Genomic DNA, 56,222 nt, shown 5'->3' with positions numbered 1-56,222 from the left:
CAGCGGTCGGCGCGGCGGTCGGCTCAGCGGTCGGCACGGCGGTGGGCGCCGCGGTCGGCTCCACCGGAGGCGCCGTCGGCGAGGCGGTCGGCTCCGGAGTCGACTCCGCAACGAGCTCCGGCGTCGAGGCGGGCGCGACGCGGTGCATCGTGGCCTGCTCGTAGTCGTAGGACATCGCGAGCAGCTCGGCGTCCTGGCTGCGCGGGGCGGCCAGCTCGAGGCCGGCGGCGGTCCCGGTCGAGGTGAAGCCCGCGGGCAGCGAGACCGTCGGGACGCCGGTGTTCGCGCCGACGTCGCAGAACGTCGTGCCCGCCCAGTCGGGAGTCGCCGCCGTCGCGCTGGTCGGCATCGCCAGGGCGTCGAGGTCGTTGTCGAGGAAGAACTGGTCCATCGCCAGCTTGCCCGCGTCCTGGGCCGCGATCGCCGCCTCGTAGGCGGGGTTCGGGATGTCCGCGTTGCTCTCGAAGAACGCGACGTCGTCCGGCAGCAGCGAGGTCTTCCCGTCCGCCATGACGTCCGAGAAGGTCAGCGCGTCGGCCGGCTCGGTGAGGGCGGCGAGGCCCTCGGGCCAGGTCGCCTCGGTGTCGGCGAAGAAGGCGTCGATGCCCGGGCGCAGGTCGAGGTAGCCGCCGCTCACGAGCGTGTTCGAGACGAACTCGCGGGTGAAGGTCGGCACCGGCACGATCTCGGCGCCCTGCGCGGCCAGGTCGAGGACGGCCTGGTCGACGAGCCCGGTGGTCTCGGCGAGGCCCGGGCGGGCCGGGTCCTCCTCGTAGTCCCAGCGCACGTAGCCGATGCGCTTGCCCTCGAGCGCGGTGTCGCTGAGTCCCTCGACGTAGGTCGAGCTGTCCTGGTCGTCCGCGATGACGGTCAGCGGGTCGGTCGGGTCGTAGCCGGCCAGCACCTCCATCAGCAGGGCCGCGTCGGTCACGGTCGTCGTCATCGGACCCGACACGTCCTGCCGCGGCGACAGCGGCACGATGCCGGTGACGCTGGTCAGGCCCATGGTCGGCCGGAAGCCGACGAGGCTCTGGTGCGCGCTCGGTCCGACGATGGAGCCGCAGGTGTCGGTGCCGAGGCCCGCGGGGGCGTAGCCGGCGGCGACGGCCGCGCCGGTGCCTCCGCTCGAGCCGCTGGCGCTGTTCGCCTGGTTGTAGGGGTTGTTCGTCCGGCCGCGCTCGGAGCTGAGCGTGTAGGTGCCGTGCCAGGCGAACTCCGCCATGTTGGTCTTCGCGAGGATGATCGCGCCCGCGTCGCGCAGGCGCTGCACGGCCGTCGAGTCGAGCTTCGTCTGGTACGTGTGCAGGGAGGCGCTGCCCGCGGTGGTGGGCATGTCGAACGTGGCGTAGTTGTCCTTGACCAGGATCGGGATGCCGTGCAGCGGTCCGCGGACGGTCCCGGCCGCGCGCTCGGCGTCGAGCTCGGCCGCGGTGGCGAGCGCGTCCGGGTTGGCGAGGATGACCGCGGCGAGACCGGGCTGGTCGCCGTAGGGGTCGTCGTAGGCGGCGATGCGGTCGAGGTACTGCTGGGTCAGGGCGACGGACGTCGTCGCACCGGACTGCAGGAGCGCGAGCGCGTCGGTGATGCTGAGGTCGACGACGGCGGGGGCGGCCTGGTCGGCGGTGGGGGTGGTGGCGCCGAGCGCCGCGGGGGCGGCGAGGGCGGTGCCGAGTGCGAGTCCGGTGCACAGGGCGGTGGCGGCGGAGAGTCGGACGACCCTCCGGAACGAGGGGGAGGGGGACAAGCGACAACCTTCGGATCGAGTGGGAGGGGGCTTGGAACCTCCCCAGTCTCGGAGCCGCATGTTGCACGGCTGTTTCGGCGCGGAGACGATCGAGCGCGCGGGACGTCCCCCTTCGCGGGGGTGCGAGGGAGCGCTCTCAGCGGGAGCAGTCGAGCAGGCCGTCGCTCTGCAGCGAGACGGGGTCGACGGGGGTCAGTCCGACGCGCAGCCGCGCGGTCTCCCCGCTCCACCGCAGCTCGTAGCTGCCCGCGCGGAAGGGCTGGTAGCCGTCGGTCGCCGAGTAGTCCTCGAGCCACTCCGCGACGACCGATCCCGGCCGCACCAGGCCGAGGGAGCCGCCCGCCGCGCGGAGGAACCCGAACTCGCGCACCACGACGCGGCAGCCCTTCTCGCTCGCGGACGGGAGGACGGAGTAGGTGCTGGTGCTGAACAGGAGCGAGAAGAAGACCGCGCAGGGCACGCAGACGACCAGAAGGAGCGCGCTGAGGACGCCGAGTGCGGTCCTGGCGCGCGACGGCTCCCGCGGGATGCCGGGGAGGATGCAGCCGGCGATCAGGCAGATCGGACCGCCGGCGAGGAGCACCAGCTCGATGCCGAGCAGCGTCGGCACCACGTCGCCGACCACGATCGTCCCCCAGCCCAGCGCCTCCTGCGAGCTCGTCCCTGCGACCCGGTAGAGGGGAGCGATCGGCCCGAGCACCCCGAGGAGGACGACGGCCACGAGCTGCCAGGCGCCCGCCGCGAATACCCTCCGGTCGAGGTGCGCGGGGGCGTCAGCGGGGGACGCCGCCGATGAGCTCGGCACCGGTCTCCTCCCCGTCGGGGCCGTCCTCAGCGCCGGGGCGGGCCTCGCCGTCCGGCACGTGGCTGAGGATGTCGCCGGGCTGGCAGCGCAGGACGGTGCAGATCGCGTCGAGGGTGGAGAAGCGCACGGCCTTGGCGCGCCCGTTCTTGAGGATCGAGATGTTCGCGGTGGTGATGCCGACCGCCGCGGCCAGGTCGGTCACCGACATCTTGCGCTTGGCGAGCTCGACGTCGAGGTGCAGAACGATCGCCATCAGACGACCTCGGCGAGCTCGCTGCGCTGCTCCACCGCGAGGTGCAGGAGGCGCCGCATCACGACGACGATCAGCGCCGTCGTCGCGCTGGCGACGGCGACGAGCGCGAAGGCGAGGGCGGGCAGGGGCGCCGGCACCGCGGCGAACGACGCGACGGCGCCGACCACGGCCAGGACCGCTCCGAAGACGAAGGCGCCGATCGCGAGGTCGACCCAGAGGTCGGAGCGGTGGTCGCCCGCGAACAGCGTGTCGTCGCGGACCAGGCTGAGCAGCCGCCACACCGCGATCAGCACGGCCTCGACGCAGAGCAGCCCGACGACCACCACCGCGACGAGCACCGCGTCGACCGGGCCGCCGTCGAGCGCCTCGCGGGCGACCGGGCCGACGGCGAGCTGCACGAGCACGCAGCCGAGCAGCAGCACCAGCAGCAGGGTGCGGAGCGCGAGGAGGACGGGTCGGGGCATGCGGGGCTCCTGGGTCGCGGGGTCCGGCCGGAGTGCGGGCGGACGTATCGAAAGTCGTGCGGTTCGTATCGAATGTCGATACTGTCACCTCGGATGAACAGCGGCAAGAGCGCGAGGGGGGAACGGCATGGGACGACGGGGACGGGTGCTCGCGGCGGCGGCGGCGCTGATCGCGATCGCGGTCGTCGCGACCGGGACCGGGCCGGCGGAGGGGCTCGAGTCGGCTCTCGCCGCGGACGACTGCGTCGAGACCGCGACCGCCGAGTGGCGCCCGGCACGGCTCCTCGTCCGCGACCAGCCGGCGGCCTTCGACGTCGACGTCACGGCCCGCGAGGACTGCCCGGCGGAGCGCCTCGTCGCGCTCGCGGCGTCGGCGTCCGAGGCGATCGATGCGGCGCTCGGCGTCGCGCCCGCCCGCCGCGGCCCGAGCGAGCTGGTGCTGCGGGTCGGCGACGACGTGCTCGCGATCGCGGATCCGCGGGATCGCCGCGTCCCGGTCGAGGCTTGGGACGGCCTGCGCCGCGGTATCGACGGAAGCGTGTCGGCACGGACCGTCGAGGGGTTCCCCGTCCTCGAGGTGGTCCTCGCCCCGGCGGGTGCCGCGACCGCGCTCGACGTGCTCGACGTGCTCCTCGCGCAGCGCTCCGCCCTCACGGAGGGCGACCTCGACTGGACGATCGAGCAGCGCGCGTCCGGCACGCGCGGCGCCGCCTCGATCCGGGTGCAGGAGCAGCCCCCGGCGGAGGAGATCGTCCGGCTCGCCCGCGAGATCGACGGCGCCTTCGCGGGGGTGCAGGACGAGACGATCCACCTCAACGGCCCCGTGCTGAACGTCGCGCTGACGGGGTCGCCGGGGGAGTCCGCCCCGCGCTCGCTCCGGGACTCCGTCGTCTGGCCACGCGTGCTCGGCATGATGACGGCGCTGGCCGACCGGGGGAGCGGCTACGCGATCGGCGCGGAGATCGCGGCGGAGGCGACCGACGGCTCCGGCCCCGTCGTCGACTCCTTCGTCTCGTCGTCGCTGGACTGCGCGGCCCCGCCTGCCGCGGGCGGGACGACGCTGGCCGCCTTCGAGCACCTGCGCACGTCGATCCGCCCCGCGCACCCCGGCCAGAGCCTCTCCTTCGGCGGCCTGACGGCGCCGGCCTGCGAGTGATCGCCGCACAACATCAGCTGAGAAGGGGGTCCGTCCCCCCACAGAGGAGGCCCACCCTTCTCAGCTGATGTTGTGCGGCGCGATCCTCAGTCCAGGTGCCGCAGGTACCGCTGCGGGTCGCCGAGGAATCCGCGCCAGGTCCGCACGAGGTCCAGATCGTCGTACTCCGCTCGCCGCAGGCCCCACTCGCCGAGCTCGTAGAGGTCAGCGCCCGGCAGCGCCGCGAGCACCGGCGAGTGCGTCGAGAGGATCACCTGCGAGCCGCCCGCGACGAGCGAGCGCAGCTGGCCGATCAGGGCGAGGCAGCCCGAGACCGACAGCGCCGACTCCGGCTCGTCGAGCAGCCACAGCCCGCGGATCCGGGAGCGGTTCACGACGATGTCGAGGAACGACTCGCCGTGGGAGCGCTCGTGGTAGCCACCGTCGATCCGCACGTCCTCGAGGTAGGTGAAGAAGCCGTGCATCGTCTCGGCGCGGAGGAAGAAGCCGCGCTTGGAGGCGCCCGCCCCGCGGACGAGCTGCAGCTGCTGGGAGAGGTCCGACTCGGAGACGCGGGTCGAGTGCATCGCCCCGGTCGAGCCGCCCTCGGCGTTCAGCCCGTAGGCCAGGGCGATCGCCTCGAGCAGGGTGGACTTGCCGGAGCCGTTCTCGCCGGTGATCACCGAGACGGCGCCGAGGTCCCAGCCCTCGTCGAGCACCTGGCGCACCGGCGGCAGGGTCGCCGGCCAGACGACGGATCGGGCGGCGGAGGGGTGCTTCTGCACCCGGCGCACGGGGAGGGAGGAGAACACGCCCGCCTCCTCCGCTGGTCGGCGCCCAGTCAAGCACGGCCCCGCGCGGGCCGGCGGCTCAGACGCCCCAGCCCGCCTCCGCGAGGGCGAGCGCCGCGTCGGCCCGCGGCGAGTACGGCAGGTCCTGATCGAGAACCACGCGGTAGTCGGTGTCGCCCGGGCCGACCCAGAGGATCGAGTCGTCCGCACCGGCGCGGCCGACGGCGGCGCGCACGGCCAGCGCGGGCTCGGCGATCTCCTGCACCTCGCAGCGGCCGTCGCGGGCCCCGTCGAGGAGCGCGCGGCGGATCCGCGCCGGGTCCTCGAAGCGCGGGTGGTGGTCGGTGACGATCAGCAGGTCGGCGCGCTCGGCGGCGGCGCGGCCCATCAGCCCGCGCTTGCTGGGGTCGCGGTCGCCGTCCGCGCCGAGGATCACCAGCACGCGGCCCGGGGTGACCTCGCGGAGGGCGTCGACGGTGCGGGCGACGGAGTCGGGGGTGTGCGAGAAGTCGACGTAGAGGCGCGGCCCGGCGTCGCCCGAGACGAGCAGCGTGCGGCCCGGGACGGCGACGTCGATCCCGTCGGCCACCGCGCGGCCGATCGCGTCGCGGTCGTGGCCCGCCTCGATCAGCATCACGAGAGCCAGGGCCGCGTTCGAGGCCATGTGCCGCCCGATCAGCGGGACGGAGGTGGTCGTCGCCCAGCCGTCGGGGGCGTGCAGGCGGAAGCGGGTCGCGTCGGCGCTGAGCGAGAGGACGTCGACCCGCCAGTCGGCCTCGGCGGTGGCGCCGACCGTGACGACCGGCACCTCCGCCTCCGCGGCGACCGTCCGGCCCTCCGGAGTGTCGACCACGACGACGCCGCGGCGGCTCCGGTCGGGGCGGAAGAGCCGCTGCTTCGCCCGCAGGTAGGAGCCGAGGTCGCCGAAGTCGTCGAGGTGGTCGTGGCTGAGGTTGGTGAAGCCGGCGACGTCGAAGACGAGTCCGTCGACGCGCGCGCGGACGAGGGCCTGCGCGCTGACCTCGATGGCGGCGGAGCGGACGCCGTCCTCGCGCATGCGGGCGAGGAGCGCGTGCAGCTCGGGCGCCTCGGGCGAGGTCAGCCGGCTGGCGACGACGTCCTCGCGGCTGCGGCGGTCCGCGGTCGAGCTGAGGCCGGCCGGGACGTCGAGGGCGCGCAGCACCGCATCGAGGAGGTGGACGGTGCTGGTCTTGCCGTTGGTGCCGGTCACGCCGAGGAGCTGGGGGCGGTCGCGGTCGGTCCCGTAGACGCGGGCGGCGATCCGGCCGAGGGCGGCTCGCGGATCGGGTGACAGCAGCACCGGGAGGCCGCTGGCCCGGGCGCTCGCGAGTCCGGCCTCGTCGGTGAGGACGGCGACCGCTCCGGCCGCGGCGGCGTCGTCGGCGAAGTCGGCTCCGTGGCGGCGTCGGCCGGGCAGGGCGGCGAAGAGCGCGCCGGGGGAGATCTCGCGGTGGGCGAGGGTCACGCTGCGGATCAGGTCGTCGGCGTCTCCGCTCAGCGCACCGTCGCCCGGCGCGAGGACATCCGCCAGCTCGCGGAGCGGGACGCCCGTGCTGCGGCGCGGTTCGAGGAGCCGGAACGTCGGCATGGTCGTGTCTCCTGGTGACGGACCCGTCCCGCGCGGCGAGGACCGCGCGGGACAGGAGGGGTCGTGCTACTTCGCGGTGGGGCCGTAGAACGAGGTGATCTCGTCCAGCTCCATCTCGGCGGTGGTCTGGATGAGCTTCAGCAGCTCCGGGTCCAGCCCCGGCGAGAACTCCTCGAAGCGCTCCGGCGCGATCGTCGACGGCACGCCCTCGGGGGCCTGCTCGTTCGCCGAGAGGTCGGTGCCGTCGTTCGAGGGGGAGGCGCCGCGGAAGATCTTGCCTGCTTCGGACGCGCCCTCGAGATCGAAGGTGAACTGCTTGCTCTGCAGACCGAGGTCGACCAGCTTCTTCACCTCGGGGAACTTCTCGGCGTTCGTCTTCGGGATCGGCAGGGTCTTCCTCCAGTCGATGCCGAGGGTCTCCAGCGCCTTCGCGTAGCCGTTCTCGTGCGCCTGGTCGCGGACGATCAGGTAGGCGATCGTCGAGCGCGCGGTCTTGTTCTGCGTCATCTCGTAGATGCGGCACTTCTGCAGGCGCCCGGTGGACTCGAGCATGAGGTTGTAGAGCAGGTCGAGCACGAGGTTGCCCGAGTTGTAGACGTAGCTGCCGCTCCACGGGTTGCCGACCGAGTCGACGGGCAGGGCGCCCTGCGCTCCGACGAGGTAGTGGTGGATGTTGCCCGTGTCGAGGGCGATGTTGAGCGGAGTCGCGCCGCCGGCACCCGGGGTGTCCAGCGGGTCGGTCGGCTTGCCCTGGTAGCGCGGCGAGCCGTCGAGAAGTCGCGAGATGGTCGTGCCGATGAGCTCGACGTGGCCGATCTCCTCGGTGCCGATGCCCTGGATCAGGTCGCGGTAGGGCTTCGCGTCGGCGCCGCGGAAGTTCATCGCCTGGAAGAGGTACTGCATCATCGTGCGCATCTCGCCGAACTGCCCGCCCAGGCCCTCCTGCAGCGCGTTCGCGGCGGCCGGATCCGGCTCGTCCTGCTCGATGTCGTTGATGAGTCGTTGAACGTGGAAGTACACCATTGCCTCCGGAAGGATCGTGGGTCCTCCTTACTGTCCGTCGTGCTCCTGCTCCTTGCCGAGCCCCTTGCCACGGGGGGTCGGCGCGTGCCATCGGGTGCGCGAGGAGGGGGAGTGGCGTGGTGGGGCGGGGCGCGGTGGTGCGGGTGCGAAACGGCGAGGAGCGGGCCGGCGGCGGGGCGCGGATACGGAACGGTCCGGTGCGGGCCGGCGGCGGCCGGGGTGCGGGCTCGCTCGTTCGGCCTTCCTCGGCAGGGCCCGGGGCTGTGTGCGAGGCTCGGAGGATGAGCGAGCAGGCGCGCACGACTCCCCGCACCGTCGACGGGCGGGCGCTCGCGAGCCTGGGCGTCGCGGTGCTCGGCGCACTGATGGTGGGGGTGCCGCTCCTCGCCACGGCGCTCGCGGTCGCGGCGATCGTGCTCGCACTCGGAGCCCGCGGCCGGCTGCGCGCCGACGACGGGCTCCGCGGCTCCCGCGCGAGTCTCGCCGGGTTCGTGCTCGGGCTCGGAGTGCTCGCCGTCGCGCTCGGACCGCTGCTGCTCGGGTGGGTGCTCGGGCTGCTCCTGTGAGCGCGGGGGCCCTGGGGAGCCGGGTGCCCGGTGAGCACCGTGCCCGGTGAGCACCGTGCCCGGTGAGCACCGTGCCCGGTGAGCACCGCGCCCGCTGAGCGCTGCGCTTACCGGCTGGCGAACGCCTCCCGGTAGAGGCTCGTCAGCTCGGGGGAGTCGGTCGCGCTCAGCCCGCAGGTGAGGATCGTGTCGCCGTCGGCCGCGATGAGGTAGTCGACGCCGCGCTCGAAGACGATCGGGGCGCCGTCGACGACGGACTCCTCCGCCTGGGTCACCGCGACGGTGTCGCCGACGTCGCCGGCGAAGCGGTCGAGGACGCGCAGGGTGACGGTGCCGTCGTCGATCGAGGCGACCTCGGCGCGGAAGGCGAGCTGGGCCGGAGCGAGCGCCTCGGCGGTGACCTGCGCGCACATGTCCATCGGTCCGCCGGTCGCGGGCAGTCGCAGCGCGGAGGCGGAGCCGCCCGTGGTGACCCCCAGCGCGAACGGCAGCAGGAGCGACGCGGCCGCGCCGACCGCGAGCGCGCCGACCCCGACGATCAGCCAGGGCGAGCGGCGGCGGCGCGGGGCGCTCGGTTCGGGCTCACCGGTGCCGGGCTCGCCCGTGCCTCGCTCGCCGATCGCGCCGCGCTCGCCGATCGCGCGCTCCCGGTGGGCGGCGAGCTCCTCGCGGGTGAGCGGGGCCAGCCCCTCCGCCGGGTCGGTCGAGCGCACCAGGCGGCGCAGCTCCGAGTCCTCGATCGCGGTCATCGTGCTCCTCCTTCTGCTGTCGTCGGGTCCTCTGATGTCGTCGGGTCCTGGGTGCGGCTCTCGTACAGCTCCGCGAAGCGCAGGCGCGCGCGGTGCAGCCGGATCGACGCCGCGTTCGGCGTGATCCCGAGGACCTCGCCGATCTGCCGCGCGTCGAGCTCCTCCCACGACCACAGCCGCAGCAGCTCGGCGTCGGACTCGCGCAGCCGCGAGAGCACGAAGCGCACGGCATCGTCGGTGGCCGAGGGCCCGTCCGCGCCGTGCACCTCCTGCGGCGGATCGACGACGGCGATCCGCTGGGTGAGCAGAACCTGGCGCCGCTGCATCCGCCGCGCGTTCTGCAGCTGCAGCCTGGCGACGCCGATCGACCACGCGATCGGGTCGTCCTCCGGCACGTCGTCGACGCGGCGCCAGAGCACGGCGAGGGTGGCGGCGAGCACGTCGTCGGCGGTGGCCTGGTCGGTGCGGCGCCACAGATAGCGGCGGACCGGGTCGGCGACCGCGCCGGCGAGCGCGGCGAAGCGGTCGGGACCCGCGAGGGGAGCTGGCATGTGCCTCATGCTCCCTCCTGTCCGGCACCCCCGCCGTTCTTTCACCGGCGCGCCGACGCGCTCCCTGCTGCGTCCCTGCTTCGCCCCTGCTCCGCCCGCGTCGGCCCGGCCCACCTCCGGCTCGTGATTCCGCCTCCGGCTCGTGGTTCTGCCCGTTTCCCGCGTGCCGAAGTCGTTCTCACGTGCCGGAGGTCCGTCCTGCCGTGCGCCGCGCATCCCCGGCTCGTGATTCCGCCTCCGGCTCGTGGTTCTGCCCGCTTTCCGCGTGCCGGAGTCGTTCTCGCGTGCCGGAGGTCCGTCCTGCCGTGCGCCGCGCATCTCCGGCTCGTGATTCCGCCTCCGGCTCGTGGTTCTGCCCGTTTTCCGCGTGCCGGAGTCGTTCTCGCGTGCCGGAGGTCCGTCCTGCCGTCCGCCGCGCATCTCCGGCTCGTGATTCCGCCTCCGGCTCGCGGTTCTGCCCGTTCTCCGCGTGCCGGAGCCGTTTCCGCCTGCCGGAGATCCGCCCCGCACTGCCCCTCCGCCGCGACCCCGCCGCCTCGCTACTCTGGAGCGCCCCCATCCCCTTCCGCCCGAGGAGCCCCATGCCCATCTGGTCCCTGCACGGCGACGGCCGCACCGTCGCGCCCGGAGCCGTCGTCGGCCCCGCCGAGCGGCTCAACTGGCCCGCGACCGTCGCGATCGGCATCCAGCACGTCGTCGCGATGTTCGGCGCGACCTTCCTCGTCCCCGTCCTCACCGGCTTCCCCGTCGCGACGACCCTGCTCTTCTCGGGTGTCGGCACGCTGCTGTTCCTCCTGATCACCCGCAACAAGCTGCCCAGCTACCTCGGCTCGAGCTTCGCCTTCATCGCCCCGGTCACCGCGGCGACGGCGGTCGGCGGCACGGGATCGGCGCTCGCCGGAGTCGTGGCCGTCGGCGTCCTCCTCGCGCTCGTCGGGTTCGTGGTGCAGTTCGCCGGCCTCGGCTGGATCGACCGCCTGATGCCCCCGGTCGTCTCCGGCGCGATCGTGGCGCTGATCGGCTTCAACCTCGCCCCGACCGCCTGGTCGAGCTTCCAGCAGGCGCCGGTCACCGCGACCGTCACGCTCGCCGCGATCATCCTGGGCAGCGTCTTCTTCCGCGGCTTCCTCGGCCGCGTCTCGATCTTCGTCGGCGTCGTGATCGGCTACGTCGTCGCCCTGATCCGCCAGGAGATCGACTACTCCGCCGTCGCCGACGCCGCCTGGGTCGGCCTGCCGCCGTTCACCTTCCCCGACTTCGCCTCCGGATCCACCTGGTCCGGCATCGCGATGTTCCTCCCCGTCGTGCTCGTGCTCATCGCCGAGAACGTCGGCCACGTGCGCGGCGTCGCGACGATGACCGACTCCTCGGTCAACCAGCACACCGGCCGCGCGCTCATCGCCGACGGCATCGCGACCACCGTCTCCGGCGCGTTCGGCGGCTCCGGCACCACCACCTACGGCGAGAACATCGGCGTGATGGCCGCGACCCGCGTCTACTCCACCGCCGCCTACTGGGTCGCCGGAGTCACGGCCGTGCTGCTCAGCCTCTCGCCCAAGGTCGGCGCGGTCTTCAACTCGATCCCCGCGGGCGTCCTCGGCGGCGCGACCACCGCGCTCTACGGCCTCATCGGCGTGATCGGCATCAAGATCTGGATCGACAACCGCGTCGACTTCTCCCGCCCGGTCAACCAGTACACGGCCGCCGTCTCCCTCGTCATCGCGATCGCCGGCTTCTCCTTCAGCTCCGGCGGCTTCGAGCTCGGCGGCATCGTCCTCGGCGCGGCCGCGGCCCTCGTGATCTACCACCTCGGCAACGCCGTCGCCCGCTGGCGCCGCACCGGCGCCGACGACGGCGGCCCGCTGCCCCCCATCGGCCAGCTCGGCGGCGACCCCCAGCACTGACCCGCGCGCGATCCGTCACCAGCGGTCGCCCTCCCCACCCGAGGACGACCCTCCGCGCCGGATCGCGCGGGCCGGCCGCCGCCGTTCGCCACTTTCCGCTGCTTCGGCGGGCTCAGACCCGCAGAAAGTGCCGAACCACGCGACGGATGCAGGGCGAGAGGTGCGGGTGGAGATCGGACACGTGGGTCTCGATACGCCCTGCGGGCTACTCGACCAGCATGGGCGCTGCCGCGCGACCAGCATGGGCGCGGCCGTGCGGTCGGCGTGGGGGTGCTGCCGTGCGGGCGGCGTGGGGGTGCTGCCGCGCGGCCGGCGTGGGGGCGCTGCCGCGAGTCCGGCGTGCGCGCGCTCGCTGCGAGGTCGGCGGGGCTCGTGTTCCTCTAGCCGGGGCGTCAGCAATCCATGCTGATCGAGTAGCCCTCGGAGAGGGCGTATCGAGATCCACCATCGCAGGGACGTGGGGTGCAGGGCTGCGGCCCTGGCGACGGTGGGTCTCGATACGCCGCTGCGCGGCTACTCGACCAGCATGGGGGCGCGGCTGCTCGACCAGCACGAGGTCGCGCGATTTCTGCTCACCCGCGCGGAGCGCGCCGTCGCCCCGCGGCGTCCTCTTGCCCCCCCCCCGAGCCGCAGGGGATTCGCGAGTGGACGCGAAGCGGGGCCTGCCTGCGGCGCAGGCCCCGGGATGCGTCCAGTGGAGGACGGCGGCCCTTCCCGAGTGGACGCGAAGCGGGCTCTGGAGCGGGTGCAGGCCCCGGGACGCGTCTACTCGGTCAGCGGAGCCCCGTGCGCGTCCACTCGGGGAGTGGAGCCCGGAATGCGTCCACTCGGGGAGTAGAGCCCCGAACGCGTCCACTCGGGCATGGAGGTTCGTGCGCGTCCGTTTGCGCGCGGGCGGGCGCCGTCAGGCGTCGAGGGCGCGCAGCGCCAGCTTCGCGTAGAGGTCCTCGAGGAGGAGGCGCGTGTCGACGTGCGTGAAGACCCGCAGGTCCGGGCCGTCGCCGGTGCGCGGGCCGTACTGGCCGTCGGCGGTGATCGACGGGCGGGGGACGCGCGCGGTACGGCTCGAGGAGGCGTCGGGCTCGAAGGCGGAGAGCAGCGCGGTCGCGAGGACGAGCGGGCTGTCGCCGAGGGCGTAGGTCTCGCCGAGGCTCAGGCCGTGCGCGGCGCCCATCCGGAAGACGCCGTCGAGGGCGTCGAAAAGGTGCCGGCCGAGAGGGCCGGCGGTGCGCATCCGCACGCGCAGTTCGGCGACGGAGGCGAGCGGCTGCCGGTACGCGTCGCGCGGGAACTGCTCGATCGGCAGCGCCGAGGCGAACACCTCCGCGGCGGCGGGCACGTCGATCAGCAGGTTGTACTCGATCGGCATCGCGCCGGGCGGAGGGACGGCAAGGCCCGGGTGCTCGGGTCCGCCGATCCAGACCAGCGTCATCCGCGACGCGATCGACGGCTCCAGGCGGAGCGCCGCCGCCACCTCGGAGAGCCCCGCGCCGGCGCAGAGGTACAGCGGACGCGGGTCGTCCCGCAGCGCCTCCGCCACGATCGCGCGCGCCGCCGCGGAAGCCCCGGAAGCGCCGGAACCGTCCGCCGCGTTCGCCCCAGCGACCACCGGCACGTCCGGCCGCCCGCACAGCGCGAGCACCTCCCGCGCCGCCGCGGCCGCGTTGTCCGCCGTGCGGTCCGAGGCGTCGAACGGGTCGCCCGGCCGCAGCCGCGAGCCGACGACGAGCGCGAGCTCGACCGACGGCGACAGCGCGTGCTGCGCCAGCTGCACGAGTCCGTCCGGGTCGCCGGAGTAGTCGTTGTCCGAGATCACCCGCACCCGCGGCGGCACGGCGCTCGCGCCGCCGACCCCGCTCGCGCCGCCGACCCCGCTCGCGCCGCCGACCCCGCTCGCGCCGCCGACCCCGCTCACGCCGCCGACCCCGCTCACGCCGCCGACCCCGCTCACGCCGCCGACCCCGCTCCCGCTCACGCCCCCGCTCGCGCCCTCGCCCGAGCTCACGACGCCACCCGCGTCAGCCGCACCGCCATGAACTGCCGCGCCGGCAGCTCCACCCGGAACGACCCCGAGAACACCCCCGGCACCCGCGAGACGGTCATCCCCCAGGTGTCGATCACATCGACGATCCACGACACCGACGGGTCGCGCACGATCTGCCGGAAGCTCGGCCGGTTGAAGCCGAAGTAGACGAGCTGCACCCCGCCGCCGCCGCCCCAGGGCGCGTCCCAGTCCGAGGGCAGCGGGTCGATCCGCCCGTCCGGCATCTCGGCGGTGATCCGGCGGAGGAAGGCGATGCGCGCCGGGCTCTCGCCGACGAGCTCGCCGCCCTTGGACCACCAGAGCTCCTCGCGGTCGTTGAGGTGCGTCTCGCCGTGGCCGACGTAGCCGCCGCGGACCGCCCCCTCCCAGAAGCGCCGCACCATCTCCTCGCCGGTGATGTTCCCCCAGCCCTGGTCGATGTCGCCCTCGTAGGCGCACTCGTCGATCACGACCGGCTTGCCCCACTGCTCGCGCCAGGCGTCGGTGTTCTCGGCGGTCCGGTACACGTCGATCCGCTGCACGCTCGCGTGGGTGATCCACGGGCGGGAGTAGTCGTAGAAGCCGAAGCAGTTGTGGATCGAGAGCAGGTGCCCGACCGGATCCTCGGCGACGACGAGCGCGGCGAGACGCTCCCAGTCGTCCACCGTCTTCGACCAGAGCAGGTCGTACTCGTTGGCGAGCGACCACCAGACGTTCGGCGAGGCGGCCAGGCGCCGGACGACGTAGCGCGTCACGAGGTCGTCCGCCGCGCGCCCCATGTCGGAGAAGCCCCAGCGGTCGTACGCGTGGAAGAGGATCACGTCGGCCTGGATCCCGAGCGCGTCGAGATCCGCGACCCGCTCCTCCAGCCGGCGGAAGAACGCGGGCACCGGTCGGTCGAAGTCCCAGCCGTCGCCGTCGCGCTCGAACGGGTAGAGCTCCGGCTCGTTCGTGTTGTACAGGTACGCCTTCGGGAAGACGCAGTGCCGCACCTTGGTGAACGGCGCGTCCGCGAGCGTCGCGAGGGTCGCCTCCTGCAGCGCCTCGGTCTGGTGCGTCCAGGCGTAGGCGGTGGTGCCGAGCGGGAGGTGGCGGGTGCCGTCCTCGTGCGCGAAGTGGAAGGTGTCGGCGACCCGCACCGGCCCGTGCGCGCCGGGCAGGGCCGCCTCGACGGTGACGGAGGCGCTGAGCCCGTCGAGCGAGCGCGCGGTGGAGGCGGTCGTCACGGTCCAGACCCCGGCCGCAGGAGGCAGGAAGCGCACCCGGTACACGCCGTCCCCGTCGTAGAAGCCGCCGGCCCGCACCGTCTCGTCGCCCAGCCGGAACTCCGCCGAGAACTCGACGTCGACGAACGGGTTCCCGTGCGACGGCCCGTCCACGACGACCTCGGCCGGCGACCACACGGTGCCCGCGGCGACCGGTCGCACCACGGCGGACGCGGCAGGAACGTCCTCGCCCTCGTAGTCCGTCCGCGGCACCACGGCGGCCCGCTCGGCCCGCGGGGCCGCCGCTCCGGAGTCGTCGACCGCGTCGAGCGCCGCCCAGAACGAGGCCTCGCGCTCCGGATCCGCCTTCAGCAGCGGATCCATCCCGACGACGAGGCCGAGCGGAGCGGAGCGCAGCTGCACGAGCAGCGGCGAGTTGACGACGCCCGGGACGAAGCGGCGGACGACGTCGCCCGCCTCCGCGTGGTCGAGGACGGCGGCCAGGGTCGAATCGCGGGTGAAGCCCACGGTCACACCTCCACGGTGGTCAGGGTCTGCACGGTGCGCCGGAACTCGGTCTGCATGTCGAGGGCGTCGCGCTGCAGGAGCCACTGCACCTGCAGTCCGTCCATGGTGGCGACGGTGCGGATCGCGGCGCTGCGCGGATCCACTCCCGGCACGAGCTGCCCGCGGGTCAGCATGTCGCCGAACGCGCCGGTGAACAGGTCGATGACGAAGCGGTAGCGCTTCGCGAAGTACTCGTGCGCGGGGTGGTCGGCGTGGGTCGCCTCCGCTGAGAGCACGCACTGCAGCTCGACGAGTCCGGGGATCTCGGTGTTGTAGGCGACCAGGTCGATCAGCGCCCGGATCGTGTCGATCCCGGGGATCTCGTCGCCGCTGGGCACGCGGATGATCGAGTGGTCGTCGCGGAGGGTCAGCACCGCGGAGAGCAGCTCCCACTTGTTGGCGAAGTGGTGCAGCACGCCGGCCTGGCTGAGGCCGACCTTCTCGGCGATCTCGCGGAGCGACGCGGCGTGGTAGCCGCTCGCGGAGAAGACCTCCAGGCCCGCGGCCACGATCTCGGCGCGCCGGGCGGCCGTCTTGGCGTACTGCCCGCGCGGTCGCCGCGGGGGAGAGGTGGGGAGTGCCATGAAGTGCCTCCTGGCGCATCGTTGCGAGGGGGCTCGGAGCCTCCAGTGCGAGAAACCTAACCCTTCGAGGTTTCTTAGTCAAAAACCTGGCGCGGTATCGGCTTTCGAAGAGATCCCCGTCAGAGGGCAGATCGGAGACACGGCAGGGATGTGAACGGTCACGAGAATCACGAAAACCTAACGGGCCGAAGTTTTTCTGATGAAAACCTAGGGGCCGTCTGTTTTTCGTGTTAGCTTCCTCGGCACCGGTTCATGGGAGAACCGGGAGAACCTGGAGACCGAAGATGTTCCGATGGAAGAGGCTGGCGGCCGCTGCGATCGCCGTCACCACGATGGTCGGCCTGACCAGCTGCGCGGCCGACTCCGGCGGTGGCGCCTCCGGCGGCTCGAGCGACACGCTCACGCTGGGCGCGATCCAGACCCTGTCGACGTTCGCCGCGGCGGACTCGTACTGGGCCAACGAGTCGCCCTACATGCAGGCCGTCTACGACACGGTGCTGCGCGCCGAGCCGGACGGCACGATCGCCGAGGGCCTCGCCTCCGAGTGGAGCTACAACGAGGACAGCACGGTCCTCACCCTGACGATCCGCGACGGCGTCACCTTCTCCGACGGCTCGCCGCTGGACGCCGCGGCGGTCGCGCAGAACCTGATCCGCTTCCGCGACGGCAACTCGCCCGACACCAACAAGATGGCCGACCTCGCCGACGCGGTCGCCACCGACGCTCAGACCGTCACGGTGACCCTCACGCAGGCCAACCCGACGTTCCTCTTCTACCTGACCCAGAACGCCGGTCTCGTCGAGGCGCCCTCCGCCTTCGAGTCCGCCGACATCCAGACCGTGCCCGTCGGCTCCGGCCCCTACGAGCTCGACGCGGCCAAGACCGTCATCGGCACCTCCTACGCCTTCACCAAGCGCGACGGCTACTGGGACGAGGACTCGGTCCACTACGACAACCTGACCATCAACGTCTACAGCGACTCCACCGCCCTGGTGAACGCGATCAAGGGCGGCCAGGTCAACGCGGCCAACACGGTCGACAACAACGACCTCAAGGAGATCGAGGCGTCGGGCTTCACCGTCAACGCCTTCGAGCTCAACTGGACCGGCCTGCTCCTGCTCGACCGTGACGGCACCATCGCGCCGGCCCTGAAGGACGTCCGCGTCCGCCAGGCCATCAACTACGCGTTCGACAAGGAGTCGCTGCTGACGGCCATCGGCCAGGGCTACGGCACCCCGACCACGCAGATCTTCCCGACCTCCTCCGAGGGCTACGACGAGTCGCTCGACGACGACTACCCCTACGACCCCGAGAAGGCCAAGGAGCTCCTCGCCGAGGCCGGCTACCCGGACGGCTTCGAGCTGAACATGCCCTCGAGCTCGCTCGTCGGCTCCTCGACCTTCACGCTGATCCAGCAGCAGCTCTCCGAGGTCGGCATCACCGTCAGCTACACCGACGCCGGCAACAACTTCATCGCCGACGTGCTCGCGCCGAAGTACGCCGCGACCTGGCTCACGCTGCAGCAGGACCCCGACTGGGCGCTGATCAACTTCGAGCTCAGCCCCAACGCGATCTTCAACCCGTTCAAGAACGCCGACCCCGAGCTCGAGACGCTGATCGAGGCCGTCCGCACCGCGGACGAGTCCGGCTACGCCGCCGCCGTCCAGGCCGTCAACGCCTACACGGTGGAGAACGCCTGGTTCGCCCCCTGGTACCGCCAGCAGTCGAGCTTCGTCACCGACGCGAACACCAAGGTCGAGACCCAGACGGGCAACGCCTACCCGTACCTCTGGAACATCACCCCCGCGTGATCGGCACCCCGGCCTGAGCCGGTTCGGCGGGGTCGGCTTCGACGCCGGCCCCGCCCCCTCTCCTCGCGCGTCACCGATCCGCTGATCCAGCCCGCGCCCTCCTCCGTTCGAAGGACCACTGATGACCAGGTTCATCCTGCGACGCGTCGTCTCGGGGATCATCCTCGTGGTGCTGATCTCCGTCGTCGCGTACGCACTCCTCTATCTCGGCGGCGGCGACATCGCCCGCCGCATCCTCGGGCAGAACGCGACCCCGGAGGCGGTGGCCCAGCGCGCCTCGCAGCTCGGCCTCGACCAGCCGATCTGGACGCAGTACCTCGGCTGGCTCGGCCACGCCGTGACCGGCGACCTCGGCAGCTCCTGGTTCACCGGGCAGGCGGTCACCACCGCCATCTCCACCCGCGTCACCGTCACGCTCTCCCTGGTCATCGGCGCCACGATCATCTCCGCGATCGTCGCGGTCGTGCTCGGCGTCTGGGCCGCGGTCCGCCGCGGCTGGGCCGACAAGCTGGTGCAGCTGGTCTCGATCCTCGGCTTCGCGATCCCCGGCTTCCTGATCGCCCTGGGCCTCGTCACCGTCTTCGCGATCAACCTCCGCTGGTTCAAGCCGACCGGCTACGTGAACCTCACCGACTCGTTCTCCGGCTGGATCGCCACGGTCACCCTGCCGATCATCGCCCTCGCCATCGGCGGCATCGCCGGTGTCGCCCAGCAGGTCCGCGGCTCCGTGATCGACGCGCTCCGCCAGGACTACGTGCGGACCCTGCGCTCGCGCGGCCTCCCCGCCTCCCGCGTGATCTTCCAGCACGTGCTGCGCAACGCCGGCGGGCCGGCCCTCGCCGTCCTCGCCGTGCAGTTCATCGGCCTGCTCGGCGGCGCCGTCATCGTCGAGCAGATCTTCGCGATCCCCGGTCTCGGCCAGGTCGCGGTCACCGCGACCACCCAGGGCGACATCCCGCTGGTGATGGGCCTCGTGCTCGTCACCGCGATCATCGTCGTCATCGTCAACCTGCTCATCGACCTGCTCCAGGGCTGGCTCAACCCGAAGGTGCGACTCTCATGACCGCCACGACTCCGCTGCCCGCCAGCACCCCGTCGGTCGGAGTGGAGGAGCGCGCCGCCCGCACGCACCTCTTCCGCCGCCTGCTGCACAACCCGGTCGGGCTCGTCTCGCTCGTCTTCCTCGCGATCGTCGTCCTCGCCGGGATCTTCGCGCCGCTGCTCGCCCCGGCCGACCCCAACCGCGCCTCGCTGCAGGACGTGCTCGCCGAGCCCGGCGCCGCGCACCTGCTCGGCGCCGACAGTGCCGGCCGCGACGTCCTCTCGCGCCTGCTCTTCGGCACGCAGTTCAGCCTCGCCGGCGCCCTGGTCGCGCTGGCCGTCGCCGTCGTCATCGGCGTCACGAGCGGACTGCTGGCCGGCTACTTCGGCGGCTGGTTCGACTCGGTCTCGGCCTGGACCTCGGGCCTCGTGATGGCGCTGCCCGGCTTCGTCGTCCTGCTGGCGGCCCGCGCCGTCATCGGCCCGTCGATGTGGCTCTCAATGGCCATCTTCGGCGTGCTGCTCTCGCCCGCCTTCCACCGGCTGGTCTACGCCTCCGTCACCGCGGTGCGCGGCGAGCTCTTCGTCGACGCGGCGCGGGTCTCGGGCCTCGGCAACGGCCGGATCATCGCGCGGCACATCCTCACCGTCGTCCGCGCCCCCGTCATCATCCAGGCCTCGCTCGTCGCCGGCATCGCGATCGCGATCCAGGCGGGACTGGAGTTCCTCGGCCTCGGCGACCTGTCGATCCCCACCTGGGGCTCGATGCTCAACGACGGCTTCTCGAACGTGTTCAACGCGCCGATCCTGATGCTCTGGCCGAGCCTCGCGATCGCCCTCACCTCCATCGCGCTGACCCTGCTGGGCAATGCGATGCGCGACGAGCTCGAGCGCAGCGCCTCCGGGGCCAAGCGCTCGAAGAAGCGCAAGGCCGCCTCGGCGCCCGCGACGGTGCCGACCAGCCTCTCCACGATCGGCATCCGGACGATGCTCGACGAGGACGCCGCGGCGCCGAAGACCGTGGTGCACGAGGAGGAGGCAGGGGCGAAGGCTGCGGAGGAGATCCTCCGCGTCACGAACCTGTCGGTCGGCTACGGCCAGGGCGACGGCTCGGTCAAGACCGTGGTGCACGACGTGTCGCTCGCGGTCCGCCGCGGCGAGATCCACGGCCTGATCGGCGAGTCCGGCTCCGGCAAGACGCAGACCGCCTGGTCGGTGCTGCGCCTGCTGCCCGAGGGCGGCCGGATCACCGGCGGCTCGATCGTCTTCGACGGCCAGGATCTCGCGCACCTCTCCGAGAAGGAGATGACGAAGCTCCGCGGCAAGCGCATCGCGTACATCCCGCAGGAGCCGATGTCGAACCTCGACCCCTCCTTCACCATCGGCACCCAGCTGGTGCAGCCGATCCGCCTCTGCCTCGGCCTCTCCAAGGCCGCGGCGACGGAGCGGGCGCTCGGCCTGCTCGCCCGGGTCGGCATCCCGAACCCGCAGCGCACCTTCGACGCCTACCCGCACGAGGTCTCCGGCGGCATGGCGCAGCGCGTGCTGATCGCCGGCGCCGTCTCCTGCGACCCCGACCTGCTGATCGCCGACGAGCCGACCACCGCGCTCGACGTCACGGTGCAGGCCGAGGTGCTCGACCTGCTGCGCGAGCTGCAGTCGGAGCTGAACATGGGCATGATCCTCGTCACGCACAACTTCGGCGTCGTCGCCGACCTGTGCGACCGCGTCTCGGTCATGCGCGACGGCCGGATCGTCGAGACCGGGCCCGTGCGCTCGATCTTCGCCGACCCCCGTCACCCGTACACCCGCGCCCTGTTCGACGCGATCCTCGAGGAGGGGCCCGCCCGCGGACCGCTCGTCGCCACCACCGCCGTGAAGGAGTCGAGCCGATGAGCGCCGCACCCGCCGCACCGTCCGAGCTGCTGCTGGACGTCAAGAACGTCGTCGTCGAGTACCCGGGCAAGGGCTTCCGCGCGAAGCCGTTCCAGGCGCTGAAGGGCGTCTCGCTCGACATCCGCCCCGGCGAGACGGTCGGCCTGGTCGGCGAGTCCGGCTCGGGCAAGACCACCCTCGGCCGCGCGGTGCTGGGGCTCGCCCCGGTCACCGGCGGCGAGATCCTCTACAACGGGCGCGACATCGCGCACCTCGACCGCCGGCAGCGCCGCGGGCTCTCCTCCGAGATCCAGGTCGTCTTCCAGGACCCGTACACCTCGCTCAACCCGTCGCTGACGATCGAGCAGATCCTGGTCGAGCCGCTCACCGTGCGGAAGGTCGACGCGAAGGTCGCCTCGGCGCGGGTGCGCGAGCTGCTCGACCAGGTGGGGCTGCCGCAGTCCGCGGCCGACCGCCTGCCGCGCGAGTTCTCGGGCGGCCAGCGCCAGCGGATCGCGATCGCCCGGGCGCTCGCCCTCGAGCCGCGGCTGATCGTCTGCGACGAGCCCGTCTCGGCGCTGGACCTCTCCACCCAGGCGCGCGTCCTCGACCTCTTCACCGAGATCCAGGAGCGCACCGGAGTCGCGTACCTCTTCGTCTCGCACGACCTCGCCGTCGTGCGGCACCTCTCGCACCGCGTCGCCGTGATGTACCACGGCGAGATCGTCGAGTGGGGCGACGGCGACCAGGTCACCTCCCGCCCCGAGCACGCCTACACCCAGCGCCTCTTCCTGGCCGCCCCCGTCGCCGACCCGGTCCGCCAGGCCACCCGCCGAGCCGAGCGCCGCGCCTTCGTCGCCGCCCACCCCTGACCCGCTGCCCGCCCGCCCCGCCCCCCGACCTCCCGACCCCCTCCGCCACCCGAGTCCCTCCTCCCCCCGCGAGATGCCACTTATGAGCGCGACACGCCGCGCGATCGCGTCATAAGTGGCATCTCGCGGCGGGGGGATCTGGGGGTGGGGGCGGGCATATCGGCAGAAAACTACTAGTGCTAGGTTTTTAGGGACGACGACGTCGCCTTCCGAGAGAAAGAGTCACTGTGACCGACACCTCCACTGCTTTCCGCATCCCGGCCGATGGGGCCGACGCGGACGCCCGCCTCACCGAGCTGGTCGGCCGCCTCGACCTCGAGGAGAAGGTGCAGCTGCTCACCGGCCGCGACTTCTGGACCACCTGGCCGATCGAGAAGATCGGCCTGCGCCGCATGCTCGTCTCCGACGGCCCCTCGGGCGTCCGCGGCGAGGTCTGGGACGAGCGCTCGCCCTCGCTCAACCTGCCCTCCGCCACTGCGCTCTCCTCCTCCTGGGACCGCTCGATCGCCCGCCGCTACGGCGCCGCCGCCGCGGTCGAGGCGCGCCGGAAGGACGTCGACGTCGTCCTCGGCCCGACCATCAACCTGCACCGCTCCCCGCTCGGCGGCCGCCACTTCGAGGGCTTCAGCGAGGACCCGGTGCTCACCGCCGACCTCGCCGCCGCCTACGTGGCCGGCGTGCAGGAGAACGGCGTCGGCGCGACTCCCAAGCACTACATCGCCAACGACTCCGAGACCGACCGCTTCACCGTCGACGTCCGGGTCGGCGACCGCGCCCTCCGCGAGCTCTACCTGCTCGCCTTCGAGCGCGCGATCGTCGAGACCCGCGCCTGGCTGGTGATGAGCTCGTACAACTCGATCAACGGCACGACCGCCACCGAGAGCGACCTGCTGGAGACCCCGCTGAACAGCGAGTGGGGCTTCGACGGCGTCGTCATCAGCGACTGGACCGCGGTCCGCACCGTCGACAGCGCCCGCGCCGCGCAGGACCTCGTCATGCCCGGCCCCGACGGCCCGTGGGGCGCCGCGCTCGTCGCCGCCGTCCGCGACGGCTCGATCGAGGAGTCCGTGGTCGACCGCAAGGTCCGCCGCATCCTCCGCCTCGCCGCCCGCGTCGGCGCGCTCGAGGGCTTCGCGCCCGCCGTCGCCGAGCCGGTCCTCGTCGAGGACGGCGTCGCCTTCGCCCGCGAGGCCGCCGCCGCCGGCAGCGTGCTGCTGCGCAACGAGGGCGAGCTGCCCTGGGACGCGTCGGCGCTGGCCTCCGTCGCGGTCATCGGGCACAACGCCCGCGAGGCGCGCACCCAGGGCGGCGGATCCGCGACGGTCCTGCCCGCGAAGGTCGTCACTCCGCTCGACGGGATCCGCGCCGCCCTCCCGCACGCCCGCGTCGACTACGCGCTCGGCGCGGTCGTCCAGGACGGGGTCGCCCCGCTCGTCCTCGACACGATCACCAACCCCGTCACCGGCGAGCCCGGCCAGCGCGTCCGCTTCCTCGCCGAGGACGGCGCCGAGCTGTTCGTCGAGGACCGCCGCGCCACCTCGCTGGTCTGGTTCGGCGGCACCGCGCCGATCGCCGCCTCCGCGCGCGTCGAGTTCTCGACCGTGCTCACCCCCGCCGCCGACGCGACCGTCCGCCTGGGCTTCGCCGTCGCCGGCACCGCCCGCGTCTTCGTCGACGGCGACCTCTTCCTCGAGGAGACCCTCGCCGCCGTCGGCTCCGACCTCGGCGCCGCGCTGCTCGCGCCGCCGTCGGTGTCCGCGCCGCTGACCGTCACCGCGGGCACCCCCGTCGACATCCGGATCGAGTACGACATCGTGCACGCGGAGGGCGACCTCGAGGGCGCGCTCGGCTTCACCTACGGCCTCGAGCCCGACGACACCCCCGCTGACGAGCTGATCGCGGAGGCGGTGGCGCTCGCCCGCGACGCCGACGTCGCCCTCGTGGTGGTCGGCACCAACTCCGCCGTGGAGTCCGAGGGCTACGACCGCAGCTCGCTCGACCTGCCCGGGCAGCAGGACGCGCTCGTGCGCGCCGTCGCCGCCGTGAACCCGCGCACCGTCGTGGTCGTCAACGCCGGCGCCCCCGTGCTGCTGCCGTGGCGCGACGAGGTCGCCGCCGTGCTGGTCGGCTACTTCGGCGGGCAGGAGATGGGCGATGCGGTCGCCGACGTCCTGCTCGGCCGCGTCGAGCCCGGCGGACGCCTGCCCACCACCTGGCCGGTCGCGATCGAGGACGTCCCCGTCCTCTCCACGCTGCCCACCGACGGCGAGCTGCACTACGACGAGGGCATCCACATCGGCTACCGCGCCTGGCTGCGGAGCGAGGTCGAGCCGGCCTACGTCTTCGGCCACGGCCTCGGCTACACGTCGTTCGAGCTCGTGTCGGTCTCCGCGCCGGAGCCCGTGCGCGGCGGGGAGGACGTGCCGCTCCTCGTCGACGTCGTGAACACCGGCGAGCGCGCCGGCAAGGTCGTGCTGCAGGCCTACGCCGAGCGCCGCGACTCCGCCGTCGAGCGCCCGGTGCGCTGGCTGGTCGGCTTCGAGAGCGCCACGCTCGAGGCGGGTGCGAGCGCGCAGATCGCCGTGACCGTGCCCACCCGCCTCCTCGCCACCTGGAACGACGGCTGGGAGTACGAGCCCGGCGCGTTCACGATCCGCCTCGGCACCTCGCTCGAGGACGTCCCGCTCGTGACCGAGCTCGAGCTGCTCGCATGAGCGCGGCGACCGTGCCGGGCGGGGTCGCGGTCGGCGACGTCGGCGCACCCTTCCCCAACCCGCTGATCCCCGGCTTCAACCCCGACCCGAGCATCGTCCTGGTCGACGGCGTCTACCACCTCGTCACCTCGACGTTCGAGTACCTGCCCGGCATCCCCGTCTACCGCAGCACCGACTTCGTGACCTGGGAGCGCGTCGGCAACGTCGCGACCCGTGCCGAGCAGATCGGTGTGGAGGAGGTGCCGACCGGCCTCGGCGTCTGGGCGCCGACCATCCGGTACCGCGACGGCCTCTTCCACGTGATCGTCTCGGTCCCCGCGGGAGTCGGCACCGTCGTCTTCACCGCGGCCGACCCGGCCGGGGAGTGGAGCGACGGCACCGTCCTCCGCGACGCGGACGGCGGCCCCCTCCAGGGCATCGACCCGGACCTCGCCTGGGACGAGGACGGCACCGCGCTCGTCACCTACTCCGGCCTGATCCTGAGCGGCGAGGAGGCGGGCGCGCACCTCGGCATCCAGCAGGTGCGGGTGGATCTCGCGAGCGGCCGCATCCTCGAGGAGCCGCGCTCGCTCTGGTCGGGCACCGGTGGCGGCTTCCCCGAGGCGCCGCACCTGTACCGGCGCTCGGTCGACGGCCGGGACGTCTGGTACCTCCTCATCGCCGAGGGCGGCACGGAGCGCGGCCACGGCGTCTCGATCGCCCGCAGCGACTCGCCGACGGGCCCGTTCGAGACCGAGCCCGGCAACCCCTTCCTCACCGCCCGCGGCACCACCCGACCGGTGCAGAACACCGGCCACGGCGACCTCGTGGAGGGGCCAGACGGCTCGACCCTGATCGTCCTGCTCGGCGTCCGTCCGCGCGGCGCGACCCGCGCGTTCTCGGCGCTCGGCCGCGAGACCTTCGTCACCCGGGTCTCCTGGGTCGACGGCTGGCCGGTCGCCGAGCCGGTCGCGCTCGCCCCGCGCGGGCCGCTGCGCGACGACGTCGACTTCTCCGGTCCGCTCGACGCGGGGTGGATCGGCGTGCGCCGCCTGCCGAGCGCGCTCGCGAGCATCGAGGGCGGCCGACTGTCGCTGCCGGGGGAGGGGCGCACCCTGCGCCATTCGCAGCCCACCTTCGTCGGCCGCCGCCAGCTCACCCAGACGATGCAGGCGTCCGTGGTCGTGGACGTCTCGGCCGGAGTCGGCGGCCTCGCCGTGCGCTACGACGAGACGACGTTCGCCGCGGTCGAGGCGGAGTCGACCGGCTCGGGGACGCGGATCACCGCCCGCGCCGTCATCCCCTCCTTCGAGCAGGAGTGGACCGCGGAGCTACCCGAGGGGCCGGTGACGCTGATGCTCGAGTCCGAGCGCGACGCCGGCATCGGCTTCGGCCCCGGCCAGATGACCAGCGACTTCCTCGTCCTCCGCGCCGAGGCCGGCGGCGTCTCCCGCACCCTCGCCCGCATCGACGGCCGCTCCTTCACCGCCGAGACCGCGACCTCCTTCACCGGCCGCGTCCTCGGCCTCTACGCCACCACCGGCACCCCGGCCTTCACGGCCTACCGCTACGCAGGCACGGACGCCTGACCCGGGATCGAGCGGCCCGCGCAGCGGGCCACCTCTGTTGATCGAGTAGCCCGCATCGCGGGCGTATCGAGATCCACCGTTCTGCACACGTCGGTCTCGACACGCCGCTGCGCGGCTACTCGACCAGCATGGAGTGGCGGCCGCCCCGCTCCACGCTGATGGAGTAGCCCGCGAAGCGGGCCACCTCTGTTGATCGAGCAGCCCGCGGAGCGGGCCCTTCATGCTGATCGAGTAGCCCGCATCGCGGGCGTATCGAGATCCACCGTCGTGCAGACGTGGGTCTCGATACGCCGCTCCGCGGCTACTCGACCAGCATGAGCAGGAGCAGCCGCCATCCGCTCGCCGGCCCCCGCCGCTCCCGGGTTGTACCACGAATGCGTCCAGCCGCAACCACGTGAACTCCCAGGCGCCTCGCCAATAACGTCGAGTCAGGCGACCGCAGCAGCGGCCTGCCGCACACCGAGTGAGACATCAAGGAGCACTACCGTGTCGCAGATCATCGAGACCGTCGACGTCAACGTCCCCGTGTCCGTCGCGTACAACCAGTGGACCCAGTTCGAGGAGTTCCCCAAGTTCCTCGACGAGGTCGAGTCCATCCAGCAGGTCACCGACGTCCTCACCGTCTGGAAGGTGAAGGTCGGCCCCGTCGAGCGCGAGTTCGAGGCCAACATCACCGAGCAGCACCCCGACGAGCGCGTCGCCTGGAACAGCACCGGAGGCGAGACCGACCACGCCGGGGTCGTCACCTTCCACAAGCTCTCGGACACCGAGACCCGCGTCACCGTGCAGCTCGACTGGGAGCCCGAGGGCTTCCTCGAGACCGTCGGCTCGCTCGTCGGCGCCGGCAGCCACGCGGTCAAGAAGGACCTGAAGAACTTCAAGGAGTACATCGAGTCCAAGGGCTCGCCGGACGGCGCCTGGCGCGGCGACGTCGAGGCCTGAGCCACGATGTCCGACTCCAGCACGCCTGAGGACCGCACTCCCGACGAGAAGGGCGACGGCCTCGGCACCGAGGGCACCATCCCCGACTCCGAGGACGGCATCGCCGTGGGCGTCTCGGGCGACTCGCACTTCAACCCCGAGGAGGACGCCCCCAGCGACTCCGAGGGCGAGGGCGACGAGAAGTAGCACGACCACGAAGGGCCGGGCGGCGGAGACGCCCCCGGCCCTTCGTCGTGCCCGGGCTCAGCCGGACGGGCGTCAGCGCCAGGCGCGCGTGTACTGCGGCGGCAGCAGATCCATCGGGGCGCCGAGCTCGTGCGCCATCCGCGACGGCGCGTGCGGGTCGCGCAGCAGCTCGCGCGCCAGCAGCACCACGTCCGCGTCGCCGCCGGCCACCACTCCCTCGGCCTGCTCGGCCGTGGTGATCAGACCCACCGCACCCACGGGCGCACCGGTCGCCCGGCCCACCTCGCGCGCGAACGGCACCTGGTAGAGCGGCGCCACCGGGATGTCCGTGCCGCCGACGAGGCCGCCGGTCGACACGTCGAAGAGGTCGACGCCCTCCTCGCGCGCCCAGCCCGCGACCGTGCTCGTCTCCTCGAGCGTCCAGCCGCCCTCGGCCCAGTCGGTGGCCGAGAAGCGCACCAGCAGGGGCAGCTCGCCGATCTCGGCGCGCACCGCGCGGACGACCTCGAGCAGGAGCCGCGCGCGGTTCTCGAGCGATCCGCCGTAGGCGTCCTCGCGCCGGTTCGAGAGCGGCGAGAGGAACTGGTGCAGCAGGTAGCCGTGCGCCGCGTGCAGCTCGACGACGTCGAAGCCGGCGTCCACGGCGCGGCGGGCGGAGGCGCGGAACGCCTCGACGAGCTCCGGCAGCTCCTCCGCCTCGAGCGCGCGCGGCGTCGCGTAGCCCTCGAAGGCGACGGCCGAGGGGCCGACCGTCTCCCAGCCGCCCTCGTCGACGGGGACGGATCCGCGTCCGCTCCACTCGCGGTACGTCGACGCCTTGCGCCCCGCGTGCGCGAGCTGGATGCCGGCGAGCGCGCCCTGGCCGTGCATGAAGTCCACGATCGGCCCCCACGCCGCCTGCTGCTCGTCGTTCCAGAGGCCCGTGTCCCAGGGGCTGATCCGTCCCTCGGGCACGACCCCGGTCGCCTCGACGATGACGACGCCCGCACCGCCGCGTGCGAGCGAGCCGAGGTGCACGAGGTGCCACGGCGTGGGCACGCCGTCCTGCGCCTCGACCGAGTACTGGCACATCGGCGCGGCCCAGACGCGGTTGCGGGCGGTGCGGGAGCGGAGGGTCAGCGGCCGGAAGAGCGCGGGGGAGTCGGGGGTGGTGTCTGTCGTGTCGGTCATCTCAGGCCCAACCGACGAGACCGCCCCCCTATGCCCGACGGCGCCCGATGCGGCCCCGGCGGCGCTCAGCGCGGCCAGACCGAGCCCGGCGCGTCCTGCCAGACCGAGCTCGGCGGCGCGAGCGACTCCAGCTCCTCGAACAGCGCGTCGGGGATGTCCAGCGCGTCGTCCGCGACGAAGGCGTCGACGTGCTCGGCGCTCGTCGCGCCCACCACCGTCGTGGTCACGCGCGGGTCGCGGGTCGAGAACTGCAGCGCGGCGGCGGCCAGCGGCACCCCGGCCCGCTCGCAGGCCTCGCCCATCGCGGCGACCGCGTCGACGATCTCCTGCGGTGCGGGTGCGTAGGCGTACGAGCGCACGGGCTCGGGCCAGCGCGCGAGCGCCCCTCCGCCGTAGACGGCCGCGTTCACCACGACGACGCCGCGGGCGACGGAGGCGTCGATCAGCTCCTCGGCGGAGCGGTCGACCAGCGTGAACCGGTTGTGCGTGATCACGGCGTCGAAGAGCCCCGTGTCGACGTAGTGGCGCAGCATCGGCGCCGGGCCGCCCGAGATGCCGATGGAGAGCGCGACGCCCGCCTCCTTCATCGCGACGAGCGCCCGCACCGGGCCGTCCTCGGCGAAGGCCTCGTCGTAGGAGATCCGCTCGGGGTCGTGCAGGTAGAGCAGCGGCAGCACGTCCATGCCCAGGCGCTCGCGGCTCTCGTCGAGGCTGCGGCGCATCCGCTCGCCCGAGTAGCTGCCCGTCTCCGGGTCGCGGTCGAGCTTCGTGACGACGGTGATCCCCTCCGGGATCCCGCCGCGCGCCTGCAGCGCCTCGCCGATCAGGCGCTCGCTGTGCCCCTGCGCGTACTCGTTCGAGGTGTCGATCACCGAGACGGCGCGATCGGGGCCCGAGTCGAGCACGCGCTCGAGGGCGGGCACCCGGTCGAGCGACCCGACCCGATCGGGGTTCCAGGAGGTGCCGAGGGTGAGCCGGGTCACGGAGGCGCCCGAGGGGCCGAAGGGCCGGAGCGCGGAGGGCTGAGAGGTCATCCCGTCAGCCTGACAGGTCGGTCCTACATCCCGCGAGGACGCGTCTTCAGCGGCACCGGCGGCAGGGCGGCGAGCGAGGGCGCGACGAAGCCCCGGACGTCGGAGTAGTGCTCGACGTCGCCCGCGCGCACGAACGACCAGCACTTCAGCGACGCGGGACGGTCGCGCAGCGGCAGCGGACTCGCCTCGACGGCGATCGCCCCGTCGCTCCGGTACACGACCCGGGCCGGGACGCCCCGGCGCCGGCCGTCGATGGTGTGGCTCGCGGTGGGCCGGAGCACGCCGTCGCGGCAGTCGACGCCGATCGAGAGGACCGAGCGGAAGTCGTCCGAGGCGGCGCCCATCCCGATCAGGAAGTCCGAGCCGGTCCCGCGGAGCAGGAACGCGATGTCGAGTCCGCGCTCGTGGCGGAGGGCGTACGTCGCGGTGAGCATCCCCGTCCCGAACGAGGCCGCGCGGGCCGCGGAGTCGTCGAGGTGGGATCGGGCTTCCTGCTCGCGCATGCGGCGCTCCTTCGCGTCTCCGGCTCGGTCGAGACGCCGCCTGCGTCGTTCGTCGTCCCCTTCACCGTAGGGGAGAGCCGCCCTAGGATCGCCCCGTGCCACGCATTCCGGACAGCGTCCCCACTCCCTCGCTCGTCCTCGACGAGGCGGTCCTCGATCGCAACATCGAGGCCACCGCGCGGACGGCGCGCGAGCGCGGTGTCGCGCTCCGCCCGCACGCGAAGACGCACAAGTCGCTCGAGATCGCCCGCCGGCAGCTCGCGGCCGGCGCCGTCGGCCTCACCGTGGCGACGGTGTCCGAGGCGGAGGTGTTCGCGGCGGGCGGCGTCGAGGACCTCTTCATCGCCTACCCGCTCTGGCTCGACGACGAGCGCGCCGCTCGCCTGCGCGGGGTGCTCGAGCGGGCGAGGGTCCGGGTCGGCGTCGACTCCGCGGAGTCCGCGCGCCGCCTCGCCGCCGCGATCCCGGCCGGCCTCGAGGTCGTCGTCGAGGTCGACTCCGGCCACCACCGCAGCGGAGTGCCGCCGCAGGAGGCCGGCGCGGTCGCGGCCGCCGCGGTCGCCGCGGGTCTCGACGTCGTCGGCGTCTTCACCTTCCCCGGCCACAGCTACGCCCTCGACGGCCGCCGTGCCGCCGCCCGCGACGAGGCCGACGCGCTCGCCGCCGCCGCGGCCTCGCTCGCCGGCTCCGGAGTGAGCGCCCGCGTGATCAGCGGCGGATCGACCCCGTCGCTCGAGTTCGCCGACACCGGCGTCCTGACGGAGCTGCGCCCCGGCGTCTCGGCGCTCGGCGACGCGCAGCAGTGGGAGATCGGCACGATCGGACCGGAGTCGATCGCCGTCACCGTGCTCGCGACGATCGTCGCCCGCCGCGACGACCACCTCATCGCCGACGCCGGCAGCAAGGTGCTCTCCTCCGACCGCGGCGCAGCTTCCACCGGCTTCGGCCGCCTGCTCGACCACCCGGAGGCGCGCGTCACGGTCCTCTCGGAGCACCACGCCACGATCACCGGCGTCGACCTCCCGCTCGGCACCCGGATCCGCCTCGCCCCCAACCACGTCTGCGTCGCGGTCAACCTCGCCGACGACTACCGCGTCCTCCTCGCCGACGGCGGCACCGCCACCTGGCCCGTCGACGCCCGCGGCCGCAACACCTGACCGCTCCCCGCCGTCCGAGCGGCCCGCGCCCGGCCGATCAAAGGAGCCCGCTCCCCATGCTGATCGAGTAGCCCGCGCAGCGGGCGTATCGAGATCCACCGGCATCGTGCGGCGGCCGTGCAGACCCGCCCTCCGTCAGCGGCAGGTCTCGATACGCCGCTCCGCGTCTACTCGACCAGCATGTTCCGTCCTGCTGAGCAAGGAGCCCGCTCCCCATGCTGATCGAGTAGCCCGCGCAGCGGGCGTATCGAGATCCACCGGCATCGTGCGGCGGCTGTGCAGACCCGCCCTCCGTCAGCGTCAGGTCTCGATACGCCGCTGCGCGGCTACTCGACCAGCATGTTCCGCTCCCTGCCGATCAAGGAGCCCGCTCCGCTCCCTGCCGATCGGATCGAGATCCGCTCGCACGCACCCTCAGCGCCGCGGCACCCGCAGCCCGACCAGAGCCGTCAGCCCGAGCAGCACGAAGGCCGAGCCGAACGCCGCCGTCGGCGAGGCCTGGTCGGCGAGCGCACCGGCCAGCAGCGGCCCGACCACGCCGCCGAGGTCCGACGCCGCCTGGAACAGCGCGACCGGCTTCCCGCCGCGCTCGCCCGCCGCGTCGCCCACCATCGCGCCCGGTGCCGTGCCCATGAAGGCCGCCGCCGCCCCGTACACGCAGAGCAGCGCGACGAGCAGCCACAGCTCGCTCACCAGCGGCATCGCCAGCATCGCGACCGCCGCGACGGCGAACCCGCCGATCAGCGCCGGGCGCCGCCCGACCGTGTCGACGAAGCGCCCGGCCGGAGCCAGCGCGATGGTCTGCACCACCGCCGCGATGGCGAAGGCGATGCCCGTCCAGGCCGGCTCGTCGCCCAGCCCCTCGACGACGAGGACCGGCACGAGCGTCGCGCGGACGCCCATCGCCGACCAGCCCAGCGCGAAGTTCGCGAGCACGGCGCTCTGGTAGCGCGGGTCTCGGGCGACCTCCCGCAGCGGCTTCGGCTCCGCGACAGCCGCCTTCGCCTCCGCATCGCGGTCCGGCCGCTGCAGCAGCACCAGCCCGACCAGCCCGGCGACGGCGAGCGTCCCCGCATAGAAGAAGAAGGGAGCGGTCAGCGAGATCGCCGTCAGCACGCCGCCCACGGCCGGCCCCGCCATGCCGCCGAGCAGGAACCCGCCCTGGTAGAAGCCGATCGACCGCCCCCGCCGCTCCGGATCCGCCGTCCGCAGCAGCAGCGTCATCGCGGCGACCGAGAACATCGCGGAGCCGATGCCGCCCGCCCCGCGCAGCAGCAGCAGGTGCACGTAGTCGCCCGCCAGCCCGACCAGCGCGCTCGACAGCGCGACGATCCCGATGCCGGTGGCCAGCACCACGCGCTCGCCGATGCGGTCGACCAGCGGCCCGACGAACGGATTCGCGACCAGCCGCATCAGCGCGAACGCCGACACCACCGCGCCGACCTCGACGTAGCCGACCCCGAAGCTCCGCACGTACACCGGCAGCACCGGCACGACGACGCCGAACCCCAGCATCACGAAGAACGCGACGATCCCGAGGACCTTCACGTCGCGCGGCAGACCGGCCGCGGCATCACGGTTCTTCCACGGAGCACGCACCCACCGACGCTACCCCGTGCATCCGACGCCAGGACGCGCGGGGCCCCACTCCTCCGGCAGGCTGTTCCGGATGAGGCGGACGCGACGGACCCGGATGGTGCCCCTCGCCGCGCCCGCCCTGCTCCTCACCGCCTGATCGCGCGCGAGTGCGCCGAGGCCGGCGTCGAGCTCTCCTTCGACGGTCACGGCGAGCCGCTGCCCGCCGTCGGCTGAGCATCGTCGGCTGAGCGCCCCGGAATGCCTCGCACCGTCGCGCGTTGTCCTCAGGGATGACTTCCGCAGCAGCTCCGTCCACCCTCCCCGCCTCCGAGCAGCGCGCCCTCGTGGTCGGCGCCACCGGCATCGGCGGCTCCGCCCTCGTCGACCTGCTCACCGAGCGCGGCTGGCCCGTCACAGCCCTCTCGCGCCGCCCGATCGCCGAGCGCCCCGGCGTCACCCCGCTCTCCGCCGACCTCCGCTCGGCCGAGGACCTCGCCCGCGTGCTCGCCGACGAGAAGCCCACCCACGTCTTCTTCACCGCCTGGTCGCGCCAGTCGACGGAGGAGGAGAACATCGCCGTCAACGGCGGCATGGTCCGCGACCTCCTCGCCGCGCTCTCGCACGCGCCGCTCCAGCACGTCGCGCTCGTCACCGGCCTCAAGCACTACCTCGGCCCGTTCGAGGCGTACGGCCAGGGCGCGATGCCCGACACCCCGTTCCACGAGGAGGAGGAGCGCCTCGACGCGCCCAACTTCTACTACGCGCAGGAGGACGAGCTCTTCGCCGCCGCCGCGCGCGACGGCTTCACCTGGTCGGTGCACCGCTCGCACACCGTGATCGGCCACGCGGTCGGCAACGCGATGAACATGGGCCTCACCCTCGCGGTCGCCGCGTCGATCCACCGCGCGCAGGGCACGCCCTTCGTCTTCCCCGGCTCGCTGACCCAGTGGAACGGCCTCACCGACATGACCGACTCCACGGTCCTCGCCGAGCAGATGCTCTGGGCGGCGACCTCGGAGGCCGGCCGCGACGAGGCGTTCAACGTCGTCAACGGCGACGTCTTCCGCTGGCGCTGGATGTGGTCGCGGATCGCCGAGCACTTCGGCGTCGAGCCGGTCGGCCCGTCCGAGGAGCCGCAGCCGCTCGAGCAGCAGATGGCCGGAGCCGGCGAGGTCTGGCAGCGCCTCGTGCGCGAGCACGACCTGATCGAGCCCGACCTCGAGCGCGTCGCCTCCTGGTGGCACACCGACGCCGACCTCGGCCGGCGGATCGAGGTCGTCACCGACATCAGCAAGTCGCGCCTGGCCGGCTTCGGCGTGCACCACCGCACCGTCGACTCCTTCACGGCCCTGTTCGACCGCTACCGCGCGGAGCGCCTCATCCCGTAGCCCCGCGGCCGGGTCGGCGGCCCCGTTCCGTCGTCGACCCGTCGCCCGCGCGACACCCCGCCGCCACCGCACGTCTCCCCGCGGTCCCTAGCGTCACGGCATGGCGGCGGCGGCGGAGACCGGACGGGTGGACACCCGGTGATCGAGCGGGTGGACCCGTTCCTCGGCACCGAGGCGACCCTGCTCCCGGACCCGACGGGCCTCGCGGCGACCTGGTGGTCGCCGAAGCCGCAGATCGGCAACACGCATCCCGGCGCGACCTTCCCGCTCGGGATGGTGTCGGCCTGCTCCTACTCCGGCGCTTACCCCACCGGCTACGGCCGCTACGACCTCGCGCTCGAGGGCGTCCCGCCGACCCTCCGCGACGAGCTGGTCGCCTCCGGCTTCACCCACTTCCAGCAGTCCGGCACCGGCGCGATCCGCAAGTACTACAACTACCTCCGCGTCACGCCGATGCTCGAGCCGCTCGACGAGCTCGGCCGAAGCTGGTCGATCGAGGACGAGATCGCCGAGCCCGGCTACTACGCCGCGACCCTCTCCTCCGGGATCCGCGCCGAGCTCACCGTCGGTCCCGCGTCCGTCGTGCACCGCTACACCTTCCCCGAGCACCGCAGCGCCCGCGTCGTCGTCGACCTCTCGCTCGGCGGCCTCGCGATCCCGTCCGGAGCGACGATCCCGCTCCGCGCGCAGCTGCACTCGATCTCGCCCGGAGTCGCCGCCGGCGAGGTGGTGATGGAGGGAGCGCCGCTCGCGGTGCACCTCGAGTGCGACGCGCTGCAGTGGCGGCAGATGCTCTGGTACGACCGCCGGCTGATGCCCGGCGGAACCCGCCTCGACTTCGACCACATCCGCCCGACGACGCTGCGCCCCTTCGGCCTGATGTGGGCCGGCCCGAGCACCGCCGGGCAGACCGTCGAGCTGCGGATGGGCTTCTCCCTCCGCGGCACCGACCGCGCCCGCGAGAACCTGCACCGCGACGTGCCGGCGACGATCGGCGGCTTCGACCAGCGCCGCGACCGCACCCGCAAGACCTGGCGGAAGCGTCTGCGCACCGTCGCCGTGGACACGCCCTCGGCCGAGCGCGAGACCGTGTTCGCCACCGCGCTCTACCACTCGCTGATCAAGCCCTGCCTCGCGCCGGACGAGAGCCCGTTCTGGCCGACCGGCGGTCCGTTCGTCTTCGACCTCAGCACGATGTGGGACATCTACCGCACCCAGCTGCCGCTGCTCACCGCGCTCGTCCCCGACCGCGCGGTCGAGATCGGCGCGGCCCTGCTGACCATCTGCGAGGAGGAGGGCAACTTCCCGATCGGCTACCGGATGGCGAAGGGCAGCGACCGCTTCTCCCGCCAGGGCAGCGCCCTCGCGCACACCTTCCTCGCCGATCTCTGCCGGCTGGGCCTGCCCGGCATCGACTGGGAGGCGGCCCTCGTGCACATGATCGAGGACCTCAAGCGCACCTACGGCGAGGAGTTCCTGGCGGTGGGGGAGGCGCACCCGATCAGCCACACCCTCGACCTCGCGCACGGCTACTGGTGCACCGCGGTCGTGGCGCGGCACGTCGGCGACCACCTGCTCGCCCGGCAGCTCGAGGAGCGGGCCGCGCAGTGGGTCAACGCGTACGACCTGCGCTCCGGGCTGCTCAAGGACTCGACCTACTACGAGGGCACGCGGCACAACTACTCCTTCCGGCTGCTGCACGACATGGCCGGCCGCATCGCGATCAGCGGAGGCGACGACGCGTTCGTCGCGCAGCTGGACGAGTTCTTCGGCTACGGCGCCGAGCCCGTGGTGCAGCCGGGGCTCCGCCCGGACCGCGCCGAGATGCTCGCCGGGTCGGCGCTCGGCCGCTTCGAGGGGCTGAACAACGAGCCCGACATGGACGCGCCGTGGGCGTACCACTACGCCGGCCGCCCGGACCGCACGGCCGAGATCGTGCACGGCGTGCTGCACCAGCGCTTCGGCGCCGGGCGAGGCGGCCTGCCCGGCAACGACGACTCCGGGGGCCTCAGCTCGTGGTACGTCTGGGCGAGCCTCGGCCTCTTCCCCGTCGCCGGCCAGGGCCTCCTGCTCGTCAATGCGCCCGCCTTCGCGCGCGCCTCGCTCGCGGTGGGCGGAGCGGACGTCGAGATCCGCACCACCGGATTCGTCGAGCCCGTGCCCGGCGGCCCCGTCCAGTACGTCCGGTCGGCCGAGCTGAACGGAGCGCCGCTGGAGTCGAGCTGGATCACCGTCGCCGATCTGCACCGCGGCGGCGAGCTCACCCTCCACCTGGGCGCCGAGCCCGCCGGCTGGGGGAGCGCCCCCGAGCACCGGCCGCCGTCGTTCCCGCACCGCTGACCCGATCCGCACCGCTGACCCACCCTGCACCGCCGCATCCCGCACCGATCACCCCGAAGGAGCCCCATGGACCAGAGCACGCACGCCCACACCGTGCAGAACCGACTCGTCATCGTGGTCCGCGCGGATCCGGTGATCTGCGGCCACTCCGTCGAGGCGCGGAACCTCGCCGAGACCGCCCTCGAGCGCGGCTTCGACGAGGTGCGCATCGTCACCTGGCCGATCGAGCGGCTCCAGGCCGCCGGCCTCCCGCTCAAGCCGCTCGACGCCGTCCTCCCCTACAGCGACGGCATCGTCGTGGAGCGCCCGGAGCCCGTCGGCGACTACAAGGTCCCGGACGGCCGCTTCCTCGCCGGCATGGTCGGCCGCCTGGTCGAGCTCTTCACCGACGGCGTCCCCACCGTCTGCCTCTCGCTCTACCTCAGCCCGCACACGCTCGCGGTGTCGGACGCGCTGCGCGCCGCCTGGAGCACGGGGCTCCCCGTCGACGTCACCACGGTCGCCGAGGCCGTCGGCTCCGACGTCACCAACGTCGTCCGCCGGGCTGTGGAGGAGGGCCGCCTCGGCGCCGCCGCGCACATCTTCGCCTCATACCTGTCGCAGGACCACTGCGTCGCCGTCTCGGAGTACACCCGCGACCTGATCGTGGAGGAGGCGGAGCGGATCGACGCGGTCCACGGCACCCGCTTCGCCGAGCAGTGCCGCGCCCGGATCGAGATCTCCTACCCGGCGATCGACTCCGACGCCTACACCGGTCTCGATCCCGCCGTCGTCGACGAGGTGGTGCGGGCGCGCGGGCTGCGCACCGACGGCTACGTCCTCTTCCTCTCGCGCCTGACCGAGGCGAAGGGGATCGAGGACCTCATCGCCGGCTACGAGCGCAGCGCCGTGCACGCCGATCGGGAGCTCGTCATCGCCGGCCGCGGACCGCAGGAGGCGGAGCTGCGCCGGCTGGCGGCCGCGTCGCCGCTGGCGCACCGGATCCGCTTCCTCGACGACGTCGGGGACGCCGAGAAGCCGTATCTGATGGCCGGCTGCTCCGCGTTCGTGCTGCCGAGCAAGCCGCGCCCCGAGTTCGTCGAGACCTTCGGCATCGCCCTCGCCGAGAAGATGCTCGCGGGCGGCGGCCCTGTGATCACGACCCTGACCGGCGGCATCGGCGAAGCGGTCGGCGAGCACGCCTTCATCACGCCCGTGGACGCTCCGGACACGATCGCCGCCCTGCTCGACCACGTGGTGCTCGAGCTGACCCCGGAGGACCGGGCGCAGCGCGCGGTCGCCGCTCGGGAGTACGCCCTGCAGTTCGACCGGCGGCGGGTCTTCGACCGGCTCTTCGCGCGGATCCCGCGGCCGGCGCGGGTGGACAGCGCGGCCTAGCGGGCGGGGGAGGACTCGGCGGCGGGAGCGAGCCGGTAGCGCACGAAGCGGAGGGTGAAGCTGTGCCGGTCGCCGCTGTCGATGCGCTCGGCGAGCACACGGATTCCGAGGACGGCGACGACGCGCCACCACTCGAGCCGGTCGGAGACCACGGCGGTGAACTCGTCACCGGGCTGCACGTCGTCGGGCCCGGGGCCACGGGCGCCGTCGTCGGAGAGTCGGTCTTCGGGGGCCCCGGCCGCGGTGCGCGGGGCGGTGGTCGTGTCGATCGTCATGCGCCGACTCCTGCCGGCGAGCCTCACGGGAGCGCTTCGGGTGCGCGCGCACCCGGACGCCGGGCCCACGAGAGGGGGGCTCGCTACCCGGCGTCCGGTCATGCGCGCGGTCACGGGGACGAGCCCGCCGGAACGAACCCGGACCGCACTCGAAGTGTAGGCCCGCTGACTGGGCGTGGCGCGAAATGTCAAGCCGTTGCGAGAGAGTTCGGAGAGTCCGACAGATATCGCGGAACTGTCCTGACGGGCGCTGCTCGCCCGGAACGACGGGTCAGGCGGCGGGCTCCGCGCGGCGGAGCGGGACGGCGGCGGCCGACACGGGCTCCGGGACGATGCGCAGGCCCGCACCGCTGTTGGCGCGTTCCATCAGGGCCTCGACCCACTCGGGGTTGATCGTGGGCTGGCGGCTGCCTTTGAAGTCGAACTGGGTCGGGATGGTCGGGTGCATCCAGACGCCGCGGCGGCCGGTGCCGGCGTTCGGGCTCGCGTCGAGCGTCAGCAGGAAGCGCTCGTCGCGGCGGAACTTGTTGATGATGACGATCTGCAGGTGAGCCAGAGTCCGGTCGTCGACCTCGATGGCCGCCGGAGGGGTGCCGTACATGATGCTGCCCATGATGTTCTCCCGTTCGCGCAAGGACAGGAGGACGTGATCCTGTCGCTAGACAGACTCTCTACTAGTTTGACTAACGATGTCAAGCCGGCCGGATGAACGGCCGGTGACGGGAGAGGGATCGCCGAAGAGAGGGGCCGTGCGAGTGGCGAAAGGGCCGTCGTCAGGCTCGTCGTCGCTCGACGGAGAGCTCGAGATCGGCGTCCTCGTCGAGCAGGTCGCCGTGCTCGCCGGGCAGCTCGACGATCTCGCGCACGGTCTGCAGGAAGCGGACCACCGCGCGGGCCTCGTCAGGGGTGAGCTGCTCGGCCGCGGCCAGCATCCGCTGGTTCATGTCGTCGAGCGTCTCGCGCACCTCGCGGTGGGAGGTGGGGGTGGCGACGATCCGGATCGCGCGCCGGTCGCTCGGGTGCGGCTGGCGGAGGACGTGCCCGCTCTTGACCAGGCGGTCGATCAGCACGGTCGTCGACGCGGAGGAGATGCCGAGGTACGCGGCGAGGTCCTTGGGGCTGACGTGCTGGCCGCTCTGCTGGCGCCGCATCAGGAACTGGACCGCGAGCAGGTCGTTCTCGCCCATCCCCATCGACCCGCGGGTGCGCCGGCGCATCGCGGTCTCGGCGGTGCGGAACGCGCGCATCGCGCTGAGGACCTCGGCGGCTCCGGGCGCACTCTGATCATCCGAGCGCCAGACGGTGCCCGGTCGAGTCAGTGCGACCTCATCCATGGACGACAGCTTAGACAGTCTTGTAGCAAGAAGATCTAGTCATGTAAAACCCCGTCCGACCGGTTGTCCCGGAGGGGTCGCAGGCACTACGAATGGATCAGCTAGTTAGACGAGCTAGCGATTCGACCGGAAGGAGCGCGACGTGCTCGACATCACCACCGCCGCCCCGACCACGGATCCGCTGCTCGGCACGACGCTGGCCGACCGCTACCTGCTGCTCGAGCGCATCGGCGAGGGCGGCAGCGCCACCGTCTTCCGCGCACGCGACCTGCGTCTGGCGCGCTCCGTGGCGGTGAAGGTGTACCGCGAGGTCGCCGACACCCCGAACGAGCGGTCGCGGCGCGAGCGCGAGGTGCGCCTGCTGATCGACTCCCGGCACTCCTCGATCGTCGAGATCCTCGACCAGGGCGAGATCGCCGGGGAGGAGGGGACGCTCGCGTTCCTCGTCCTCGAGTACTTCGACTCGGCCGACCCCGCCGCCGGCTGGTTCTCCTCGGGCGACGAGCGGCTCATCGCCGAGGTCGGCGCGCAGCTGGCCGACGCGCTCGCCCACCTGCACTCCCGCGACGTCCTGCACCGCGACGTGAAGCCCGAGAACGTGCTCGTCCGCTCCCGCGCGGTGCCCGCCGGCACCTCGCTGCACGAGGCGAAGCTCAGCGACTTCGGGATCGCCCGCGCGGTCGACGACGCTCGGCTCACCCGGTCCGACGTGCTCGTCGGCACCGCCGCCTACCTCAGCCCCGAGAGCCTCGGCTCCGGGGAGGTCGGGCCCGCGTCCGACGTGTACTCGCTCGGTCTCGTGCTGCTCGAGGCGGTCTCGGGCCGCCGCGCGTACACCGGGACGACCCTGGAAATCTCGCTGCAGCGGATGCACCATGCGCCCGTGGTCCCGGACACCGTTCCCGCGCAGTGGCGCCGGCTGCTGGCGGAGATGACGCACCTCGACCCCGCGGCCCGCCCGACCGCCGAGGAGGTCGCGCGCCGGCTGTGGTCGGGACTGCGCGACGAGCCGCAGGCGTCGACCCTGCGCACCGGCGTGCACGGCGCGATCGCGGCGATCGCGGCGGCGGCGGTCGGGGTCGCCTCCACGCTGGCGGTGCTCGGCCACCTCGGCTGACGTCGCGCGACGCTCCGCCGCCGCGCTCAGGTGCCGGGGAGGCGGGCTGTCGTAGGGTCGCCGTGACTGTCGACCCGCTGATCGTCGACCGACGCCGACCGTCCACGGCCCCGCCGCGGACCCGAACGGAGCCGATCCCATGAGCCCCCGCCGACTCTTCCGCATCCTGTCGATCCTCGAGGCGGTGACCTGGACGCTCCTGCTCGTCGCCATGCTGCTGAAGTACGGCGTCGGAGCGGGGGACTGGCCCGTGAGTGTCGCCGGGCCGATCCACGGCTTCGCCTTCCTCGCCTACGGAGCGGCCGCGCTCGTCCTCGCGGTCAACCAGCGCTGGACGGCGGGGGCGACGCTCCTCGCGCTGGCCAGCGCCGTCGTGCCGTACACGACGATCCCGCTGGAGCGCGGCTTCGAGCGCCGCGGGCTCCTCGACGGCGACTGGCGCCGCGAGGCCGGCGCCGACCCGCGCGACCACCGCCTCCCGAGCCGGCTGCTGCGCTGGGCCCTCGTCCGCCCGGTCCTCGCGGCCGCCCTGGTGCTGGCCGCCGTCGCCGTCCTCTTCGCCGCCCTCCTCGTCGTCGGCCCGCCCGGCGGCGGCGCCGCCTGACCCCTCCCGCCGACCGTGCAGCTCGCCTACCACTTGCTGATCGAGTAGCCCACGCAGTGGGCGTATCGAGATCTCACGTTGGACCACGTGGGTCTCGATACGCCCTGCGGGCTACTCGACCAGCATGGATGGGCCGCCCCACGGGGCGGGCAGTGCTTCTTGCTGATCGAGCAGCTCGCCCACCGCATGCTGATCGAGTAGCCCGCACAGCGGGCGTATCGAGATCTCACGCTGACGAAGGCGGGTCTCGAGACGCCCTGCGGGCTCCTCGAGCAGCGGGGGTCAGCGCGCCGGGCCGGTGGCCGCGTCGATGAGGATCTCGGCGGCGCGGCGGGCGTGCAGGGCCGACTCGGGGGTGCCGGAGATGGCGGCGGTGGTCTGGGCGCCCTCGGCGAGGATGGCGAGCTGCGCGGCGAGCTCGGCGCCTCCGCCGACCTCCTCGGTGAGCTCGGCCAGGAAGCGCTGGAAGGTGTCCTTGTGCTCGCGGGCGAGCTCCGCGACCGCCGGATTGGACGAGCCGAACTCGCCGAACGCGTTGATGAAGCTGCAGCCGCGGAACGAGTCCTCGGAGAACCAGTCGAAGAGGAAGTCGTAGATCGCGAGGAGCTTCGGGCGCGCTCCGGTCGCCTCGGCGACGCGGGTCCGCACGCCGAGCGTCCACTGCTCGTGCCGGGCCTGGAGCACGGCCAGGACGAGCGACTCCTTGCTCGGGAACTCGGAGTAGAGGCGCTTGAGCGAGACCCCCGCGGCGGTGCGCAGCGCGTCCATCCCGACCGACTGGATCCCGCGCTCGTAGTAGAGACGATCGGCCGCCGCGAGGATCGCCTCGCGGGGAGAGGGTCCTTCGAGTGTCAGCGGCGTCATCCCTCCATGGTATGCGCCGTGGGAACGCGCGTTCTCGGTTCCATGACGCCTCTTCGCGGGGTGCCCGGTCCGGTGTCGGAGGCGGCTGCTAGCGTCGGCCCCGCTCGGACCCCTCCTGATCGCACCCGCGGTCGCGGCCCGCGCGAGAGGCGGGTCCCGTGGTTCAGGCGATGCAGGCGGACGACTTCAGCGGGCCCGAGGCCCTGCGCGCGGTGACGGTCGAGCCGGGGGAGCCCGGGCCCGGACGCGTGCGGATCCGCGTGCGGGCCGCGGGCGTCAATCCCGCCGACGCGAAGCTGCTGCGCGGGCTGTTCGGGCGAGGTCGCACCCCCGTCCGCCCCGGCAGCGAGGTCGCAGGCGTGGTCACCGCGGTGGGGGAGGGAGCGACGGGGCCGGCCGGGGAGATCCGGGTCGGCGACGAGGTGGTCGCCTTCCGCGTCTCCGGCGGCTACGCCGAGGAGCTGGTCGTCGCGGCCTCGTCGGTGCTGCCGAAGCCGCCGGGACTCGACTGGAACGCCGCCGCGGGCCTCCTCCTGGCAGGCACGACCGCGATGCACCTGCTCGAGGCGACGCGCGTCTGGGCCGGCGACACCGTCCTGGTGCACGGGGCGAGCGGTGCCGTCGGCAGCCTCCTCGTCCAGCTCGCCCGGGAGCGCGGCGCACGCGTCCTCGGCACCTCGAGCGAGCGGAGCGCGGCCGTCGTCGAGCGCTTCGGCGCCGAGCCCGTCCGCTACGGCGAGGGGCTGGTCGAGCGGGTGCGCGCCCTCGCGCCGGACGGCGTCGACGTCGCCCTCGACACGGCGGGCACCGACGAGGCGCTCGACGCCTCCGCCGCGCTCGTCGCCGACCGCTCCCGCATCGCGACCGTCGCCGGCTTCGAGCGCGGCGCGGCCCTCGGCGTCCTGCTGCTGGGCGGCGGAGCGGGTGCCGACCCGGGCACGGCGCTCCGCGACGCCGCCCGCGGGCCGCTGCTCGAGCGGGCCGGCCGCGGCGCGCTCGAGGTGGTGCTCGGCCCCTCCTTCCCCCTCGCCTCGGCCGCGGAGGCGCTGGCGCTGGTCGAGTCGGGCCGCGCCGGCGGCAAGGTGGTGCTTCTCCCCTGAGCGCCGTCGACACCGCGTCCCCTCCTGCTGACTCCGCCGCCGATCGCACCGCCGACTCCGCCGCCGACTCCACCGTCGAGCTCGTCGCGAACGGCCCCTTCGACGTCCCCGGCGCGGCCGGCCTCCTCCGGAACCACTCCCTGCCGGGCGTCGAGCGGGTCGGGGACGACGGGCGGCGGCTCGAGCGGGTCCTGAGCGTCGGATCGCGGGCGGTGCCGCTCGCCCTCGAGCTCACCGCGACCGGGGTCCGCGTCACCACCGCCGACCCCGCGGTGCTCCCGCTGGTCCGCGCCTGGTTCGACCTCGACTCCGACGTCGAGGCGATCGGCGCGGCGCTCGCACGCGATCCGCTGCTGGCCCCGATGGTCGCCGCCCGGCCGGGCCTGCGCGCGACGCAGTACCCCGAGCCGTTCGAGGCGGCCGTGATGGCGGTGCTCGGCCAGCAGGTCTCGGTGGCCGCCGCGCGCACCTTCGGCGGCCGCGCCGTGAGCGCGTTCGGCGGCGAGGGCGCGTGGGGGCTGCGCTCCTTCCCCACCCCGGAGGCCCTGCTCGCCGGCGAGCTGGAGGAGCTGCGCGCCGCGATCGGCGTCACGCGGGCGCGGGCGGCGACGGTCCGCGCGGTCGCGGCGGCCTTCGCCGACGGTCTGGTGCTCGACCGGGCGGGCGACCTGCCCGAGCAGCGCCGCCGCCTCCTCGCGATCCCCGGCATCGGCCCGTGGACCGCCGACTACCTCGGGCTCCGGCTGCTCGGCGACCCGGATGCGTTCCCCGCGGGCGACCTGGTGCTGCGCCGGGCGCTCGGCGGCGTCCCGACGGCCGCGGCCGACGCGATGTCGCAGGCCTGGCGTCCGCACCGCGCGCACGCGGCCTTCCACCTGTGGGCGTCGACGGGCGCAGTCTGAGCCGACCGGCAGCCGGCGGCACCGGCGAGCGGCCGACCTAGGTCAGGTACTCCACGTCGTCGTACTGCAGGGCGTCGTCCGGCTCGTACTCCTCGGTCGGCACGTCCTCGTGCTCGAGGATGACGGCGACACCGGGGGAGATCAGCACGCAGACCTCGCGGTCGCCCGCGACGGTGAAGCTGACCATCCCGCCGCGCTCGCGGACCGCCTCGACGAGCTTCTTCTCCAGCTCCTCCGTGTCGAAGGAGAGGGCGAGCAGGAAGCGGCGGCCGTCGATGCTGAGGCTGGTGCGGCGGGCCGTGGGGCTCGGCGTCGGCGCCCCGCGGCGCTCGGAGCCGGCGGTGACGGCGCGCACGCGCATCGGGGAGGCGTGCATCCGGATCACGGAGTTCATTCGGGCTCCGGCCGGGACTCGTGGTGCCGGAGACCGTGCGAGCGACGGTCCTCCTTCATCTCGGACTCGAAGAGGTGGCGTCGGCCGGCGGCGAGCTCGTCGCGCGCGGCGCGCTCCCGCTCGCGGAAGGCGGCGTAGTAGCCGTCGTCGTAGTCCTCGACGATCTGGAAGGTCCAGCGGCCCTCGACGACGTTGCGGCCGACCAGCTCCTTCTCGAGGGAGTCGGCGAGCTCGTCGTGCCCCGCCTCGCGGAAGGCGTCGACCGCGTCGCCGAGCGCGAGATCGGCGGCACCGGTCAGCCGGTGGAAGCCGTAGAGGAGCCCGCGTGCGTGCTCGACCGTCTCGAGCGCCTCGGAGAGCTTGCCCAGCGCGGCGACGGTGGCGTCGTCGAGACCGTCCGGACGCAGGTGCGCGGAATCGGGGTGGTCGTGTGAGCTGGTCATCTCCGAGAGCTTAGGCCGACCATATTCCGCTGTGACCCCCTTGCGCCGCCGGCCGGAAGGGGTCGTCCCGCGGCTGAGCGGTCTCGAAGGCGGAGGTCGGAGAGCGGGACGTCGACCGGATCGGATCTGAGATCGACTCGATGCGCACCGGGTGACCGGCACATCTGTCGTGATCGGGTCAGGCGCGGCGGATCGGTGCGAAGCCGTCGGACTTGCCGGGCGCGTGGAAGTCGCGGACCAGCCGGGCGACCAGGTCCGGCTTCTCCACGATCACCCCGTGACTGGCGCGCGGGACGACGGCCAGCTCGGCGTCGGGGATCGCCTCGTACATCGCCAGGACGTGCTCGAAGCGGATCTCGTCGTCGTCGCCGAAGAGGAGGAGCGTCGGCACGGCGAGGCCGCGCAGGTCCGAGGTGGTGAGCTCCGGCTCGGCGGCGTGCAGCGCGTCGAGCTTCGCGACGACGACGTCCCAGTGCGCAGCGCCGTCGGGGGACACCTCGGCGTAGCTGTCCCGCAGGAACTCGGGCGCCTCGCCGTCGAGCACGCCGGGCAGCCAGCCGTCGCGGTGGAAGACGCCGGAGCTGAAGACCAGGCTCGCCACGAGATCGGGGCGGCGGAGGGCGACGTGCAGGGCGACGATCGCGCCGTCGCTGTGGCCGAGGAGGTGCACGGGGGTGCCGGGCAGCGTCTCGATCAGGGCGATGGTGTCGCGCGCCATCGTGGCGAAGCTCAGCGGCGCGTCGGTGTCGGCCGTGCGGCCGTGGCCGCGCTGGTCGGGGAGATGCAGCGAGTACTCGCCCCGCAGCTCCGCCACCAGCGGCTCGAGGGACCGCGCGTCGGTGCCGCCCGGGTGCAGCAGGACGAGCGCGGGGCCGTCGCCGACCCGGTGGCTCACGAGCCGAACGGTGTCCTCGATCATGCGGCGAGCGTAGCCCCGCGCTCGCGCGGCGGGAAACGATCTCCCGCGCGCTGGGAGGGCGCGCCCTCAGCGGACGGGGACGCGCACCGGGAGTGCGACGAGGCGCACGTCGCGCAGCTCGCCGTCCTCGGCGACCGCGGTGAGGTAGGTGCAGGCCGGCTGGCGGCGGCGGTCGGTCGGCGAGCCGGGGTTGAGCAGCCGCATGCCCGCGGGCGTCCGCGAGTCCCAGGGGATGTGGCTGTGGCCGAAGACGAGCAGGTCGGCACCGGGGTGGGCCGCGTCGGCGCGCGCCTCCCGGCCCGTCGCGGGGCCGGTCTCGTGCACGACGCGGACGTCGAGACCGGCGATCTCGGCGCGGGCGACCTCGGGAAGCCTCGCCCGGAGCCCGGCGGGATCGTTGTTGCCCCAGACGCCGAGCAGGCGCGCGGCGCGCGACTCGAGGTCGTCGAGCGTCGCCTCGTCGACCCAGTCGCCGGCGTGCACGACCAGGTCGGCCTCGTCGACCGCCCGCCAGACCTCGTCGGGCAGTGCCTTCGCCCGCTTGGGGAGGTGCGTGTCGGCCAGCAGCAGCAGCCGCACCGGGCCGTCGAGCCGCAGTATCGGCGCGGCGGGCCGTGCGTCCGGCATCAGAGCGCGGGGCCGGGGGTCGGCTCCACCCCGCCGTCGGCGCCGGGCTCCTCGGCCGTCGCGGAGTCGCGGAGGCGGGCGTCGAGGGCGTCGAGCGCGGGGACGAACCAGAGGTGGTCGCCGCGGTTCGACTCGACGACGAAGTCGTGCAGGGTGCTCGACGCCGAGACCTGCTCGGTGATGTCGCCGACGACCACGAGCCGCTTGCCGTACATCACGAAGCGCTGCACGAAGTCGCCGGCGATGCCGGAGCGGAGCCGGAAGAACTCGGGGTCGAGGCGGCCGACCGGCACGACGATCGTCTCGGCGTCGCTGCCGTAGATCTCGCCGATGACCGCGAGCGCGTCCTCCGGGGTGGAGAGGGCGGGCCCGTCGTCGTCGACGAGGAGGAGGGGGACGCCCTGGCGGGTCTCGGTGCGCATGGACCCAGCCAACCACGTCACTCCGCGCACGTCACTCCGCGCGGAACGAGCGCAGCCGCAGGCTGTTCAGCACCACGAAGACGCTGGAGAACGCCATCGCCGCACCCGCCACCAGCGGACCGAGCAGGCCCGCCATCGCGAGCGGGATCGCCGCCACGTTGTAGGCGAAGGCCCAGAAGAGGTTGCCCCGGATGACGCCCAGGGTCCGCCGGCCGAGCCGGAGCGCGTCGGGCACGCGGGCGAGGTCGTCGCCCACGAGCGTGATGTCGCTCGCCTCGATGGCCGCGTCCGCTCCGGCGCCCAGGGCGATGCCGAGATCGGCGGCGGCGAGCGCGGCGGCGTCGTTCACGCCGTCGCCGACGAGCGCGACCGTGCGGCCCTCGGACTTCAGGCGCTCGACGACGGCGAGCTTCTCCTCCGGCAGCACCTCCGCGACGACCTCGTCGATCCCCACGGCGGAGGCGACGGCCGAGGCCGCGCGCGGGTTGTCGCCGGTCAGCATCAGCACGCGCAGCCCGCGGGAGCGCAGCGACGCGACCGTGCGCGCCGCCTCGGGCCGCGCCTCGTCGCGGAGGACGGCGAAGCCGCGCAGCTCGCCCTCCCAGCCGATCCCGACGACGGTCCCGCCGTCGGCCGAGGCCTGCTCCGCGCGCGCCGCGAGGTCGCCGGGCGCGTAGCCCCACTGCTCCTCGAGCCAGCGCAGGCGCCCGGCGACGACCAGGCGGCCGTCGACCCGGGCCCGCACGCCGAAGCCGGTGCTCGCGCGGAAGCCGGTCGCCTCGGGGACGTCGAGGCCGCGTTCCTCGGCGCCGCGCACGATCGCCGCCGCCAGCGGGTGCTCGGAGCCGCGCTCGACGGCGGCGAGCAGGCGGAGGGACTCGTCGTCGCTCGCCGCCGCCACGGTGAAGGCGCCGGTGGTGAGCGTGCCGGTCTTGTCGAAGACGACCGTGTCGACGCGGCGGCTCGTCTCGAGGACCTCGGGTCCGCGGATCAGGATCCCGAGCTGCGAACCGCGGCCGGTGCCGACGAGGACGGCGGTGGGCGTGGCCAGCCCGAGGGCGCAGGGGCAGGCGACGATCAGCACGGCGACGGCCGGCGAGACGGCGGCGGCGAGGTCGGCGCCGGCGAGCAGCCAGCCGACGAGGGTCGCGAGAGCCAGCACGACGACGACCGGCACGAAGACGGCGGAGACGCGGTCGGCGAGGCGCTGCACCCGCGCCTTGCCGGCCTGAGCCTGCGAGACGAGGCGGCCCATCCGGGCCAGGACGGTGTCGGAGCCGACGCGGTCGACGCGGACGGTGAGCACGCCGTGCGCATTGAGGACGCCGCCGGTGACGACGGAGCCCGGGCCGACCTCGACCGGCACGCTCTCGCCGGTCAGCAGGCTCGCATCGACGGCGCTCGAGCCGTCCAGGACGGTGCCGTCGGCGGCGACGATCTCGCCGGGGCGGACGCGGAAGCGGTCGCCGACCGCGAGGGCGGAGGCGGGGACGCGCTCCTCGGAGCCGTCGTCCGCGACGCGGGTCGCCTCCTTCGCGCCGAGCCGCAGCAGCGCGCGCAGAGCGGCACCGGCGTCGCGCTTGGAGCGGGCCTCGAGCCAGCGGCCGGCCAGGACGAGCACCGGGACCGCCGCGGCGACCTCGAGGTAGATCTCGTCGTGCCCGGAGCGGGTGCCGAGCAGCTCGAAGGGCATGCTCATCCCGGGCCGGCCGGCGTCGCCGAGGAAGAGGGCGTAGAGCGACCAGGCGAAGGCGGCGGTCGTGCCGAGGCTGATCAGCGTGTCCATCGTCGTCGTCCCGTGCCGCAGCGCGCGCCAGGCGGTCCGGTGGAACGGCCAGGCGCCCCAGACGGCGACCGGCGCGGCGAGGGTGAGGCAGAGCCACTGCCAGTTCGCGAACTGCAGCGCGGGGATCATCGACAGCAGCACGACCGGGGCGGCCAGCAGCGCCGAGACCGTCAGCCGGGTGCGCAGGACGCGGCGCTCGGACTCGGCGGCCTCCTCCTCGCGGGAGGGGCCGTCCGGGGAGTCGTCGGCGTCGTGCGCCGGGGCCGCTCCCGCGACGGTGGCGGTGTAGCCGGCGGCCTCGACCGCGGCGATCGCGTCGGCCGCGGTGGTGCCCTCGGGCAGCGCGAGGGTGGCGCGCTCGAGGGCGAGGTTGACGCTCGCGCGGACGCCGGGGAGGGCGTCCAGGCGGCGCCCGACCTTCGCGACGCAGGACGCGCAGGTCATGCCGCCGATCGCGAGCTCGAGCTCCGCCGCGCCTCCGCTCGCGCCGCCTCCGCTCGCGCCGCCTCCGCTCGCGCCGCCTCCGCTCGCGCCGCCTCCGCTCGCGCCGCCGGCCGCCGTGCCGCCGCTCGTGCCGGTCCTCTCCGTGCCGCCGGCCACGTCAGGCCAGGGGTGCCAGGCGGTACCCGGCGTCGGCCACGGCGGCGGCGATGTCCTCGCGGCCGAGCGGACGGGAGGAGCCGACGGTGACCGTCGAGACGCCGTCGGGGAGGAGCGAGATGTCGACGCTGTCGACCTCGGGGTAGGCGGCGAGCTCCTCGGTGACGCTGCGGACGCAGTGCTCGCAGGTCATGCCCGCGACGCCGAAGCTCTGCACGGAGCCCGCGGCGGCGGCGTGCCCGGAGCTGTGCCCCGCGGCGTGCCCGCCGCAGGCGCAGCCGCCCTCGGAGCCGCAGCCGCCGGTCGCTCCCTTGGCGGTGAGTCCGAGATCGAGGTGCGCGGTCATGCTGTTCTCCTTGCCTGGGGTGGGGGTCGGACGGTGCTCCGATACCCCCGGGGGGTACTCCCATGGTAGGCCGGACCGCGCTCGCGGGCAAGGCGGAGGAGCGCGGGGGAGAATCTCGGGAGGGGCGCGGCCGAGCGCGCCGGAGGAGGGGACATGCCCGCAGCACCGCCGCCCGCGTGGGGCGCTCCGCCGCCGAACGCCTCCGCCCATCCCCTGCCCACCGATCCGCTGCCCCCGCGCCGCCGCTTCGAGCCGACCGCGCTGATCACCTCGCCGGCCGAGGCTCGCCGGGCGCGGGCCGCCCTCTCCTCGCAGCTGCGCCAGGCGTCCCCGGAGAGCCGGCGGCGCCTCGCCGAGTTCGCGGAGATCGCCGACGGCGTCGCGCTGCTGCGCGGGCGCGAGTTCGACCGGGCGCTGCGGCGGATCGCGGCCCCCGCCGCCGCCGTCGCACCGGAGGCCACAGGGGTCGTCACCCTCGGCGCCGACGGGCCGGCGCTCGCCGGGGAGCGCGCCGACGCCCTGCCGATCGCGGCGTGGAGCGACGTCCTCTCGGTCGAGGTCGGCACCGTCGCGCACGGCGCCTTCCGGGTGCGCGCGATCGTCCTCGCCGTCCCCGCGGCCCGGCCGTCGCGCACCGCCGCCGACGACCGGGGCTTCCGGGGACTCGTCACCGAGGCGGCCCGCGCGTCCGCCGCGGCCCTCGCCGCACGCGCGCGCCGCCGCGTCCTCGTGCCGCTCGTGGTCGCCTCCCCGAGCCGGCTCGGCTGGAGCGTCGCCGACGACCGCACCTTCCTCCTCGCCCTCGACCGGGTGCGCCGCGCCCGCGAGGCCCGATGAGGGCGCGGCTGCCGTTCGCGCTCGCCGCGATCGGCGCGCTCGGGCTGGGGCTCGCCCTGCGCTTCCTCCTCGTCGGACTGCTCGCCGATCTCGCCGGCGGTGTCCTCTACGTCGTGCTCGTCGCCCTGCTGGTCTGCGTCCTGCTGCCGCGGATCCCGGCGGTCACCGCCGCGGGCGTCGCCCTCGCCTGGTCGATCGCGATGGAGCAGCTCCAGGCGATCGGCGCCGCCGCCCGCCTCGTCGAGCTGTGGGCGCCGCTGCGCCTCGTCGTCGGCACCACGTTCTCCTGGCTGGACATCGCCGCCTACGTCCTCGGCGCCGTCGTGGCGGCGGCGGTGCTGATCGCGGTCGCCCCGCGGGCGCGCGCCGAGCGAGGGGAGCCGGGTCGCGGAGAGCCGGGGGAGCTCCGCCCGTAGGGTGGGCCCATGCACGAGGCGACATCCGCACCGGTCCCGCAGCACCCCGGGGCGCACGACACCCGCCGCGACCGCCGCACGCCGGAGCCCGTCGACCGCTTCGCCACCGGCGAGGAGTTCCCCGAGTACCGCGTCGATCTCGAGCGGATCCGGTTCTCGCCCTACTTCGCCCGGCTCTCCGCGGTGACGCAGGTGATCTCGCCCTCCGGCGTCGGCCAGGTCGTGCACAACCGCCTCACCCACTCGATCAAGGTCACCGCGGTCGCCCGCGCGATCGCGATGCAGCTGACCACCACCGACCGCGCCCAGCGCGAGCTGGTCGAGCGCCTCGGCGGCTGCGACCCGGTCGTCGTGCAGGCCGCGGCGAGCGCGCACGACCTCGGCCACCCGCCGTTCGGGCACCTCGGCGAGCAGGCGCTCGACCGCCTGGCGCGCGAGAAGCTCGGGCTGGAGGAGGGGTTCGAGGGCAACGCGCAGTCGTTCCGGATCCTCTCCGAGCTCGACGTCTGCGAGACGGTGGAGGCGGGGCTGAACCTCACCGCGGCGTCCCGCGCGGCCGTGCTCAAGTACCCGTGGGGCCGCACGGTCTGCCGGCCGGACATCGAGACGGCCGACCCGACCGAGCTGCCGCGCGGCTCGACGGCCAGCCGCTGGGAGACCGCGCCGCCGAAGTTCTCCGCCTACACCCTCGACCTCGACGACCTGCTCGACTCCCGCACCGGCTTCACCGCGATCGCGCCCTGGCAGCAGACGCTGGAGTGCTCGGTGATGGACGTCGCCGACGACATCGCGTACTCGCTGCACGACCTCGACGACTTCTACCGCGCGGGAGTGCTGCAGCAGGCGGCCGTCGCGGTCGAGTTCCGCGCGTTCCTCCGCGAGCAGAACGAGCTCGCCGCCCTGGACGCCGAGGAGCTGTGGGCGCGGGCGCCCGGCCACTCGCTCGAGATGCTGCGCCGGCGGCTGGTGGCCCGCGACCCGTGGATCGCGAGCGACGAGCACTTCCGCTCCTCGGTCGAGCGGGTCTCGACCGAGCTGGTGGAGGGGCTGCTCGCCGTCCCCTTCGACGGCTCGACCCGCACGGAGCGGGCGATCGAGTCGTTCGTCTCCTCCTGGATCGGCCGGCTGCAGCGCTCGGTGCTCGTGCTCGCCGAGCCGAACGTGCGCTCCGGTCACCTCACCCTCCTGCCCGACGCCTGGCACGACGTCGCGGTGCTGAAGTTCGTGCACACCCGCTTCGTCATCGACCGCCCCGACTTCGCCACGTACCAGCGCGGCCAGTCGCAGGTGCTCGAGACGCTGGTCACCCACCTCGACGCGTGGCTCGACGACCCGCGCGACGGCCCGCGCGCCCCGCAGAAGCTGCTCGACCTGATCGAGCTGGCCACCGACGGCTACTTCCGCCTCCGCGCCGACCGGCCGGAGTGGCTGCCCGCCGGCGAGCGCGGCCGCCCGCGCGTCGACGCGGAGTCGCTCCAGCGCCTCGGCCGCGCCCGCGGCGTCGTCGACTACGTGGCCACGCTCACCGACGAGCAGGCGATGGCGCTCGCCGCCCGCCTCCGTGGCGACCGCGAGCCCTGGGCGATGGGCACCTGACGGCGGCTGCCCGCCGCCTGCGCCCCCGCCCCCGTCGCGTCGGTGCCTGCCGCCGGCCCGCGGACCGCGCCTCGGCTCGCGGACCGACCTCCGGCTCGTCGAATCGGCTTCGGCTCGTGGAATCCGCCCGTTCTGACGTGCCGGAGCCGATTCCGCGTGCCGAACGTCGGTGGCGCCTACCTCCGGCTCGTGAAAAGACCTTGGGCTCGTGGATTCCGCTCGTTCTGACGTGCCGGAGCTGATTCCGCGAGCCGAGCGTGGGTGGCGCCTACCTCCGGCTCGTGAAAAGACCTTGGGCTCGTGGATTCCGCTCCTTCTGACGTGCCGGAGCTGATTTCGCGTGCCGAACGCGGGTGGTGTGTACGTTCGGCTCGCGAATCAGGCCTCGGCTCGTGGAATCCGGCTTTTCTGACGTGCCCGAGCCGATTCCGCGTGCCGAACGTTGATGGTGCCGACCTTCGGCTCGCGGAACGACCTTCGGCTCGTAGATTCCGGCTGTTCGGACGTGCCGGAGCTGATTTCGCGTGCCGAACGTCGGTGGTACCCACCTTCGGCTCGTGCATTCCGGCTGTTCTGGCGTGCCGGAACTGATTCCGCGTGCCGAACGTGGGTGGCGCCTACCTCCGGCTCGTGAAAAGACCTTGGGCTCGTGGATTCCGCTCCTTCTGACGTGCCGAGGGTGAATTCGCGTGCCGAACGTGGGTGGTGCCGACGTTCGGCTCGTGGAACGACCTTCGGCTCGTGGATTCCGCTCCTTCTGGCGTGCCGGAACTGATTCCGCGTGCCGATAGTGGGCGATGTGTACGTTCGGCTCGCGAATCAGGCCTCGGCTCGTGGAATCCGGCTTTTCTGACGTGCCGGAGCTGATTCCGCGAGCCGGAGGTGGGACGACGCCGCGGAAGGGATAAGGGAGGGGACGTGACTGCCCGGCGGGGTGCTTGACACCGGAGCCCCGTCTGTGGCCGTCCGCCGAGATCCGCGACATTCCGCGCCAGCGGCGGCGAGCAGGCCCCCGAGTGTGCATGTCGGCGCTGTCCAGCCCGCGTTCAGCAAGCGGCGGGTGAACGACAGCGTAAAATCACGGGGGCACATGCCGAGATCGACAACTCGATAGGGAGTTCCGTTGGACGGAAACGCAACGACCACGCACCGCAACGTCGCATTGCTGTCCGTCGCTACCACGATGGCCCCCCGGGTGACCACGTCGGAAGAGATCGACGCGCGACTGGCGCCGGCGCTGAAGCGGCTGCGACTCCCCACCGGACTCCTCCAGCGCGTCGCGGGCGTGCAGGAGCGGCGCAACTGGGGTCCCGAGCAGGGCTTCGACGGCGCCGCGATCGAGGCGGGCAAGCGCGCCCTGGCCGAGGCCGGCATCCGGCCCGACCAGATCGGGCTCATCATCAACACCTCGGTGACCCGCAAGCACCTCGAGCCCTCGGTCGCCGTGCGCCTGCACCACGGGCTCGGCCTGCCCTCCTCCGCGATCAACTTCGACATCGCGAACGCCTGCCTCGGCTTCGTCAACGGCATGACGCTCGCGGCCCAGCTGATCGACTCCGGGCAGATCAAGTACGCGATGATCATCGACGGCGAGGACGCCGACGAGATCCAGGTCAACACGATCGAGCGCCTCAGCCGCGAGGGCATCAAGCGCAAGGACTTCATGAGCGAGTTCGCGAGCCTCACCCTCGGGTCCGGCGCCGCGGCCGCGATCCTCGGCCCGGCCGACGAGCACCCCAAGGGCCACCGGATCCTCGGCGGCATCACCCGCGCGGCCACCCAGTTCAACGAGCTCTGCGTCGGCAGCGTCGACGGGATGTTCACCGACGCGAAGGCGCTGCTGAAGGGCGGCATGGAGCTCGTCGTCTCCGCGTGGAAGGAGGCGAAGCGCGACTGGAGCTGGGGCGGGATGGACCGCTACATCATGCATCAGGTGTCGGACGTGCACACCAACGCCTTCGTGAAGGCCGTCGGCATCGACCCCGAGCTGGTCCCCACCACCTACCCGACGCTCGGCAACGTCGGCCCCGCGTCGATCCCGATCACCCTCGCGCAGGAGTCCAAGACCCTCGAGCCGGGCCACCGCGTCCTGCTGCTGGGCGTCGGCTCCGGCATCAACACCGCGATGCTCGAGATCGCCTGGTGAGCGCCGCCGCCGGCCGGCACCCGGCCGCCAGGATCCGCCGCGCACTCGGCTCGACCTCGGCGGCGGAGCGGCCGCCGGCGGGTCTGGAGGGGCTCGACCCGTCCTGGTCGCGCCTCGTCGACGCGCCGGATGCGGACGGCGTCACGCGCCGCTGGCACCTGCTCGACACCGAGCCGGCGCTCGAGGGCGTCGAGCCGATCGGCACGATCCTCTGCGTCCACGGCAACCCGACCTGGTCCTACCTCTGGCGCGAGCTCGCGGCCGCCACCGTCGCGGCCGCCCGCCGCGGCGAGCCGGCCTGGCGCGTCGTCGCCGTCGACCAGCTCGAGATGGGCTTCTCCGAGCGCACCGGCGCGCTGCACACCCTCGCCGACCGGGTGCGCGAGCTGTCGAACCTCACCGACGTCCTCGCGCTCCGCGACGTCGTCACCCTCGGCCACGACTGGGGCGGAGTCGTCTCGCTCGGCTGGGCCGTCGACCACCCGTCGCTCCTGCGCGGCACGATGCTGCTCAACACCGCGATCCACCAGCCGGCGGACGAGCCGATCCCCGCGCCGCTGCGGCTCGCCCTCGCCTCGGGCGTCCTCGGCGCCTCGACCGTCGGCACGCCGGCGTTCCTCGAGACCACCCTCGCCCTCGGCCACCCGGCGCTCCCGGACGCGGTCAAGGACGGCTACCGCGCTCCGTACCGCTCGGCGGAGCGACGCGGCGGGGTCGGCGGATTCGTCGCCGACATCCCCGTCGGGCCCGCGCACCCGAGCCACGCCGAGCTCGAGCGGATCGCGGCGGGCGTCCGCGCCCTCGAGACGCCCGCGCTGCTGCTCTGGGGTCCGCTCGACCCGATCTTCTCGGACCGCTACCTCGACGACCTCGTCGACCGCCTCCCGCACGCGCAGGTCCACCGCTTCGAGGGCACCGGCCACCTGCTCGCGGAGGACGTCGACTACTCCGCCGCCGTCCTCACCTGGCTCGGCGACGTCACCGCGGGCGTCGAGGCACCGGACGTCCGCCGCCCCGGCGTGCCGATCGAGCCGCTCTGGCGACACCTCGACGAGCGCGCGGAGGACGACACCCTCGCGCTGGTCGAGATGGCGCCGCCCGGGGGCGGGGGCCCGCGCTCCGTGTCGTGGCGCCTGCTCTCGCAGCGGGTCCGCGAGCTGGCCGCGGGGCTGCGCGCCTCGGGCGTCGCCCCCGGCGACCGGGTGTCGCTGCTGGTGCCGCCCGGCGCCGACCTCACCGCCCTGCTCTACGCGTGCCTGCGGATCGGCGCCGTCGTGGTCGTCGCCGACGCCGGGCTGGGCCTTCGCGGTCTGACCCGCGCCGTCCGCGGCACCTGGCCGGACCTCGTCGTCGGCGCACTGCCGGGTCTCGCCGTCGCCCGCGCGCTCGGCTGGCCGGGCGGGCGCGTCTCGACGCAGACCCTGCCGCGCGCCTCCGCCCGAGCACTCGGCGTCGACACCTCGCTCGGACAGCTGATCGAGCTCGGCCGCGCGGAGCTCGCCGCCGCCGAGGACGCCCTCGGCGCACCGCCCGCTGCCGACGCGACCGCCGCGATCCTCTTCACCTCCGGATCGACGGGTCCGGCGAAGGGCGTCGTCTACACGCACCGCCAGCTCGCCGGGGTCCGCGACGCCCTCGCCCGGCAGTACGGCATCGGCCCGGGGACGGGACTCGTCGCCGGCTTCGCGCCGTTCGCCCTGCTCGGGCCGGCGCTCGGCACCCGCTCCGCGACGCCGGACATGGACGTCACCTCCCCGCGCACGCTGACCGCCCGCGCCGTGGCCGCGGCGGCCGCGCGGGTCGACGCGACCGTCCTCTTCCTCTCGCCGGCCGCGCTCGCCAACGTGGTCGCCACCGCGGGCGAGCTCGACGCCGACGACCACCGCGCGCTCGCCGGTGTCCGCACCTTCCTCTCGGCCGGCGCGCCCGTCGCCGAGGGGCTGCTCGCGCAGGCGCAGGCGCTGA

General features: G+C 73.6%; 51 protein-coding genes (2 of these 51 cut by a window edge). 24 read left to right on the top strand and 27 right to left on the bottom strand.

All coding sequences use genetic code 11. The features are described 5' to 3' along the window. The 4 genes from HQQ82_RS08370 to HQQ82_RS08355 all read right to left on the bottom strand — a co-directional run. Positions 1-1,744, bottom strand: the 5' portion of a protein-coding gene (locus tag HQQ82_RS08370) for an amidase (protein WP_254071347.1). It extends 215 nt beyond the left edge of the window; only the first 1,744 of its 1,959 coding nucleotides appear in the window; the start codon lies at positions 1,742-1,744; its stop codon lies beyond the left edge, outside the window. Between the two features lie 136 nt (positions 1,745-1,880). Beyond that, a complete protein-coding gene (locus HQQ82_RS08365) occupies positions 1,881-2,549 on the bottom strand; it encodes a hypothetical protein (protein WP_173232582.1) in 669 nt (222 codons plus the stop codon). Continuing rightward, on the bottom strand, positions 2,518-2,802 hold the full coding sequence (locus tag HQQ82_RS08360; protein ID WP_173232581.1) for a helix-turn-helix transcriptional regulator: 285 nt from the start codon (positions 2,800-2,802) through the stop codon (positions 2,518-2,520). The genes HQQ82_RS08365 and HQQ82_RS08360 overlap by 32 nt, the downstream gene beginning before the upstream one ends. After that, positions 2,802-3,266: a DUF2975 domain-containing protein gene (locus HQQ82_RS08355; protein ID WP_173232580.1), complete on the bottom strand. Its 465-nt coding sequence runs from the start codon at positions 3,264-3,266 to the stop codon at positions 2,802-2,804. Before HQQ82_RS08355 ends, HQQ82_RS08360 begins: the two co-directional genes overlap by 1 nt. A gap of 127 nt (positions 3,267-3,393) precedes the next feature. On the opposite strand from HQQ82_RS08355, the gene HQQ82_RS08350 reads away from it, so the two are divergent. Then, positions 3,394-4,422 carry a hypothetical protein gene (locus HQQ82_RS08350; RefSeq protein WP_173232579.1) on the top strand — a complete coding sequence of 343 codons (1,029 nt, stop codon included), beginning with the start codon at positions 3,394-3,396 and terminating at the stop codon, positions 4,420-4,422. 86 nt (positions 4,423-4,508) lie between these two features. On the opposite strand, the gene HQQ82_RS08345 is transcribed toward HQQ82_RS08350, so the two are convergent. The 3 genes from HQQ82_RS08345 to HQQ82_RS08335 form a co-directional block, all read right to left on the bottom strand. Beyond that, positions 4,509-5,213 carry an AAA family ATPase gene (locus tag HQQ82_RS08345; protein ID WP_367947882.1) on the bottom strand — a complete coding sequence of 235 codons (705 nt, stop codon included), beginning with the start codon at positions 5,211-5,213 and terminating at the stop codon, positions 4,509-4,511. A 58-nt stretch (positions 5,214-5,271) separates the two neighbouring features. Beyond that, complete coding sequence (locus HQQ82_RS08340; RefSeq protein WP_173232578.1) at positions 5,272-6,801, bottom strand: Mur ligase family protein; 1,530 nt, start codon at positions 6,799-6,801, stop codon at positions 5,272-5,274. Between the two features lie 66 nt (positions 6,802-6,867). Next, entirely contained in the window at positions 6,868-7,821 is a 954-nt protein-coding gene (locus tag HQQ82_RS08335; protein ID WP_173232970.1) for a manganese catalase family protein, read from the bottom strand. Positions 7,822-8,105: 284 nt separating this feature from the next. Here HQQ82_RS08335 and HQQ82_RS08330 point away from each other — a divergent pair, with 284 nt between their 5' ends. Further along, complete coding sequence (locus tag HQQ82_RS08330; protein ID WP_173232577.1) at positions 8,106-8,390, top strand: hypothetical protein; 285 nt, start codon at positions 8,106-8,108, stop codon at positions 8,388-8,390. Between the two features lie 107 nt (positions 8,391-8,497). Here the strand turns inward: HQQ82_RS08330 and HQQ82_RS08325 are convergent, their stop codons facing one another. Both HQQ82_RS08325 and HQQ82_RS08320 read right to left on the bottom strand, forming a co-directional pair. Next, on the bottom strand, positions 8,498-9,139 hold the full coding sequence (locus tag HQQ82_RS08325; protein WP_173232576.1) for a hypothetical protein: 642 nt from the start codon (positions 9,137-9,139) through the stop codon (positions 8,498-8,500). After that, entirely contained in the window at positions 9,136-9,690 is a 555-nt protein-coding gene (locus HQQ82_RS08320) for an RNA polymerase sigma factor (protein WP_173232575.1), read from the bottom strand. Before HQQ82_RS08320 ends, HQQ82_RS08325 begins: the two co-directional genes overlap by 4 nt. Positions 9,691-10,271: 581 nt before the next feature. Between HQQ82_RS08320 and HQQ82_RS08315 the strand changes: the two genes are divergently transcribed. Further along, entirely contained in the window at positions 10,272-11,594 is a 1,323-nt protein-coding gene (locus tag HQQ82_RS08315) for a uracil-xanthine permease family protein (protein WP_173232574.1), read from the top strand. A 904-nt stretch (positions 11,595-12,498) separates the two neighbouring features. Here the strand turns inward: HQQ82_RS08315 and HQQ82_RS08310 are convergent. The 3 genes from HQQ82_RS08310 to HQQ82_RS08300 are packed head-to-tail and all read right to left on the bottom strand — an operon-like array spanning position 12,499 to position 15,973. Then, on the bottom strand, positions 12,499-13,569 hold the full coding sequence (locus tag HQQ82_RS08310) for a nucleoside hydrolase (protein WP_216848420.1): 1,071 nt from the start codon (positions 13,567-13,569) through the stop codon (positions 12,499-12,501). Between the two features lie 26 nt (positions 13,570-13,595). Next, positions 13,596-15,350 carry a DUF5605 domain-containing protein gene (locus tag HQQ82_RS08305; RefSeq protein ID WP_173232573.1) on the bottom strand — a complete coding sequence of 585 codons (1,755 nt, stop codon included), beginning with the start codon at positions 15,348-15,350 and terminating at the stop codon, positions 13,596-13,598. A 2-nt stretch (positions 15,351-15,352) separates the two neighbouring features. Beyond that, positions 15,353-15,973, bottom strand: coding sequence for a TetR/AcrR family transcriptional regulator (locus HQQ82_RS08300; protein ID WP_173232572.1), 621 nt, complete (start codon positions 15,971-15,973; stop codon positions 15,353-15,355). 284 nt (positions 15,974-16,257) lie between these two features. Here HQQ82_RS08300 and HQQ82_RS08295 point away from each other — a divergent pair, with 284 nt between their 5' ends. The 8 genes from HQQ82_RS08295 (at position 16,258) to HQQ82_RS08260 (ending at position 26,982) form a co-directional block, all read left to right on the top strand. Then, on the top strand, positions 16,258-17,784 hold the full coding sequence (locus HQQ82_RS08295; protein ID WP_173232571.1) for an ABC transporter substrate-binding protein: 1,527 nt from the start codon (positions 16,258-16,260) through the stop codon (positions 17,782-17,784). Between the two features lie 121 nt (positions 17,785-17,905). Further along, the gene (locus HQQ82_RS08290) at positions 17,906-18,847 is read left to right on the top strand and encodes an ABC transporter permease (RefSeq protein ID WP_173232570.1); all 942 of its coding nucleotides are present in this window, start codon (positions 17,906-17,908) and stop codon (positions 18,845-18,847) included. Beyond that, positions 18,844-20,721, top strand: coding sequence for a dipeptide/oligopeptide/nickel ABC transporter permease/ATP-binding protein (locus HQQ82_RS08285; RefSeq protein ID WP_173232569.1), 1,878 nt, complete (start codon positions 18,844-18,846; stop codon positions 20,719-20,721). Before HQQ82_RS08290 ends, HQQ82_RS08285 begins: the two co-directional genes overlap by 4 nt. After that, complete coding sequence (locus tag HQQ82_RS08280; protein ID WP_173232568.1) at positions 20,718-21,572, top strand: dipeptide/oligopeptide/nickel ABC transporter ATP-binding protein; 855 nt, start codon at positions 20,718-20,720, stop codon at positions 21,570-21,572. Before HQQ82_RS08285 ends, HQQ82_RS08280 begins: the two co-directional genes overlap by 4 nt. 392 nt (positions 21,573-21,964) lie before the next feature. After that, the gene (locus HQQ82_RS08275) at positions 21,965-24,286 is read left to right on the top strand and encodes a glycoside hydrolase family 3 protein (RefSeq protein ID WP_254071378.1); all 2,322 of its coding nucleotides are present in this window, start codon (positions 21,965-21,967) and stop codon (positions 24,284-24,286) included. Further along, positions 24,283-25,854 carry a glycoside hydrolase family 43 protein gene (locus HQQ82_RS08270; RefSeq protein WP_173232566.1) on the top strand — a complete coding sequence of 524 codons (1,572 nt, stop codon included), beginning with the start codon at positions 24,283-24,285 and terminating at the stop codon, positions 25,852-25,854. The genes HQQ82_RS08275 and HQQ82_RS08270 overlap by 4 nt, the downstream gene beginning before the upstream one ends. Positions 25,855-26,340: 486 nt before the next feature. Beyond that, positions 26,341-26,796: an SRPBCC family protein gene (locus HQQ82_RS08265; protein WP_123446671.1), complete on the top strand. Its 456-nt coding sequence runs from the start codon at positions 26,341-26,343 to the stop codon at positions 26,794-26,796. 6 nt (positions 26,797-26,802) lie between these two features. Continuing rightward, positions 26,803-26,982, top strand: a complete 180-nt coding sequence (locus HQQ82_RS08260) for a hypothetical protein (RefSeq protein WP_173232565.1) — start codon at positions 26,803-26,805, stop codon at positions 26,980-26,982. Between the two features lie 72 nt (positions 26,983-27,054). Here HQQ82_RS08260 and HQQ82_RS08255 read toward each other — a convergent pair whose 3' ends face one another. The 3 genes from HQQ82_RS08255 to HQQ82_RS08245 form a co-directional block, all read right to left on the bottom strand. Further along, positions 27,055-28,152 (bottom strand): NADH:flavin oxidoreductase/NADH oxidase, encoded by a 1,098-nt coding sequence (locus HQQ82_RS08255; protein ID WP_173232564.1) that lies wholly within the window; start codon positions 28,150-28,152, stop codon positions 27,055-27,057. Positions 28,153-28,217: 65 nt separating this feature from the next. After that, complete coding sequence (locus HQQ82_RS08250) at positions 28,218-29,186, bottom strand: aldo/keto reductase (RefSeq protein WP_173232563.1); 969 nt, start codon at positions 29,184-29,186, stop codon at positions 28,218-28,220. A 23-nt stretch (positions 29,187-29,209) separates the two neighbouring features. After that, complete coding sequence (locus tag HQQ82_RS08245; protein WP_173232562.1) at positions 29,210-29,689, bottom strand: hypothetical protein; 480 nt, start codon at positions 29,687-29,689, stop codon at positions 29,210-29,212. 95 nt (positions 29,690-29,784) lie between these two features. On the opposite strand from HQQ82_RS08245, the gene HQQ82_RS08240 reads away from it, so the two are divergent. After that, a complete protein-coding gene (locus tag HQQ82_RS08240) occupies positions 29,785-30,846 on the top strand; it encodes an alanine racemase (protein ID WP_367947881.1) in 1,062 nt (353 codons plus the stop codon). 414 nt (positions 30,847-31,260) lie between these two features. Here the strand turns inward: HQQ82_RS08240 and HQQ82_RS08235 are convergent, their stop codons facing one another. Continuing rightward, entirely contained in the window at positions 31,261-32,445 is a 1,185-nt protein-coding gene (locus HQQ82_RS08235; RefSeq protein WP_367947880.1) for an MFS transporter, read from the bottom strand. Between the two features lie 269 nt (positions 32,446-32,714). Between HQQ82_RS08235 and HQQ82_RS08230 the strand changes: the two genes are divergently transcribed. The 3 genes from HQQ82_RS08230 to HQQ82_RS08220 all read left to right on the top strand — a co-directional run bounded on the left by HQQ82_RS08230 (position 32,715) and on the right by HQQ82_RS08220 (position 37,529). Further along, entirely contained in the window at positions 32,715-33,812 is a 1,098-nt protein-coding gene (locus HQQ82_RS08230; RefSeq protein WP_173232561.1) for an SDR family oxidoreductase, read from the top strand. 138 nt (positions 33,813-33,950) lie between these two features. Beyond that, complete coding sequence (locus tag HQQ82_RS20550) at positions 33,951-36,152, top strand: glycoside hydrolase domain-containing protein (RefSeq protein WP_173232560.1); 2,202 nt, start codon at positions 33,951-33,953, stop codon at positions 36,150-36,152. A gap of 66 nt (positions 36,153-36,218) precedes the next feature. Further along, positions 36,219-37,529 (top strand): glycosyltransferase family 4 protein, encoded by a 1,311-nt coding sequence (locus tag HQQ82_RS08220; RefSeq protein ID WP_173232559.1) that lies wholly within the window; start codon positions 36,219-36,221, stop codon positions 37,527-37,529. Here the strand turns inward: HQQ82_RS08220 and HQQ82_RS08215 are convergent. The 3 genes from HQQ82_RS08215 to HQQ82_RS08205 all read right to left on the bottom strand — a co-directional run bounded on the left by HQQ82_RS08215 (position 37,526) and on the right by HQQ82_RS08205 (position 39,138). Then, entirely contained in the window at positions 37,526-37,804 is a 279-nt protein-coding gene (locus HQQ82_RS08215) for a hypothetical protein (RefSeq protein WP_173232558.1), read from the bottom strand. The genes HQQ82_RS08220 and HQQ82_RS08215 overlap by 4 nt on opposite strands. A gap of 271 nt (positions 37,805-38,075) precedes the next feature. After that, complete coding sequence (locus HQQ82_RS08210; protein ID WP_173232557.1) at positions 38,076-38,417, bottom strand: ATP-dependent DNA ligase; 342 nt, start codon at positions 38,415-38,417, stop codon at positions 38,076-38,078. 160 nt (positions 38,418-38,577) lie between these two features. After that, positions 38,578-39,138, bottom strand: a complete 561-nt coding sequence (locus HQQ82_RS08205) for a MarR family winged helix-turn-helix transcriptional regulator (protein ID WP_173232556.1) — start codon at positions 39,136-39,138, stop codon at positions 38,578-38,580. A 142-nt stretch (positions 39,139-39,280) separates the two neighbouring features. Between HQQ82_RS08205 and HQQ82_RS08200 the strand changes: the two genes are divergently transcribed. Further along, positions 39,281-40,255, top strand: coding sequence for a serine/threonine-protein kinase (locus tag HQQ82_RS08200; protein ID WP_173232555.1), 975 nt, complete (start codon positions 39,281-39,283; stop codon positions 40,253-40,255). A 139-nt stretch (positions 40,256-40,394) separates the two neighbouring features. Next, a complete protein-coding gene (locus HQQ82_RS08195) occupies positions 40,395-40,859 on the top strand; it encodes a DUF3817 domain-containing protein (protein WP_173232554.1) in 465 nt (154 codons plus the stop codon). A 282-nt stretch (positions 40,860-41,141) separates the two neighbouring features. Here the strand turns inward: HQQ82_RS08195 and HQQ82_RS08190 are convergent, their stop codons facing one another. Then, positions 41,142-41,723, bottom strand: coding sequence for a TetR/AcrR family transcriptional regulator (locus HQQ82_RS08190; protein WP_173232553.1), 582 nt, complete (start codon positions 41,721-41,723; stop codon positions 41,142-41,144). Positions 41,724-41,881: 158 nt separating this feature from the next. On the opposite strand from HQQ82_RS08190, the gene HQQ82_RS08185 reads away from it, so the two are divergent. Beyond that, the gene (locus tag HQQ82_RS08185; protein ID WP_367947879.1) at positions 41,882-42,823 is read left to right on the top strand and encodes a zinc-binding alcohol dehydrogenase family protein; all 942 of its coding nucleotides are present in this window, start codon (positions 41,882-41,884) and stop codon (positions 42,821-42,823) included. Then, entirely contained in the window at positions 42,820-43,725 is a 906-nt protein-coding gene (locus HQQ82_RS08180) for a DNA-3-methyladenine glycosylase (protein WP_173232965.1), read from the top strand. The genes HQQ82_RS08185 and HQQ82_RS08180 overlap by 4 nt, the downstream gene beginning before the upstream one ends. Positions 43,726-43,762: 37 nt before the next feature. On the opposite strand, the gene HQQ82_RS08175 is transcribed toward HQQ82_RS08180, so the two are convergent. From HQQ82_RS08175 to HQQ82_RS19900, 7 genes are all read right to left on the bottom strand, one after another. Next, positions 43,763-44,119: a hypothetical protein gene (locus HQQ82_RS08175; RefSeq protein ID WP_173232552.1), complete on the bottom strand. Its 357-nt coding sequence runs from the start codon at positions 44,117-44,119 to the stop codon at positions 43,763-43,765. After that, positions 44,116-44,562 (bottom strand): hypothetical protein, encoded by a 447-nt coding sequence (locus HQQ82_RS08170; protein ID WP_173232551.1) that lies wholly within the window; start codon positions 44,560-44,562, stop codon positions 44,116-44,118. The genes HQQ82_RS08175 and HQQ82_RS08170 overlap by 4 nt, the downstream gene beginning before the upstream one ends. 178 nt (positions 44,563-44,740) lie before the next feature. Next, entirely contained in the window at positions 44,741-45,481 is a 741-nt protein-coding gene (locus HQQ82_RS08165) for an alpha/beta fold hydrolase (protein ID WP_173232550.1), read from the bottom strand. A 66-nt stretch (positions 45,482-45,547) separates the two neighbouring features. Next, on the bottom strand, positions 45,548-46,108 hold the full coding sequence (locus HQQ82_RS08160; protein ID WP_216848417.1) for a metallophosphoesterase: 561 nt from the start codon (positions 46,106-46,108) through the stop codon (positions 45,548-45,550). Beyond that, positions 46,108-46,530, bottom strand: a complete 423-nt coding sequence (locus HQQ82_RS08155) for a DUF4180 domain-containing protein (RefSeq protein ID WP_173232549.1) — start codon at positions 46,528-46,530, stop codon at positions 46,108-46,110. The genes HQQ82_RS08160 and HQQ82_RS08155 overlap by 1 nt, the downstream gene beginning before the upstream one ends. 31 nt (positions 46,531-46,561) lie before the next feature. Beyond that, entirely contained in the window at positions 46,562-48,916 is a 2,355-nt protein-coding gene (locus tag HQQ82_RS08150) for a heavy metal translocating P-type ATPase (RefSeq protein WP_367947878.1), read from the bottom strand. 1 nt (position 48,917) lies between these two features. Next, a complete protein-coding gene (locus tag HQQ82_RS19900) occupies positions 48,918-49,262 on the bottom strand; it encodes a heavy-metal-associated domain-containing protein (protein ID WP_254071346.1) in 345 nt (114 codons plus the stop codon). A 153-nt stretch (positions 49,263-49,415) separates the two neighbouring features. Between HQQ82_RS19900 and HQQ82_RS08140 the strand changes: the two genes are divergently transcribed. The 5 genes from HQQ82_RS08140 to HQQ82_RS08120 form a co-directional block, all read left to right on the top strand. Beyond that, positions 49,416-50,099 (top strand): hypothetical protein, encoded by a 684-nt coding sequence (locus HQQ82_RS08140; RefSeq protein ID WP_173232548.1) that lies wholly within the window; start codon positions 49,416-49,418, stop codon positions 50,097-50,099. Beyond that, positions 50,096-50,515, top strand: coding sequence for a DUF2809 domain-containing protein (locus HQQ82_RS08135; protein WP_173232547.1), 420 nt, complete (start codon positions 50,096-50,098; stop codon positions 50,513-50,515). The genes HQQ82_RS08140 and HQQ82_RS08135 overlap by 4 nt, the downstream gene beginning before the upstream one ends. 9 nt (positions 50,516-50,524) lie before the next feature. Beyond that, positions 50,525-52,111: a deoxyguanosinetriphosphate triphosphohydrolase family protein gene (gene dgt, locus HQQ82_RS08130; protein ID WP_173232546.1), complete on the top strand. Its 1,587-nt coding sequence runs from the start codon at positions 50,525-50,527 to the stop codon at positions 52,109-52,111. A 1,123-nt stretch (positions 52,112-53,234) separates the two neighbouring features. Then, positions 53,235-54,257, top strand: coding sequence for a 3-oxoacyl-ACP synthase III (locus HQQ82_RS08125; protein ID WP_123446645.1), 1,023 nt, complete (start codon positions 53,235-53,237; stop codon positions 54,255-54,257). Then, on the top strand, positions 54,254-56,222 hold the 5' portion of the coding sequence (locus tag HQQ82_RS08120) for an alpha/beta fold hydrolase (protein ID WP_367947877.1). Its footprint extends 728 nt past the window's final position; 1,969 of the gene's 2,697 nt are visible here — the first part of the coding sequence; it begins with the start codon at positions 54,254-54,256; its stop codon lies beyond the right edge, outside the window. Before HQQ82_RS08125 ends, HQQ82_RS08120 begins: the two co-directional genes overlap by 4 nt.

The organism is Rathayibacter sp. VKM Ac-2856, assembly GCF_013205055.1.
Lineage (GTDB): Bacteria > Actinomycetota > Actinomycetes > Actinomycetales > Microbacteriaceae > Rathayibacter.
Note: the sequence above shows the minus strand (reverse complement) of the source record. Positions and strands in the feature narration are given on the sequence as shown.

Excerpts from the sequence above, each read along its gene's own strand:
- HQQ82_RS08360 (WP_173232581.1), bottom strand. The coding sequence starts at position 2,802 with ATGGCGATCGTTCTGCACCTCGACGTCGAGCTCGCCAAGCGCAAGATG.
- HQQ82_RS08355 (WP_173232580.1), bottom strand. The coding sequence starts at position 3,266 with ATGCCCCGACCCGTCCTCCTCGCGCTCCGCACCCTGCTGCTGGTGCTG.
- HQQ82_RS08350 (WP_173232579.1), top strand. The coding sequence starts at position 3,394 with ATGGGACGACGGGGACGGGTGCTCGCGGCGGCGGCGGCGCTGATCGCG.
- HQQ82_RS08340 (WP_173232578.1), bottom strand. The coding sequence starts at position 6,801 with ATGCCGACGTTCCGGCTCCTCGAACCGCGCCGCAGCACGGGCGTCCCG.
- HQQ82_RS08330 (WP_173232577.1), top strand. The coding sequence starts at position 8,106 with ATGAGCGAGCAGGCGCGCACGACTCCCCGCACCGTCGACGGGCGGGCG.
- HQQ82_RS08325 (WP_173232576.1), bottom strand. The coding sequence starts at position 9,139 with ATGACCGCGATCGAGGACTCGGAGCTGCGCCGCCTGGTGCGCTCGACC.
- HQQ82_RS08320 (WP_173232575.1), bottom strand. The coding sequence starts at position 9,690 with ATGCCAGCTCCCCTCGCGGGTCCCGACCGCTTCGCCGCGCTCGCCGGC.
- HQQ82_RS08315 (WP_173232574.1), top strand. The coding sequence starts at position 10,272 with ATGCCCATCTGGTCCCTGCACGGCGACGGCCGCACCGTCGCGCCCGGA.
- HQQ82_RS08300 (WP_173232572.1), bottom strand. The coding sequence starts at position 15,973 with ATGGCACTCCCCACCTCTCCCCCGCGGCGACCGCGCGGGCAGTACGCC.
- HQQ82_RS08295 (WP_173232571.1), top strand. The coding sequence starts at position 16,258 with ATGTTCCGATGGAAGAGGCTGGCGGCCGCTGCGATCGCCGTCACCACG.
- HQQ82_RS08290 (WP_173232570.1), top strand. The coding sequence starts at position 17,906 with ATGACCAGGTTCATCCTGCGACGCGTCGTCTCGGGGATCATCCTCGTG.
- HQQ82_RS08285 (WP_173232569.1), top strand. The coding sequence starts at position 18,844 with ATGACCGCCACGACTCCGCTGCCCGCCAGCACCCCGTCGGTCGGAGTG.
- HQQ82_RS08280 (WP_173232568.1), top strand. The coding sequence starts at position 20,718 with ATGAGCGCCGCACCCGCCGCACCGTCCGAGCTGCTGCTGGACGTCAAG.
- HQQ82_RS08275 (WP_254071378.1), top strand. The coding sequence starts at position 21,965 with ATGCTCGTCTCCGACGGCCCCTCGGGCGTCCGCGGCGAGGTCTGGGAC.
- HQQ82_RS08270 (WP_173232566.1), top strand. The coding sequence starts at position 24,283 with ATGAGCGCGGCGACCGTGCCGGGCGGGGTCGCGGTCGGCGACGTCGGC.
- HQQ82_RS08260 (WP_173232565.1), top strand. The coding sequence starts at position 26,803 with ATGTCCGACTCCAGCACGCCTGAGGACCGCACTCCCGACGAGAAGGGC.
- HQQ82_RS08255 (WP_173232564.1), bottom strand. The coding sequence starts at position 28,152 with ATGACCGACACGACAGACACCACCCCCGACTCCCCCGCGCTCTTCCGG.
- HQQ82_RS08250 (WP_173232563.1), bottom strand. The coding sequence starts at position 29,186 with ATGACCTCTCAGCCCTCCGCGCTCCGGCCCTTCGGCCCCTCGGGCGCC.
- HQQ82_RS08245 (WP_173232562.1), bottom strand. The coding sequence starts at position 29,689 with ATGCGCGAGCAGGAAGCCCGATCCCACCTCGACGACTCCGCGGCCCGC.
- HQQ82_RS08230 (WP_173232561.1), top strand. The coding sequence starts at position 32,715 with ATGACTTCCGCAGCAGCTCCGTCCACCCTCCCCGCCTCCGAGCAGCGC.
- HQQ82_RS08220 (WP_173232559.1), top strand. The coding sequence starts at position 36,219 with ATGGACCAGAGCACGCACGCCCACACCGTGCAGAACCGACTCGTCATC.
- HQQ82_RS08215 (WP_173232558.1), bottom strand. The coding sequence starts at position 37,804 with ATGACGATCGACACGACCACCGCCCCGCGCACCGCGGCCGGGGCCCCC.
- HQQ82_RS08210 (WP_173232557.1), bottom strand. The coding sequence starts at position 38,417 with ATGGGCAGCATCATGTACGGCACCCCTCCGGCGGCCATCGAGGTCGAC.
- HQQ82_RS08205 (WP_173232556.1), bottom strand. The coding sequence starts at position 39,138 with ATGGATGAGGTCGCACTGACTCGACCGGGCACCGTCTGGCGCTCGGAT.
- HQQ82_RS08195 (WP_173232554.1), top strand. The coding sequence starts at position 40,395 with ATGAGCCCCCGCCGACTCTTCCGCATCCTGTCGATCCTCGAGGCGGTG.
- HQQ82_RS08190 (WP_173232553.1), bottom strand. The coding sequence starts at position 41,723 with ATGACGCCGCTGACACTCGAAGGACCCTCTCCCCGCGAGGCGATCCTC.
- HQQ82_RS08175 (WP_173232552.1), bottom strand. The coding sequence starts at position 44,119 with ATGAACTCCGTGATCCGGATGCACGCCTCCCCGATGCGCGTGCGCGCC.
- HQQ82_RS08170 (WP_173232551.1), bottom strand. The coding sequence starts at position 44,562 with ATGACCAGCTCACACGACCACCCCGATTCCGCGCACCTGCGTCCGGAC.
- HQQ82_RS08165 (WP_173232550.1), bottom strand. The coding sequence starts at position 45,481 with ATGATCGAGGACACCGTTCGGCTCGTGAGCCACCGGGTCGGCGACGGC.
- HQQ82_RS08160 (WP_216848417.1), bottom strand. The coding sequence starts at position 46,108 with ATGCCGGACGCACGGCCCGCCGCGCCGATACTGCGGCTCGACGGCCCG.
- HQQ82_RS08155 (WP_173232549.1), bottom strand. The coding sequence starts at position 46,530 with ATGCGCACCGAGACCCGCCAGGGCGTCCCCCTCCTCCTCGTCGACGAC.
- HQQ82_RS19900 (WP_254071346.1), bottom strand. The coding sequence starts at position 49,262 with ATGACCGCGCACCTCGATCTCGGACTCACCGCCAAGGGAGCGACCGGC.
- HQQ82_RS08140 (WP_173232548.1), top strand. The coding sequence starts at position 49,416 with ATGCCCGCAGCACCGCCGCCCGCGTGGGGCGCTCCGCCGCCGAACGCC.
- HQQ82_RS08135 (WP_173232547.1), top strand. The coding sequence starts at position 50,096 with ATGAGGGCGCGGCTGCCGTTCGCGCTCGCCGCGATCGGCGCGCTCGGG.
- dgt (WP_173232546.1), top strand. The coding sequence starts at position 50,525 with ATGCACGAGGCGACATCCGCACCGGTCCCGCAGCACCCCGGGGCGCAC.